The 56,135-nt window shown below is 62.2% G+C and carries 53 protein-coding genes, 1 pseudogene and 1 riboswitch (1 of these 55 running past the window's edge); of the genes and pseudogenes, 30 read left to right on the plus strand and 24 right to left on the minus strand.

The annotated features are described in order from the left end of the window. The first annotated feature begins 103 nt into the window (after window positions 1-103). Window positions 104-454, plus strand: coding sequence for a hypothetical protein (locus ACK5NW_RS12920; RefSeq protein WP_416928702.1), 351 nt, complete (start codon window positions 104-106; stop codon window positions 452-454). Between the two features lie 548 nt (window positions 455-1,002). Further along, window positions 1,003-1,152, plus strand: a pseudogene (locus ACK5NW_RS12925) (methionine aminotransferase); the annotation flags it as partial. A 120-nt stretch (window positions 1,153-1,272) separates the two neighbouring features. Here ACK5NW_RS12925 and ACK5NW_RS12930 read toward each other — a convergent pair. Beyond that, window positions 1,273-1,665, minus strand: a complete 393-nt coding sequence (locus tag ACK5NW_RS12930) for a hypothetical protein (RefSeq protein WP_416928704.1) — start codon at window positions 1,663-1,665, stop codon at window positions 1,273-1,275. A gap of 175 nt (window positions 1,666-1,840) precedes the next feature. Here ACK5NW_RS12930 and ACK5NW_RS12935 point away from each other — a divergent pair, with 175 nt between their 5' ends. Together ACK5NW_RS12935 and ACK5NW_RS12940 are read left to right on the plus strand one after the other, a co-directional pair. Beyond that, the gene (locus ACK5NW_RS12935; protein ID WP_416928706.1) at window positions 1,841-2,578 is read left to right on the plus strand and encodes a response regulator; all 738 of its coding nucleotides are present in this window, start codon (window positions 1,841-1,843) and stop codon (window positions 2,576-2,578) included. Beyond that, on the plus strand, window positions 2,578-3,915 hold the full coding sequence (locus ACK5NW_RS12940) for a sensor histidine kinase (protein ID WP_416928708.1): 1,338 nt from the start codon (window positions 2,578-2,580) through the stop codon (window positions 3,913-3,915). The genes ACK5NW_RS12935 and ACK5NW_RS12940 overlap by 1 nt, the downstream gene beginning before the upstream one ends. A 42-nt stretch (window positions 3,916-3,957) precedes the next feature. Here ACK5NW_RS12940 and ACK5NW_RS12945 read toward each other — a convergent pair whose 3' ends face one another. Continuing rightward, window positions 3,958-4,776 carry a crotonase/enoyl-CoA hydratase family protein gene (locus ACK5NW_RS12945; protein ID WP_416928710.1) on the minus strand — a complete coding sequence of 273 codons (819 nt, stop codon included), beginning with the start codon at window positions 4,774-4,776 and terminating at the stop codon, window positions 3,958-3,960. A 146-nt stretch (window positions 4,777-4,922) separates the two neighbouring features. On the opposite strand from ACK5NW_RS12945, the gene ACK5NW_RS12950 reads away from it, so the two are divergent. The 11 genes from ACK5NW_RS12950 to ACK5NW_RS13000 all read left to right on the plus strand — a co-directional run bounded on the left by ACK5NW_RS12950 (window position 4,923) and on the right by ACK5NW_RS13000 (window position 17,417). Then, window positions 4,923-5,798 carry a branched-chain amino acid ABC transporter permease gene (locus ACK5NW_RS12950; protein ID WP_416928712.1) on the plus strand — a complete coding sequence of 292 codons (876 nt, stop codon included), beginning with the start codon at window positions 4,923-4,925 and terminating at the stop codon, window positions 5,796-5,798. A 156-nt stretch (window positions 5,799-5,954) separates the two neighbouring features. Next, the gene (locus ACK5NW_RS12955) at window positions 5,955-7,031 is read left to right on the plus strand and encodes a branched-chain amino acid ABC transporter permease (protein ID WP_416928714.1); all 1,077 of its coding nucleotides are present in this window, start codon (window positions 5,955-5,957) and stop codon (window positions 7,029-7,031) included. Between the two features lie 580 nt (window positions 7,032-7,611). Continuing rightward, window positions 7,612-8,424, plus strand: coding sequence for an ABC transporter ATP-binding protein (locus tag ACK5NW_RS12960; RefSeq protein ID WP_416928716.1), 813 nt, complete (start codon window positions 7,612-7,614; stop codon window positions 8,422-8,424). After that, complete coding sequence (locus tag ACK5NW_RS12965) at window positions 8,421-9,194, plus strand: ABC transporter ATP-binding protein (protein WP_416928718.1); 774 nt, start codon at window positions 8,421-8,423, stop codon at window positions 9,192-9,194. Before ACK5NW_RS12960 ends, ACK5NW_RS12965 begins: the two co-directional genes overlap by 4 nt. A gap of 2 nt (window positions 9,195-9,196) precedes the next feature. Next, entirely contained in the window at window positions 9,197-11,056 is a 1,860-nt protein-coding gene (locus tag ACK5NW_RS12970; RefSeq protein WP_416928720.1) for an AMP-dependent synthetase/ligase, read from the plus strand. A 121-nt stretch (window positions 11,057-11,177) separates the two neighbouring features. Continuing rightward, window positions 11,178-12,344, plus strand: coding sequence for an ABC transporter substrate-binding protein (locus tag ACK5NW_RS12975; protein WP_416928722.1), 1,167 nt, complete (start codon window positions 11,178-11,180; stop codon window positions 12,342-12,344). Window positions 12,345-12,711: 367 nt separating this feature from the next. Next, entirely contained in the window at window positions 12,712-14,346 is a 1,635-nt protein-coding gene (locus ACK5NW_RS12980; protein ID WP_416928724.1) for a DNA-3-methyladenine glycosylase 2 family protein, read from the plus strand. 41 nt (window positions 14,347-14,387) lie between these two features. Next, window positions 14,388-14,990, plus strand: coding sequence for a methylated-DNA--[protein]-cysteine S-methyltransferase (locus ACK5NW_RS12985; protein ID WP_416928726.1), 603 nt, complete (start codon window positions 14,388-14,390; stop codon window positions 14,988-14,990). Between the two features lie 83 nt (window positions 14,991-15,073). After that, complete coding sequence (locus tag ACK5NW_RS12990) at window positions 15,074-15,958, plus strand: DMT family transporter (protein WP_416928728.1); 885 nt, start codon at window positions 15,074-15,076, stop codon at window positions 15,956-15,958. Then, window positions 15,946-16,500 carry a hypothetical protein gene (locus ACK5NW_RS12995; protein WP_416928730.1) on the plus strand — a complete coding sequence of 185 codons (555 nt, stop codon included), beginning with the start codon at window positions 15,946-15,948 and terminating at the stop codon, window positions 16,498-16,500. The genes ACK5NW_RS12990 and ACK5NW_RS12995 overlap by 13 nt, the downstream gene beginning before the upstream one ends. Window positions 16,501-16,616: 116 nt before the next feature. Next, a complete protein-coding gene (locus ACK5NW_RS13000) occupies window positions 16,617-17,417 on the plus strand; it encodes an IPTL-CTERM sorting domain-containing protein (protein WP_416928732.1) in 801 nt (266 codons plus the stop codon). Between the two features lie 42 nt (window positions 17,418-17,459). Here the strand turns inward: ACK5NW_RS13000 and ACK5NW_RS13005 are convergent, their stop codons facing one another. Continuing rightward, window positions 17,460-18,023, minus strand: a complete 564-nt coding sequence (locus ACK5NW_RS13005) for a histidine phosphatase family protein (RefSeq protein WP_416928734.1) — start codon at window positions 18,021-18,023, stop codon at window positions 17,460-17,462. A gap of 24 nt (window positions 18,024-18,047) precedes the next feature. Next, window positions 18,048-18,848 (minus strand): adenosylcobinamide-GDP ribazoletransferase, encoded by an 801-nt coding sequence (locus ACK5NW_RS13010; RefSeq protein ID WP_416928736.1) that lies wholly within the window; start codon window positions 18,846-18,848, stop codon window positions 18,048-18,050. Between the two features lie 401 nt (window positions 18,849-19,249). On the opposite strand from ACK5NW_RS13010, the gene ACK5NW_RS13015 reads away from it, so the two are divergent. Next, on the plus strand, window positions 19,250-19,885 hold the full coding sequence (locus tag ACK5NW_RS13015; RefSeq protein ID WP_416928738.1) for a DUF1287 domain-containing protein: 636 nt from the start codon (window positions 19,250-19,252) through the stop codon (window positions 19,883-19,885). Between the two features lie 62 nt (window positions 19,886-19,947). Here the strand turns inward: ACK5NW_RS13015 and cobT are convergent, their stop codons facing one another. The 4 genes from cobT to cbiB form a co-directional block, all read right to left on the minus strand. Next, window positions 19,948-21,054, minus strand: coding sequence for a nicotinate-nucleotide--dimethylbenzimidazole phosphoribosyltransferase (cobT, locus tag ACK5NW_RS13020; RefSeq protein ID WP_416928740.1), 1,107 nt, complete (start codon window positions 21,052-21,054; stop codon window positions 19,948-19,950). Window positions 21,055-21,180: 126 nt separating this feature from the next. Next, complete coding sequence (locus ACK5NW_RS13025) at window positions 21,181-23,088, minus strand: cobyric acid synthase (protein WP_416928742.1); 1,908 nt, start codon at window positions 23,086-23,088, stop codon at window positions 21,181-21,183. Further along, window positions 23,085-24,152 carry an aminotransferase class I/II-fold pyridoxal phosphate-dependent enzyme gene (locus ACK5NW_RS13030; RefSeq protein ID WP_416928744.1) on the minus strand — a complete coding sequence of 356 codons (1,068 nt, stop codon included), beginning with the start codon at window positions 24,150-24,152 and terminating at the stop codon, window positions 23,085-23,087. The genes ACK5NW_RS13025 and ACK5NW_RS13030 overlap by 4 nt, the downstream gene beginning before the upstream one ends. A gap of 202 nt (window positions 24,153-24,354) precedes the next feature. After that, entirely contained in the window at window positions 24,355-25,332 is a 978-nt protein-coding gene (gene cbiB / locus ACK5NW_RS13035; protein ID WP_416928746.1) for an adenosylcobinamide-phosphate synthase CbiB, read from the minus strand. A 137-nt stretch (window positions 25,333-25,469) separates the two neighbouring features. Between cbiB and ACK5NW_RS13040 the strand changes: the two genes are divergently transcribed. Continuing rightward, window positions 25,470-26,675, plus strand: coding sequence for a Fic family protein (locus tag ACK5NW_RS13040; RefSeq protein ID WP_416928748.1), 1,206 nt, complete (start codon window positions 25,470-25,472; stop codon window positions 26,673-26,675). Window positions 26,676-26,721: 46 nt separating this feature from the next. Here ACK5NW_RS13040 and ACK5NW_RS13045 read toward each other — a convergent pair whose 3' ends face one another. The 4 genes from ACK5NW_RS13045 to ACK5NW_RS13060 form a co-directional block, all read right to left on the minus strand. Beyond that, window positions 26,722-26,874, minus strand: a complete 153-nt coding sequence (locus ACK5NW_RS13045; RefSeq protein WP_416928750.1) for a hypothetical protein — start codon at window positions 26,872-26,874, stop codon at window positions 26,722-26,724. Then, window positions 26,871-29,834: a DNA methyltransferase gene (locus ACK5NW_RS13050; protein ID WP_416928752.1), complete on the minus strand. Its 2,964-nt coding sequence runs from the start codon at window positions 29,832-29,834 to the stop codon at window positions 26,871-26,873. The genes ACK5NW_RS13045 and ACK5NW_RS13050 overlap by 4 nt, the downstream gene beginning before the upstream one ends. 71 nt (window positions 29,835-29,905) lie before the next feature. Next, the gene (cobO, locus tag ACK5NW_RS13055) at window positions 29,906-30,487 is read right to left on the minus strand and encodes a cob(I)yrinic acid a,c-diamide adenosyltransferase (protein ID WP_416928754.1); all 582 of its coding nucleotides are present in this window, start codon (window positions 30,485-30,487) and stop codon (window positions 29,906-29,908) included. A gap of 98 nt (window positions 30,488-30,585) precedes the next feature. Beyond that, window positions 30,586-31,224: a TetR/AcrR family transcriptional regulator gene (locus tag ACK5NW_RS13060; protein WP_416928756.1), complete on the minus strand. Its 639-nt coding sequence runs from the start codon at window positions 31,222-31,224 to the stop codon at window positions 30,586-30,588. 213 nt (window positions 31,225-31,437) lie between these two features. Here ACK5NW_RS13060 and ACK5NW_RS13065 point away from each other — a divergent pair, with 213 nt between their 5' ends. Continuing rightward, complete coding sequence (locus tag ACK5NW_RS13065) at window positions 31,438-31,971, plus strand: SDR family NAD(P)-dependent oxidoreductase (protein ID WP_416928758.1); 534 nt, start codon at window positions 31,438-31,440, stop codon at window positions 31,969-31,971. Between the two features lie 42 nt (window positions 31,972-32,013). On the opposite strand, the gene ACK5NW_RS13070 is transcribed toward ACK5NW_RS13065, so the two are convergent. From ACK5NW_RS13070 to ACK5NW_RS13095, 6 genes are all read right to left on the minus strand, one after another. Continuing rightward, window positions 32,014-32,811 carry an ABC transporter ATP-binding protein gene (locus ACK5NW_RS13070; protein WP_416928760.1) on the minus strand — a complete coding sequence of 266 codons (798 nt, stop codon included), beginning with the start codon at window positions 32,809-32,811 and terminating at the stop codon, window positions 32,014-32,016. Further along, entirely contained in the window at window positions 32,811-33,899 is a 1,089-nt protein-coding gene (locus tag ACK5NW_RS13075; RefSeq protein ID WP_416928762.1) for a FecCD family ABC transporter permease, read from the minus strand. Before ACK5NW_RS13075 ends, ACK5NW_RS13070 begins: the two co-directional genes overlap by 1 nt. Before the next feature lie 8 nt (window positions 33,900-33,907). Then, window positions 33,908-34,813 carry an ABC transporter substrate-binding protein gene (locus ACK5NW_RS13080; protein ID WP_416928764.1) on the minus strand — a complete coding sequence of 302 codons (906 nt, stop codon included), beginning with the start codon at window positions 34,811-34,813 and terminating at the stop codon, window positions 33,908-33,910. After that, window positions 34,810-35,454: a bifunctional adenosylcobinamide kinase/adenosylcobinamide-phosphate guanylyltransferase gene (locus ACK5NW_RS13085; protein WP_416928766.1), complete on the minus strand. Its 645-nt coding sequence runs from the start codon at window positions 35,452-35,454 to the stop codon at window positions 34,810-34,812. Before ACK5NW_RS13085 ends, ACK5NW_RS13080 begins: the two co-directional genes overlap by 4 nt. Window positions 35,455-35,473: 19 nt before the next feature. Continuing rightward, on the minus strand, window positions 35,474-36,949 hold the full coding sequence (locus tag ACK5NW_RS13090; RefSeq protein ID WP_416928768.1) for a cobyrinate a,c-diamide synthase: 1,476 nt from the start codon (window positions 36,947-36,949) through the stop codon (window positions 35,474-35,476). 219 nt (window positions 36,950-37,168) lie between these two features. After that, the gene (locus tag ACK5NW_RS13095) at window positions 37,169-39,025 is read right to left on the minus strand and encodes a TonB-dependent receptor domain-containing protein (RefSeq protein WP_416928770.1); all 1,857 of its coding nucleotides are present in this window, start codon (window positions 39,023-39,025) and stop codon (window positions 37,169-37,171) included. Window positions 39,026-39,115: 90 nt separating this feature from the next. Continuing rightward, a riboswitch (cobalamin riboswitch) is annotated at window positions 39,116-39,377 on the minus strand. A gap of 76 nt (window positions 39,378-39,453) precedes the next feature. Between ACK5NW_RS13095 and ACK5NW_RS13100 the strand changes: the two genes are divergently transcribed. The 6 genes from ACK5NW_RS13100 (at window position 39,454) to ACK5NW_RS13125 (ending at window position 44,292) form a co-directional block, all read left to right on the plus strand. Next, window positions 39,454-39,708, plus strand: coding sequence for a DUF904 domain-containing protein (locus ACK5NW_RS13100; protein WP_416928772.1), 255 nt, complete (start codon window positions 39,454-39,456; stop codon window positions 39,706-39,708). Beyond that, a complete protein-coding gene (locus ACK5NW_RS13105) occupies window positions 39,705-40,031 on the plus strand; it encodes a cell division protein ZapA (RefSeq protein WP_416928774.1) in 327 nt (108 codons plus the stop codon). The genes ACK5NW_RS13100 and ACK5NW_RS13105 overlap by 4 nt, the downstream gene beginning before the upstream one ends. A 514-nt stretch (window positions 40,032-40,545) precedes the next feature. Further along, on the plus strand, window positions 40,546-41,364 hold the full coding sequence (locus ACK5NW_RS13110) for a sulfite exporter TauE/SafE family protein (RefSeq protein WP_416928776.1): 819 nt from the start codon (window positions 40,546-40,548) through the stop codon (window positions 41,362-41,364). A gap of 349 nt (window positions 41,365-41,713) precedes the next feature. After that, window positions 41,714-42,292, plus strand: coding sequence for a tRNA (adenosine(37)-N6)-threonylcarbamoyltransferase complex ATPase subunit type 1 TsaE (gene tsaE, locus ACK5NW_RS13115; RefSeq protein ID WP_416928778.1), 579 nt, complete (start codon window positions 41,714-41,716; stop codon window positions 42,290-42,292). Further along, the gene (locus tag ACK5NW_RS13120; RefSeq protein WP_416928780.1) at window positions 42,289-43,809 is read left to right on the plus strand and encodes an N-acetylmuramoyl-L-alanine amidase; all 1,521 of its coding nucleotides are present in this window, start codon (window positions 42,289-42,291) and stop codon (window positions 43,807-43,809) included. Before tsaE ends, ACK5NW_RS13120 begins: the two co-directional genes overlap by 4 nt. A 36-nt stretch (window positions 43,810-43,845) precedes the next feature. Next, complete coding sequence (locus ACK5NW_RS13125; RefSeq protein WP_416928782.1) at window positions 43,846-44,292, plus strand: SRPBCC family protein; 447 nt, start codon at window positions 43,846-43,848, stop codon at window positions 44,290-44,292. Window positions 44,293-44,347: 55 nt separating this feature from the next. Here ACK5NW_RS13125 and ACK5NW_RS13130 read toward each other — a convergent pair whose 3' ends face one another. From ACK5NW_RS13130 to ACK5NW_RS13140, 3 genes are all read right to left on the minus strand, one after another. Beyond that, window positions 44,348-44,596 (minus strand): GlsB/YeaQ/YmgE family stress response membrane protein, encoded by a 249-nt coding sequence (locus ACK5NW_RS13130; RefSeq protein ID WP_416928784.1) that lies wholly within the window; start codon window positions 44,594-44,596, stop codon window positions 44,348-44,350. 109 nt (window positions 44,597-44,705) lie between these two features. Then, window positions 44,706-46,757: a ribosomal protection-like ABC-F family protein gene (gene abc-f, locus ACK5NW_RS13135; RefSeq protein WP_416928786.1), complete on the minus strand. Its 2,052-nt coding sequence runs from the start codon at window positions 46,755-46,757 to the stop codon at window positions 44,706-44,708. Between the two features lie 52 nt (window positions 46,758-46,809). Next, window positions 46,810-47,727 (minus strand): amino acid ABC transporter substrate-binding protein, encoded by a 918-nt coding sequence (locus ACK5NW_RS13140; RefSeq protein WP_416928788.1) that lies wholly within the window; start codon window positions 47,725-47,727, stop codon window positions 46,810-46,812. Between the two features lie 193 nt (window positions 47,728-47,920). Here ACK5NW_RS13140 and ACK5NW_RS13145 point away from each other — a divergent pair, with 193 nt between their 5' ends. Next, window positions 47,921-48,589, plus strand: a complete 669-nt coding sequence (locus ACK5NW_RS13145; RefSeq protein WP_416928790.1) for a DedA family protein — start codon at window positions 47,921-47,923, stop codon at window positions 48,587-48,589. 36 nt (window positions 48,590-48,625) lie between these two features. Here ACK5NW_RS13145 and ACK5NW_RS13150 read toward each other — a convergent pair whose 3' ends face one another. Together ACK5NW_RS13150 and ACK5NW_RS13155 are read right to left on the minus strand one after the other, a co-directional pair. Continuing rightward, complete coding sequence (locus ACK5NW_RS13150) at window positions 48,626-49,222, minus strand: peroxidase-related enzyme (RefSeq protein WP_416928792.1); 597 nt, start codon at window positions 49,220-49,222, stop codon at window positions 48,626-48,628. A gap of 128 nt (window positions 49,223-49,350) precedes the next feature. Further along, the gene (locus ACK5NW_RS13155) at window positions 49,351-50,322 is read right to left on the minus strand and encodes a Bug family tripartite tricarboxylate transporter substrate binding protein (protein WP_416928794.1); all 972 of its coding nucleotides are present in this window, start codon (window positions 50,320-50,322) and stop codon (window positions 49,351-49,353) included. Between the two features lie 131 nt (window positions 50,323-50,453). On the opposite strand from ACK5NW_RS13155, the gene ACK5NW_RS13160 reads away from it, so the two are divergent. From ACK5NW_RS13160 to ACK5NW_RS13170, 3 genes are all read left to right on the plus strand, one after another. Continuing rightward, window positions 50,454-50,795, plus strand: a complete 342-nt coding sequence (locus ACK5NW_RS13160) for a thioredoxin family protein (protein WP_416928796.1) — start codon at window positions 50,454-50,456, stop codon at window positions 50,793-50,795. Between the two features lie 238 nt (window positions 50,796-51,033). After that, window positions 51,034-51,540, plus strand: a complete 507-nt coding sequence (locus tag ACK5NW_RS13165) for a Spy/CpxP family protein refolding chaperone (protein ID WP_416928798.1) — start codon at window positions 51,034-51,036, stop codon at window positions 51,538-51,540. A 57-nt stretch (window positions 51,541-51,597) separates the two neighbouring features. Further along, entirely contained in the window at window positions 51,598-52,122 is a 525-nt protein-coding gene (locus tag ACK5NW_RS13170) for a Spy/CpxP family protein refolding chaperone (RefSeq protein WP_416928800.1), read from the plus strand. 110 nt (window positions 52,123-52,232) lie between these two features. Here the strand turns inward: ACK5NW_RS13170 and ACK5NW_RS13175 are convergent, their stop codons facing one another. Beyond that, window positions 52,233-52,604 carry a hypothetical protein gene (locus ACK5NW_RS13175; protein ID WP_416928802.1) on the minus strand — a complete coding sequence of 124 codons (372 nt, stop codon included), beginning with the start codon at window positions 52,602-52,604 and terminating at the stop codon, window positions 52,233-52,235. A 196-nt stretch (window positions 52,605-52,800) separates the two neighbouring features. Between ACK5NW_RS13175 and ACK5NW_RS13180 the strand changes: the two genes are divergently transcribed. Together ACK5NW_RS13180 and ACK5NW_RS13185 are read left to right on the plus strand one after the other, a co-directional pair. Further along, window positions 52,801-54,648 carry a glutamine--tRNA ligase/YqeY domain fusion protein gene (locus ACK5NW_RS13180; RefSeq protein ID WP_416928804.1) on the plus strand — a complete coding sequence of 616 codons (1,848 nt, stop codon included), beginning with the start codon at window positions 52,801-52,803 and terminating at the stop codon, window positions 54,646-54,648. Window positions 54,649-54,757: 109 nt separating this feature from the next. Next, window positions 54,758-56,135: the 5' portion of a DEAD/DEAH box helicase gene (locus ACK5NW_RS13185; RefSeq protein ID WP_416928806.1), read on the plus strand. It continues 635 nt past the right edge of the window; 1,378 of the gene's 2,013 nt are visible here — the first part of the coding sequence; the start codon lies at window positions 54,758-54,760; its stop codon lies beyond the right edge, outside the window.

The following is a 56,135-nucleotide window of genomic DNA, read 5'->3' on the forward strand; positions in this document are numbered from 1 at the left end:
ACGCTTGCGCGTGCGTTTGGCTGCAAGCTCGAATCCAGTGGTGGCAAGGCTTGTCTGTTGCATCGCTCCACTGTCTCAGATCAGGCCGTCATGGGGCTGACTTTTGCAGACCTTCCTTAACCAGAGCGAGCCAGAATTTAGTTCGCCCGAGTCTGCTATCGGAGGACTGGAATTGGCTCGGTACGCACAATGGGTTAGAGCTGCTGCTGTAGTGAATGCAGCAGAAACTGGTCAAACCGCACAATCGTTTATAGAAAATGAAGTGCTGATGAAAACGAAGGATCCGCGAAAAGTTCTCGCAGTGGTCATGGATTTAAGCAATGGCGAGCTTGAAATTGTTAAGCGTTCAAATTCAAGTTTATTGATTGGACTCAGATCGGTTATACAAAATGGAATCAGGAACTTTCCAGGCAATGAATTTTATATCGAAGCTTACAAAAAATTGAGTAATTGATTTTTGGCCAATCTGCCTCACCGCAAGATTAAAATCACTTTTCAATCCAATATTACCAGAGGCACTACAACCACCCTTCCATGGGACTCGAAAATGATGCCAACATTCTTTTTAATTAACCTTATATTTTATTTTCAAAAATACAGAAGAATAATAGGTTTTCTATTCAAACAAAAATATAGTTTAAAAATATTCTCACGCATCCTTGGCTCGTAATTATATTTATAATGATCATATGACTACTGAGAATATTGTTTTAAATAATAAACAAAGCGGCAACAATGGAAAGAATACTCAATGCATGGATCGCGCATTTGCTGATGATGGGCTTGCTGTCAACCGGAGTCGTCGCCTTACACGCCGAGACCAGCACGACCGTCGCGCCTGACGCAAAGGAGCAAGGCGATTGGCTGCAGATGCTGAAAACCAGCGGCATCGATCGCTCCCTGCTTGAACTGCCGGGTCAATTCAAGCAGGGGCTGAGCAGGCCAAGGCGCAGGGAGCAGCCATACCGCCTGAAGTCGTACAGGCGCTGGGAGAAGCGTAGATGTCAGTGGCTCACGCGCGAAATCGGCGTCGCCGCCATTCCACTATCAGCCTTTTATGGCGACAGCTTTGACCAGAAGGTCATCCGCTTTTGCTTTGCCAAAAAGGACGGCACGCTGCGCGACGCATTGCAGCGCCTGGCGCGGCTTTGATGCAGCTTAAAAGCTACTGATTCAAGAGCTGCGTACCGCTTGCTTACCTGCTTCAAAGGGCGGTTTTATCTGTGATTTTCAGACCCTTGATGCAAGGGTGCCATGCTGGGCTTTTTCGCCTCAAACGCCATTGGCGCGGCGTGGCTGCATCGCAGGCACTGCATAGCGCGAAGGTTGCCCCATCGGCGTCAGGGTATGCCCGGGCTGCTGGTACTCGCCAGCCAGCGGCGGCGTCTGCACCGCTTCAGCCCGCACTTCGGCGCGCGAGCGCATGGATGGGCCAAGCACAGCATCTGGGGCAAACGGCATCTCGCCCGAGGCGACCTGCGTCACATCCACCGGCACGTCGACACGCGGAGTCGCCATCACGGCAGCTGTGCCCATGTAGGTGGGCTGGGGCGGCTGTGCAAATGGCATCTCACCCGAATCGGGCTGCAAGGTATCGGCCCAGACAGGGCTGACAATGGCAGTCAATGCAGTAGTGGTAATTAGAATAAAACGGCGAACTTTCATGATGTGCTCCTTTCAAGGTGCGAGTTAAGGTGAAGTGATTTCACCGCGGCAACGCCCTCAAAGCTTGTCTGCACACCCCCTGTTTGGTACCTCAACCTGTCAACGAGCAGCAGTGACAAAGTGCGATACAAAACAAGCGCTGAATGTATCTGCCGCCTGCTTACACTGCCTGCCCATGGATGCTTCAGATCACATTGCCATCGTCGATGACGACCCCGCTATCCGCGAGTTGCTGGCCGAGCAACTGAAGCGCCAGGGCCTGCGGGTGAGCGCCGCTGCCTCCGCCAAGGCGCTGCGCACCTTGCTGATGCAGTCACCCGTGGACTTGATCGTGCTCGATGTAATGATGCCGGGCGAAGATGGTTTGACACTGCTCAAAAGCCTGCGCGCCAGCGAGCACGCCGCCACACCAGTGCTGTTGTTGACCGCGCTGGCCGAAGACGTTGACCGCATCATCGGCCTGGAAATGGGCGCTGACGATTACCTGAGCAAACCCTTCGCCCCGCGCGAGCTGGTGGCGCGCATTCGCGCCGTGCTGCGCCGCGCCCGCATGCTGCCACCCGGCCAGGCCAGTGCCCGCCCCAGCCGCTATGCCCGCTTTGGCGACTGGCAACTGGACAGCGTAGAGCGCCTGTTGACCAGCCACGATGGCGTGTCGATGCCCTTGAACGGGGCTGAATTTTCGCTGCTGCTGTTTTTGCTCGACCACGCGCAGCACATCGTCACGCGCGATCAGTTGCTGGTACATCTGGCTGGGCGTGATGCCGATGTGTTTGACCGCTCGGTCGATTTGCGCGTATCGCGCTTGCGCAAACGGCTGGGCGACGACGCGCGCGAACCCAGTTACATCAAAACTGTTCGCAACGAAGGTTACGTGCTGGCCAAGCCGGTGCAATGGCAGGACCACCCCTGATGCGCTGGCCCCATTCGCTCAAGGCCAGGCTGCTGCTGATTTTGCTGTGCAGCATCGCAGGGCTGGAATTGCTGAGCGTAGGAGCCATGGGCTGGCAACGCGGCTACGACGCCCGCTGGCTGGCCAACCAGCACATCGCCCAAGACGTGCTGTGGCTGCACACACGGCTGTCAGCCATGCCTGAAGCCCAACGCCCCGAAGCCATTGGCTTGATGCAGCGCGGCAGCTATCACCCCAGGCTGCAATCAGCCGCCAGTCCTGTGGTAACAGCCGTCAACACCTCCGGCATACCGCCGCAAATGCAAGCCCTGCACGAGGCGGTACAAGCACAAGCGGGCAACGCCTTACCTGTCACGCTGACACAAGCCGGCAGCCAACCCGCACTGCGGCTGCCACTGAACAGCGCACAGGCGCTGTTGGTGGTGTTTGACAAAACCTTACCTGGCACGCTGCCCAGCGTGCGCTCCATCCTGCTGTACGTGCTGCTGATTACCGGTATCGTGACTTTGATTGCAAGCTGGGCCGTCACTTTGGTCACGCGCCCGCTGGGCCACCTGACCACTGCGGTGCGCGCTCTGGCCGCCGACGTGGTCAGTGCCCAGCCTCTGAGCGGTAACGGCTCGCTGGAAATTCAAACACTGACCACCGGCTTCAACGCCATGCAGCGTGCCGTGCAACAACAGTTGCGCGAGCGCACACAGATTCTGGCTGCCATCTCGCATGATCTAAAGACTCCCCTCACCCGTCTGAAGCTGCGCTTGTCCAGCCTGGTCGATAGCCCATCGCGCGCATTCATCGAAGCCGACCTGGACGCCATGGACACGCTGATCGACGAAGGGTTGGAATACGCCCGCAGCGCACAACTGCGCGAGCAACGCGTGCCCATGAACATCGTCGGCCTGCTCGAATCGCTGACCGATCAAGCCACCGACCTGGGACACAACTGCCGGTTTAAACACCCCGGCGTGCGCTTTACGGTTACCGCTGCCCCGCGCGCACTGGAGCGCTTGCTGCAAAACCTGATCGACAACGCCTTGCGCTACGGCGGGCAGGCGGATCTGTCGGTACAAGCCAGCCATCAAGGCATTGAAGTGCGCGTGTCCGATCGCGGCCCTGGCGTGCCTGCCGACCAGTTGGAACACCTGTTCGAGCCTTTTGTGCGCGGCGAAGCCTCACGCGGGCGCGACGCCGGTGGCACCGGCCTGGGTCTGGCCATTGCCCGCAACACTGCCAACGCCCACGGTGGACGCGTGTGGCTGTCGGCGCGCCAAGGCGGCGGGCTGGTGGCGCATTTGTGGCTGCCACAAACCGGCACCGCGGAAGCTGTCATGCGTTGACGCCCCGCTTATTGGCACATTGCTTGGCGGCAAAGCTCATCCCTAAAAGCTGCCATGCCGCCCTTGCCCTGCCGCAAAACGCGCCGCCCCTGCCAGTGCATCGCCCAAGCACTCACGACCCGAACTCCATTCACGTTGCATGGCCTCACGCCACGGCCAATCCCATTGCGTGAGCACACTCAAGCGATCTGCGCGCATCGTCGCCTGGGGAAAGGCTGCCATTTGCTCGGCCAGCGCAAGCGCACCAGCCAAGGCCTGGCCGGACGGCGTGACACGGTTGGCCAGGCCAATGCTCAAAGCCTCTTCGGCTTTCACCTGTCGGCCCGTCAAAATCAAATCCAGCGCCCGACTCTGGCCAATCAGGCGCGGCAGGCGCACCGTACCGCCATCGATCAGCGGCACACCAAAGCGGCGGCAGTACACACCGAAATAAGCGTCTTCTGCCATTACGCGCAGGTCGCACCACAAGGCCAGCTCCATGCCACCGGCGACCGCCGCACCCTCGATGGCCGCAATCACCGGTTTGCTGAGCTGCAAGCGCGAAGGCCCCATGGGCCCTGCCACAGGCCCTGCTGACTTTGCCACATCTGCGGGGTAATCCAGCTCGGCCAGCAGGCACGGTACCTCGCGCGGCGCGTCATCGGCCAAGACGGCACCCGACTTCAAATCCCAACCGGCGCAAAAGTGACCGTTCGCGCCATGAAAAACAGCCACACGTGCCCCCTCATCGACCTCAAATTCCATAAAGGCTTGATACAAAGCACGCGCCGTCGCAGCATCGACCGCATTGCGCACGTCGGGCCGATTCACCGTGATGAGCGTGATCGTTCCATGACGTGTTGCAAGCACATTCTGGCTCATAGGGTTTCCTCTTTGAGTTTGTCCTCAGTCGCACTGCGGCGACTCAGCGTGACAGCATAGGGTTATTCGGGGCTGCCCTGCCATAGGGTCACTGCTAAAGTTTTAAAACGCTAGCTCAATAGCCCATCCCCCTCGAAGGAGACAGTTTGCAATTTTTGCAGTTGGTGATCAGCGGAACAGCGCAGGGCTGTATCTACGGCTTGATCGCACTGGGTTTTGTATTGATTTACAAAGCGACCGAAACCGTCAGCTTTGCCCAAGGCGAGCTGATGATGCTGGGAGCCTTTGCCGGGCTGGCAGGCATGACGCTGCTGGGTTTTCCGTATTGGCTGGCGGTGCTGGCAGCGATTGCAGCCATGGGCGCATTTGGCATAGGGCTGGAGCGCGTTGTGATTCGGCCTATCCTCGGTCAACCTGCGTTTTCGATCGTCATGCTGACGATTGGCATCGGCTACATGACCCGCGGGTTGATCACCATGATCCCGAACATTGGCACCGAAACCCATACCTTGCTGGTGCCCTACAAAAACCTCGTCTGGAATGCAGGCCCTTTGGTGTTGAGCGCAGAACAGGTGGTGGTAATTATCGTCACCACGGTCTTGTGCGCGGGGCTGTTTGCCTTGTTCAAGTACAGCAAGCTGGGCATCGCCATGCAGGCCGCATCGCAAAATCAACTGGCCGCCTACTACATGGGTATCCCCGTCAAGCGCCTGAATGGCTTGGCATGGGGGCTGGCCGCCGTGGTGGCAGCGATAGCGGGCCTGCTGCTGGCACCGATCACTTTTGTGCACGCCAATATGGGCTTCATTGGCCTGAAGGCGTTTCCTGCTGCGGTGGTGGGCGGGTTTGGCAGCCTGCCAGGGGCCATCGTGGGGGGGCTGATCATCGGCATCGTCGAATCGCTGTCGGGCTTTTACCTGCCAGAAGGTTTCAAGGATATCGCTGCCTACATCGTGGTTTTGATCATGCTGATGATCAAACCCAATGGCCTGTTCGGCGAAAAACTCCGGAAAAAGGTATGACCCCCCTGAGCCGCTTCGCACCTTTCCCCATTTGCTGCGCGGGGAGGACAACGCCAGTGCCCGGCGCAGGTCCGGGCACGGCGTTCACCCGCATGGCCTGCTCCGCGGCCTTCAGCTCGGCGCTGAGGACAGCTTCCGCCGGAGGAAAAGGCTGAGATGCGCTTCATCTTCAAGACCGACTACGTGCAGGACATCCGGCTGATCAAGCACGGTGGTCAGATGTTTTGGTACGCGCTGTTGCTGTTGTTCATGTTCGCCGCCCCCTGGCTGATACCTGAATACTGGCTGGCACAACTGACCTTTGTGTTGATTTACAGCATCGTCGGTCTGGGGCTGATGCTGCTGGCGGGCTTCACTGGCCAGTTCTCCATCGGCCATGCCGCTTTTTTAGGCGTAGGTGCCTACGCACAAGCGGTATTGACCAACGCTGGCCTGCCATTTCCACTCGCCATGTTGTGCGCCGCCGTACTGGCTGCCGCAGTGGGTGTGGTGGTGGGCCTGCCGGCGCTGCGCGTTAAGGGTATTTACCTCGGTATCGCCACGCTGGCCTTTGGCTTCATCGTTGAAGAGGTGTTCGCACGCTGGGAATCGGTGACCGGCGGCAACGCTGGCATGCACGTCAAATCACCGGCTATTGGGGGCTGGAAGATCGACTCCGAAGAAGGCTTTTATTTCATCTGCCTGTTGACAGCGGTGCTGGTCACCCTGGGCGTACTCAATCTGCTGCGCAGTGCCACCGGACGGGCGTTCGTCGCTATTCGCGACTCAGAAATTTCGGCCCAGAGCATGGGAATCCATCTGGCGCGCTACAAAACGCTGTCGTTCGCCCTGTCAGCCGCGCTGGCCGGTCTGGGCGGGGCGCTGTATGCGCACAAACTGCGCTTTCTGTCGCCGGATCAGTTCAACATCATCCAGTCGATCGATTTACTTCTGCTGGTAGTCATCGGCGGCCTGGGTTCAGTGCACGGTGCATTTTTAGGTGCCGTGTTTTTGATCGCCATGCCCCAGGTGATTGCACTGACCAAGGACTACCTGCCCGACGCCATTGGTCAGGCCCCTGGCCTGCAAACGGTGGTCTATGGTGGAGTGCTGGTCGCTTTCGTGCTGTTCGAGCCGCTGGGACTGTACGGACGTTGGCTGAAAGTGCGCACCTGGCTGCAACTGTTTCCGTTCTACCGCAAGGGCATGTTCAAGCGGCAGAAGTCCTTCCAGAAATCCGACAGGTTGAAATGAACGTCCCCCTGACTCGCCTGCGGCACCTTCCCCCGCTCTCTGCGGGCTGGGGACAACGCCAGTGCCCGGCGCAGGTCCGGGCACGGCGTTCGCTGGACTGGCCTGCTCCGCGGCCACCCGATGCATGCGGCCCAGAACCAGGGCCGAGCGCAGCGATGGCCCGAGTGGAGTTCACATCCCTCTCAACCCGTGCCGAGAAGCGCAGGGCGTGGGGCGAACCTGGGCAGCGCAGCATACCCAGGCTTCGTGCACTGACTCGCTGCGGCTGTCTGAGCGGAGCGCCATGGGCGCGCAGCGAGTTCCGCAGCGCCGCCCCGCGCCCGAGCATCGCAGGCTGCCCGCAGCGCAGTGGAGGGACACGGGGTGTGGGGTCGCCTTTTCTTTGCCTACTTTCTTCTGGCGATGCAAAAGAAAGTAGGCGCGCCGCCGGGCGCACATCCCGGCCAGCGGCACATCCTCAACGCCCAGACGATCATTCAAGACGACGCAACCAAGATTCGGAGCCAAATCAGCCTCCAGCGCCAGCATATCAATCACCACCAGCTATCAAATCAGAAGCATCCAACCAGGAGCCGATGCCGTGAGCAACGACACCTTGCTCTCAGCCCAGAACCTCAGCGTGCGCTTTGGCGGCGTGCTGGCCGTCAGCGACGTCAGCTTCGACGTGCGACGCGGCGAGGTGTTCACCCTGATCGGCCCCAACGGCGCTGGCAAAACCACGGTGTTCAACCTGATCAGCCGCATCTACACCCCCACCAGCGGCCAGATCGACTATGCCGGCCCGCACGGCATGCTGCGCCTGACCGACCAGCCGGCGCACAAGGTGGCCTCGCTCGGCATTGCACGCACGTTCCAGAACATCGAGCTGTTCGAGCACGCCACGGTGCTGCACAACCTGCTGATCGGCCGTCACACGCACCGGCAAACAGGCTTTTGGAGCGAGCTGTTGTTCACCCCCGCCACGCGCGCGGCCGAGCTGAAGGCGCGCGAGCAGGTGGAGCGCGTGATCGACCTGCTGGACTTGCAGCACCACCGCGAATCGACCGTGGCCGGGCTACCCTACGGCGTGCGCAAGGTGGTCGAGCTGGCGCGCGCGCTGTGCGCCGAGCCGCAGCTGCTGCTGCTGGACGAACCATCGTCCGGTCTGAACGTCGAAGAAACTGACGACATGGCGTTCTGGATCCAGGACATCGTGCAAGAGCTGGGCATCACCGTGCTGATGGTCGAACACGACATGGCGCTGGTATCGCGCGTGTCCGACCGCGTGCTGGCCATGAACCAGGGTGAGGTATTGGCCATGGGCACACCACGTGAAGTGCAAAACGACCCTGCCGTGGCCGAAGCCTATCTAGGTTCTGTCGACGATGTCGCTTCGCTCAGGAGAACGGCATGAGCGATACCGTCTTGAAACTGCTCAACGTCGAAAGCGCCTACGGCCCGATCAAAGCCATCCGCGGCGTCAGTCTGCAAGTGCTGCAAGGTCAGATTGCCACCGTGCTGGGCAGCAATGGCGCGGGCAAAAGCACCATCCTCAAAACCATCTCGGGCATCATCGACCCGCGCAAAGGCAGCATCGAATTCAAGGGCCAGGACATCACCTCCAAAGACCCAGCCTTCGTCGTGCAACAGGGCCTGTCGCATGTGCCCGAGGGGCGCGAGGTGTTTCCGCTGCTGTCGGTGCGCGACAACCTGCTGATGGGCGCTTACACCCGCCATGACCGCGATGCCGTGGCACGCGACATCGAGCAGGTCTACGCCTACTTCCCGATCCTGAAAGAGCGCGCCACACAAGACGCTGGCCTGCTCTCTGGCGGCCAGCAGCAGATGTTGGCTATCAGCCGCGCGCTAATGGCCCAACCCAAGCTGATTTTGCTGGATGAGCCGAGCTTGGGTTTGAGTCCCAAACTGACCAAGGAAATCTTTGAAATCGTGGTGCGCATCAACCGCGAACGCGGCACCACCATCTTGCTGGTCGAACAAAACGCCAACATGGCGCTGAATGCGGCCGACTATGGCTACGTGCTCGAAAACGGCCGTATCGTCATGGAAGACACCTGCGAGCACCTGCGCGAGAAAGACGACATCAAGGAGTTCTACCTCGGCATGAAGGACGAAGGCGTGCGCGGCGAGCGGCGCTGGAAAAAAAAGAAAACCTGGAGATAAGCATGAGCAATCTTTGGGACCTGTCCGCCATTCAACCGCGCACCGAGAGCGTGCTGGATGGCGACACCATTCCGGCCATGTTCTGGAACGCCGTTGCCCAGCGCAGCGATGCGGTATGGCTGCGCAACAAGGATTTGGGCATCTGGCGCAGCTGGAGCTGGGCACAGGTGGGCGAGGCAGTGCGCGAAATCGCTGGCGGACTGATGCACCTAGGTCTGGCGCATGGTGAAACAGCCTCCATCCTGTCCAACACCGTGATCGAATGGGTGTGGGCCGATCTGGCCGTGCTCAGTTGTGGCGGTGTGGCCAACGGCATCTACCCCACCGACGCCGCCAGTCAGGTGCACTACCTGTGTGAAGATTCGCACACCCGCGTGCTGTTCGTCGAAAACGACGAGCAGCTCGACAAGGCACTGGAAGTGCGCGATCAACTACCGTTGCTACAAAAAGTGGTGGTATTCGACATGAAGGGGTTGCGCGACCTTCAAGATCCCGGCGTCATCAGCCTGGATGCGCTGCGCGCGCTGGGCCGTGCCTACAACGCCTCCCACCCCGACGCGCTGGCCCAACGCCTGAAAGCCGTGCAGCCCGAAGACTTGGCAATTTTGGTCTACACCTCGGGCACCACCGGCAAGCCCAAAGGTGCCATGCATACCCACGCCGGGCTGACTTACACCGTGCGCGGGTACAACACCCTGATCGCGCGCAGCGAAGCAGACGAGTGCATGTGTTTTCTACCGCTGTGTCACATCGCCGAACGCATGGGCGGCGAGTATTTCTCCCTTTACACCGGTGCCAAGCTGAACTTTGTCGAAAACCCCGACACCGTGCCCGAAAACGTGCGCGAGATCGCCCCCACCGTGTTCACTGCTGTGCCACGAGTGTGGGAGAAGTTTTATTCCGGTGTTGCCATCGCGCTGAAAGAAGGCACGCGTTTGCAACAAACCGTCTACGCCTGGAGCATCGGCGTCGGCCAACGCATTGCTGACCGGGTGTTGGCTGATCAGCCGGTGCCTGCCGGACTGAAGCTGCAATTTCGTCTGGCGCGCTGGCTGGCGTTGGACAACGTGCGCCGACTGATCGGCATTCACCGTGCGCGCTTTCTGGTTACCGGCGCCGCGCCGATCTCGCCCGAGCTGGTCAAGTGGTACTTGGCACTGGGCGTTCCCATGCTGGAAGTCTGGGGCATGACCGAGACTTGCGGTGCGGCCACCGGCGTGCCAGCGCGGCAGATCAAGCCCGGCTCCATCGGCCCAGCGGCCGATTTCAATCAGGTGCGCATCGATGCGGAGACCGGTGAAATCCAAGTCAAAGGCTCCAACGTATTCGCGGGCTACTTGAACCTGCCTGAAAAAACCGCCGACACCTTCACCGCCGACGGCTGGCTGCGCACCGGCGACGTGGGTGCGGTGGATGCCGATGGGTTCTTCCGCATCACCGACCGCATGAAGGACATCATCATCACCGCCGGCGGCAAGAACGTGACGCCCAGCGAGCTGGAAAACGAACTCAAATTCAGCCCCTACGTCACCGATGCCGTGGTGATCGGCGACGCACGACCCTACCTGACGGTGATCATCATGATCGACCAGGAAAACGTCGAGAAGTACGCGCAGGACCACGACGTGCCGTTTTCCAACTACGCCAGCCTGACACGCGCAGCCGAAGTGCAAGCGTTGATTCAGGGCGTGATCAATGAGGTCAACACCAAGTTTGCCCGCGTCGAACAAATCAAAAAATTCTTTCTGCTCGACACCCAACTGAGCGCCGAAGATGAGGAGCTGACACCCACCATGAAGCTCAAACGCAAGTTGGTGCAAACCAAATACGCACCCCAGATCGACGCCATGTACCGAGGCTGATGCGCGTACATCAGGGTATTCACCCCAACACTTGCCAAAAACCACCCAGACAATCCCTGTTCAAGCTGAAATTTTTCATGATCTCGCCCTAGTTTCATTGGCCCTTCAAGGAGTTGTTCTCATGTCTAAGAAGATTGCATTTATCACATTGGTTTGCGCATCGGCGTTCAGCACATCTGCCGTGTTGGCGCAGTCGCAGGGGGTCAGCAAAGATCAGATCATGCTCGGCTCCATTCAGGATTTGTCTGGACCGCTGGCGGGCTTTGGCAAGCAAGTGCGCATGGGAATGCAATTGCGGGTGGACGAAATCAACCAACAAGGCGGCATCCATGGCCGCAAGATCAATCTGAAAATTGAAGACTCGGGCTACGACCCCAAGCGCGCCGTGCTGGCGGCGCAAAAGCTGGTCAACCAGGACAAAATTTTCGCCATGGTGGGCCATCTCGGCACGGCACAAAACGTGGCCACGTTTCCGATCCTGTTCGACAAGAACATCATCAACTTCTTCCCTGTTACAGCCGCACGCGAGATGTATGAACCCATCAACCGCTTGAAGTACGCGTTTGCCGCAACGTACTTCGATCAGATGCGCCTGGGTGCACCCAAATTGGCCAAGGAAAAGAGCGCCAAGAAAATATGCACCATTTATCAGGATGACGAGTTTGGCCTGGAGGTGCTGCGTGGTGCAGAAGCTGGCCTGAAAGTCGTTGGCATGGAAATAGCAGAAAAGACCACGTTCAAGCGCGGTGCCACCGATTTCTCCTCGCAAGTGGCGCGCATGAAGTCGGCTGGGTGCGACTTCGTGGTGCTGGGCACCCTCATTCGCGAAACCATTGGCACGATTGGTGAGGCGCGCAAAACTGGTTTCAGCCCCACTTTTCTAGGGTCCAGCGGTGCCTATACCGACCTGATCCACAAACTGGGTGGCAAGCCCATGGACGGGCTGTACGCCACCATGACGGTGCAAAACCCGTACACCGATGAGGCCGCAGAGCCGATCCGCGTCTGGGCCAACAAATACAAGACCAAATTCAATGAAGACCCAACCGTGTTCTCAGTCTATGGCTACTTGCTGATCGATGTCTTCTCCAAAGGCGCTCAAAAGGCCGGCACCCAACTCAGCACAGACAGCTTCATCCAGGCCATGGACAGCACCACCATCGCCCCAGACATCTTCGGCTCAGCCGAGATGACCTTCACTTCAACCAAACGTCTGGGCAATGCAACCTCGCGCATGTCGCAAATCCAGGATGGAAAGTGGAAAGTGGTCTCCGATTACCTCAAGTAAGCTGGACACCTTTGTTGCCCACTGGCTGAAACACCAGCCACCCAGCAACAAGGGCTGTTTTTCATGCTGGCTGGATAAGCCGCTTTATCTGGCTTTGATGCTGAGTCAGCATGCGGTCAATGCGGTGGCTGTCTTTTCATCTCAGAGCGTGTTCAAAGTCTCAGCGTGAGGGGTGTGGGATGCGGATCGGGATGGGCTGCAAGGCGCAAACCGCAGCGATACTTGGCGGTATCGCGAGGATTTACAACGCAGCAGACCGCCCGAGGCCGCGCCCATACACCCGCGCAGAGACTTTGAACACGCTCTCTCAGTACACCACGTCCGAAAACGGCGAGTCTGGCTGCTTGGCGGGCCTATCATCCGCAGCATGGACTTGCCCTTGCCCGCCTTGCCCCTTGATGCCAGCGCCTGCTACAGCGCCTTGCAAGCGCACGATGCGCGTTTTGACGGTGCGTTTTTCACTGGGGTAACTTCCACCGGCATCTATTGCCGCCCGGTATGCCGCGCCAAAACACCACGGCGCGAGAACTGCCGTTTTTTCAGCCACGCCGCACAGGCCGAAAGCGCGGGCTTTCGCCCTTGCCTGCGCTGTCGGCCTGAGCTGGCACCGCAGGCGCTGACCTGGTCGGCGCAGGATGCCTCTGCCCTGCTGGCGCAACACGCAGCGCGCCTTCTGGATACGCCCGATGCCTGGGGCGATGAAGCGCCCAGCGTGTCCGGGTTGGCTGCACGCCTGGGCGTGAGTGACCGGCACTTGCGCCGCGTGTTCGAAGCCGAGTTGGGTGTGTCGCCACTGGCCTGGCTGCAAACACGTCGCCTGCTGGCGGCCAAGCAGTTGTTGACCGACACGCGCTTGCCGATCACGCAGGTGGCCATGGCAGCGGGTTTTGCCAGCTTGCGGCGCTTCAATGCCGCATTTGCCCAGCACTATGGCCTGAGTCCTACCGCGCTGCGACGTGAAGGCAGCCACCACGCTGCGCCGGGTGCGGTAACGGTGACCTTGGGCTTTCGCCCTCCTTATGACGCAGCCGCCCTGCTGCGTTTTTTTGCCCAACGCGCCATTAGCGGTATGGAACATGTCGATATCGCCGCAGGCACACTGGTGCGCACGCTGCGCGTGGGCGATACCGCAGGTTGGGTGGCCTGCACCTTCGATGAGGCTGCCAGTCACGTGCACGTGCACGTGCAGGTGGCCGAGGCACTGGTGGCGCAACTGCCGCGCGTGATGGTCCGCGTGCGCGCCTGGCTGGATCTGGATGCCGACCCTGTCGCCATTGATGCCATGCTGGGCCGTGACTTTCCCGGCAGCGCTGGTCTGCGCGTGCCGGGCACACTGGATGGTTTTGAACTGGCCGTGCGTGCTGTGCTGGGCCAGCAAATTACGGTGGCAGCGGCACGCACACTGGGGCAGCGGCTGGTGGATACCTTTGGCGAGTCGCTGGCCAGCGGCAACCCCTCAGCCTCTGCTGTTCATGCCGTGTCCGTCTCTGCACCTTCCCCGGCGCGCACCCCGGCGCGTGCCACGGCCTTGACAGACCCAGCCCAATCCAACAACAGGCCGCCATTACCGGACGAGTTGAATCGCCTGTTCCCCACCCCCGCCACATTGGCCTCAGCCAGCGGCCACGCACTGGGGCAACTGGGTATCGTGCGCCAACGCCAGGCAGCGTTGCAAGCACTGGCGCACGCTGTGAACAGCGGCGCACTCGCGCTGCACCCAGGTGCCGACGTGCCCGCCACTTTGAGCGCACTCACGGCTCTGCCCGGCATTGGCGACTGGACGGCGCAATACATTGCGCTGCGCGCACTGCGCTGGCCCGATGCTTTTCCAGCGGGCGATGTGGCACTGCATACCGCCCTGGGGGTGCGCGATCAGCCACGTCCGGCACAGGTCGCCGCCGCACTGGCCGAGCGCTGGCGGCCATGGCGCGGCTACGCCGTGCTGCGCGCCTGGCAGGGCGCAACGGCATCCAGCACCCGCAAGCAACTGTCAACTCCATAGCTGCTTACAGCTTCTGTACAAGCTAAAACTCATCAAACACCATGAAATACCCAACCCCCACCGCCCACACCACCATCGCCACGCCGCTGGGCAATTTACTGCTGGCGGCCACCGCGCAAGGGCTGGCCGGTGCCTGGTTCACGCAGGGCCAGCGCGACTTTCCTGACCGCAGCACCTGGAGGCCAGAGCGTGACAGCCCGTTATTGCGACAGGCCCGTGACGAACTGGCCGCCTACTTCGCGGGCCAGCGCCTGCGCTTTGACGTGCCGCTGGATTTGTCCACCGGCACCGCCTTTCAACAAGACGTGTGGCATGCGCTGCTGAATATTGATGTGGGCACCGCCTTGAGTTACAGCGATCTGGCCGCGCACATTGGCCGCCCCGCTGCGGTGCGCGCCGTGGGCACGGCGGTGGGTGCCAACCCGCTGATCGTCATTGTGCCGTGCCACCGCGTGATTGGGCGTGACGGCACGCTCACCGGCTTTGGCGGCGGCCTGCGCCGCAAGGTAGCGCTGCTGCGGCTGGAAGGCTGGCAAATTGCGGGCGACGCGCCGGGTTTGGACAACGCCGCCTTGCGCCGCCTGCACGCCGCACCCGTTGGTGCCAGACATGATGCGGGGTTGTTTGCCGATAGTGCAGGTTGATCCCGGTCAGGCACCCCAACCTCGCGCCTTCACCCCCCACCCCCATCCACCCACCTTGGCAAGTTCGCCGATACTTGCCTGCCATGCTGAACCACCCCGCCCTTCAATTTTTGCTGCTCTCGGCCATCTGGGGTGCGTCATTTTTGTTCATGCGCCTGGGCGCGGTAGAGTTCGGCCCGCTGCCCACCGCCGGGCTGCGCGTGGGCATTGCCGCACTGGCGCTGCTGCCGGTGCTTTTAAGCCGCGGGCTGTGGCCGCAGTTGCGCGCGCACTGGAAACCAGTGCTGTTTTGCGGCGTCATCAACTCAGCGTTGCCCTTTGCGCTGTTCAGCTTTGCCGTGCTGTCCATCAGCACCGGGTTGATGTCCATCCTCAACGCCACCGTGCCACTGTTTGGGGCCGTGGTGGCCTGGGCCTGGCTGGGCGATAACCCTGGCGCATCGCGCACGCTGGGGCTGGCGATCGGTTTTGTGGGCATGATCATGCTGGCCTGGGACAAAGTCAGCTTTCAGCCCGGCGCGCTGGGGCTGGCCCCGGCCTGGGGCGTGGCCGCCTGCCTGCTGGCCACCACCAGTTACGCCGTATCTGCCAGCTATACGCGCAAATATTTGACCGGGCTGAACCCGCTGATGGTCGCCACCGGCAGCCAGGTGGGTGCGGCGCTGGGCCTGGCGCTACCCACCTGGTGGTTCTGGCCCGCACAAGCGCCTCAACCGCAAGCCTGGCTGGCCATGCTGGCGCTGGGCGTGCTGTGCACAGCCGTGGCCTACGTGCTGTTCTTCCGCCTGATCGAGCAGCTAGGCCCGGCGCGCGCCATCACCGTCACCTTTGCCGTGCCCGTGTTTGCGGTGTTCTACGGCGTCACGCTGCTCAATGAAACCCTCACGCCCTGGATGCTGCTGTGCGGGGCGATCGTGCTGTGTGGCACGGCGCTGGCCACGGGAGTGGTGAAACTGTGGAACAAGTAACCACCCCCATATCGCCCTCGTCCCCGCCGTGGCCGCAAGTCATCCGCGCACTGGACGCCGAATTGCATGCCTGGCAAACCTATGCCGATGAAGTCACCGCGTGGCTGGCGGACTTGCAGGTGCGCGTGGGCGGCGAGCCTGACCCGCAACGGCTGCTGGAACATACGCGATGGGTGACCGAATCGGTCAACACCTTTGCCACACGCCTGCGCCAGCACCTGCGCCAAGGCGAGTGGACCGAAGCCATCAGCGTCGCCCTGAGCAGACCATTGGATCCACGCGGCATGGATTACTGCGCACCCGGTTTTTTCTGGGAGCCTGCCCAACCCGGCGATCTGTGCGCCGACTCGCAAGTGGGTAACAGAGACGATGTGCTATTATTGCGAAGCACCTTCTGGCCTGAGCAAGCGCCACCGTGGTGGCTGCACACGCAACCGGCTTGGTCGCAGGTGCTGTTCAAGTGGCTGTGGAGCCCGGTCAGTGGACACAAGCAGATCATCCAGGCTTTTGAAGCGCACATGACGCAGGTTGGCAACCCCTAGGCTGAAACCACCAGGCGCTCTATGAAAGTATCCAATAACAAAAAATAGAAAAAATCAATAGCCCCATATGAAATAATGTGAAGTTAAATTCTTTAATAAACATCAGGGAGAAAGTGATGATCATCACACGTCGTTTTGTTGCATTAGCAGCAGGTCTGTTCCTATCCATTTCATTGGCACAAGCGGCCAATATTCTGATCGTCACCGGTGCATCGACCACCTTCGAACCAAGCACTACAACCAGTGTGGTCGACAACGTCGCACCCACTTGCGGCCCAAGCAACACCTACACCAGCTCTGACACCCTTCCGGCCAATATCAACACCTACGACCAAATTTGGGATGTGCGTTTCAGCAACAGCAGCGCATTGACTGCCGCAGACAACAGCGCCTACACCACCTTCTTGCAAAGTGGCAAGACCTTGTTTCTGATGGGGGAAAACGTGGGTTTCATGACGCGAAACAATTCGGTGTTGGCCTTTATCGACCAAATGGGCGGTGGCTCTCTCAGCTTCATAGAACCTGGCAACGCACAAACCGTTCACAGTCCATTCACCGACGGCCCACTGACTGCCATTAACTACCTTGCGCCAGGCGGCGTAATTACACCTGGCACAGGTAGCTTTGCCACCAGCAACGCCACGGGTGGGTCGGCCATTGCCTGGACTACCGGAACCATGTCCAACGCCCCTGCGGGTGCCATGACTGTCGTGTTTGATGTGAACTTCATGATGGGCAGCGCTGCCGCAGATCAGCACCAGTTCTTTGTCAACCTGTGCTCATTCATGGCCACCGCGACCAGTGGGTCCTCTACTGCTGTAGCCGTACCCACCACCTCCATCACTGGTTTGGGCTTGCTGGGCAGCTTGTGTGGCCTATTGGGAGTCGTCGGACTGCGTCGCCGTCAACGACCCTGATGTTTTTTTGAAGTACGGTGGCCTAAATCATTCGTGCTGGCATCAATCTATCTCCAGCACCCGCACCGCCCCAAACCCCAGCGCATCGGCAGGCCAGTCGCTGGCCTGCGTGGAGCAGCGCACACCGCGCGACAGCAGCAGCGCGGCGCGCATCACGCCCGCATGGGTGATCCAGGCGGTGTCTTGCCGGCAGGCACGGGCTTCGCCTTGGGCTTCATCCCAAACCGCAGCCACGCGGGCCATCAGGGCGTTGACAGATTCACCATGACCGCCGGGGCGGGCGTGGGCAAAGTCGGCCAGCCAGGCATCGATCTCCGTGCGCGACACATCGGCCCATGGCTGGCCTTCCCAGGCACCAAAGTCCAGCTCGCGCAGGCGATCGTCCGTTTTAATCACCAAATCAGGCCGCAGCGCTTGCACCGCCTGCGCAAGCTGCTCACAACGTTGTAGCGGTGAACAGCGCACCACCAGCTCTTGCGGCAGTTGCACCGCCAAATCGTGCGCAGCCTGCGCGGTAGCCTGCGGCTGGGCAGGCCAGTCGCTGCGGCCATAGCAGCGGCCCTCGGCCGCCGCCACTGGCGCATGGCGAATCAACCACAGCTTCATCACGCTGCCTTCACTTCATGGCTTTCATGACAGACTGAGCGCCAGCCCCAGATACAACGCCAGTTCGCACACCTGTTGCGTGGCCCCCAAGGTGTCGCCGGTAAAGCCCTGCAAGCGCCGGCGCAACACGCGCAGCATGGTCGCCAGCACCAGCGTCCAGGCCAGCGCGGCCACCGCCAGACCAACCACACCATAAGCCCAGGCCAGCACCGCCGCCGCAGGCAGCGTCCAGCCGCCAGCGATCCACAGCGCACCCGGCGGTGCAGCGTCAGCAATGGGCTTGGCTTTGGCGTGCACCGGATCGGCCACGTAGGGCAGACAGCGCATCACCACCAGCGGTGCCAGCCGCGAAGCCGCATGCGCAATCACCAAGGCGGCCACGGCCTGAGCGCTGCCCGCCCCGGCCAACAGCGCCAGCAGCGCCACCTTCAGGCCCAGCGCCAGCACCAGGGCCACCGCGCCGTAGGTACCAATGCGCGAGTCCTTCATGATCTGCAAGGCGCGTTCACGCGGGGCGCTGCCGCCCAGCCCGTCGGCCGTATCGGCCAAACCATCCTCATGGAAAGCGCCGGTCAGTCCCACTGTGGTCGCCGTGGCCAGCAGCGCAGCCACCAACGCGCCCAACGGCCCGGCAGGCAGCAGGTGCAGCGCCGCCCACATCACCGCCGCACCCACCGCGCCCACCACCCAGCCCACGGCAGGAAAGTACGCGCTGGCCGCTTGCAGCATGGCTGGGCTGTACCCAGCCCACGCCGCCAGCCGCCCAGTGACCGGAATGCGGGTAAAAAATTGCAGGGCGAGTAGAAAGTGGCGTACGGCTTGCATGAATGGGGCTTGGTTTTAGATCTTTGGCTTTAACCTAGATCCAGCAGTTAACCGCTTGTGTTCTTCTTGAAAGCCGCATGAATACGCAACTTTCTGCCCTTTCCCCAAGCTCACCTTGAAGGTGAAGGCGCACCGCTCCCACTGGCACTGCGCTTGCCGCGCCATGCGGCGTTGCTCGTCCTTGCGGGCAGCAAGCCCGCAGCGTCCTCGCGTCTTGCCTGGCACGCCGATCACAGCACCATCGGATGCGTCTAACTGCCAGATCTAGGTTTAAAAACAGTTGGCATACATCTGGCCTGAACAAAGCATGCGTGCGCGGAACCCAAGTGACTGCGCATGAATCGTAACCCACACGAATCCTGCACCAGGCAAAACCCAGAAGCACACCACAACACCAACCCATGAAATTCAGCCTGAACAAAACAACCCATGCATGGGCCTGCTTGATGTTACTGGGGTTGCTGGGGCCGCTGGCCTCTGCGACACAACCTGTGGCACAGGCCGATGATTTTGCGACCCAACTGGATGCGGCCGCCCTGAACCGCTTGAAAGCCCAGGTGCGCTACGACGGGCGTTACGTGGCCATCGCCTACCCCGGCGGCGACGTGCCTGCAGACACTGGCGTATGCACCGACGTGGTGATTCGCTCGTACCGGGCGCTGGGTGTGGACTTGCAGGTCAAGGTGCATGAAGACATGCGCCAGAATTTTGCCCGCTACCCTTCCCAACGCCTGTGGGGCTTGAGCCGCCCCGACCCCCACATCGACCACCGGCGCGTGCCCAATCTTCAGGTGTTTTTCAAGCGGCACGGGCAAGCCCTGCCCACTTCGGATAACCCGGCCAGCTACCGGCCGGGCGATCTGGTCACCTGGATGTTGCCCGGCAATTTGCCGCACATCGGCATCGTCTCCAGCAAGAAAACCCGTGCGGGCGTGCCGCTGATCGTGCACAACATCGGGCGCGGGCCAGAGCTGAGCGATGCACTGTTCGTCTACAAAATCACCGGGCATTACCGTTACCAGCCCAAGCCGGTTTGACCGACCCATTCATCTTCGGCGCACGAAGGCCCCACCCTCTGCTCTGGGCGGCAGAGGGCGCCTCATTGTTTATCTGACACCTCGGCGCTTTCAAAGCTTGCCATCTCGTTCAGGATGGCACAGGCCGACACCAGCAGCGGCCAGGCCAGCGCTGCGCCACTGCCTTCGCCCAGGCGCAAGCCCAGATCGAGCAGCGGCTCGGCCTGCAACAAAGTCAACAGCCGCGCATGGCCGCGCTCGCCCGAGCGGTGCGCCAACACGCAGCGTTGCAGCACATGCGGGGCCAGCCGCGCGGCCACCAGCACGGCGGCGCTGGCAATAAAGCCGTCCACCAGCACCACCCGGCGTTCGATGGCTGCCTGCAACACGGCCCCCACCATGGTGGCGATTTCAAAGCCGCCCAGCGCAGCCAACGCGGCCAGCGGCTCGGCTGCCCCGGCGTTGGCGGCCAGCGCCTGGCGCAGCACGGCGGTTTTGCGGGCGATGCCTGCGGCGTCCAGCCCAGTGCCTGCGCCCGTGACTTCGGCCACGTCCACCCCCCCTAGGCGCGCAGTCAACAGTGATGCGGCGCTGGTGTTGCCAATGCCCATTTCACCCAATAGCAGTGCGTTGCCAGGCAGCGCCTTGAGCAGTTGAATACCATTGTTCAGCGCCTGCGTGCACTGCGCCGCCGTCATGGCTGGGCCAGCGCTGCTGTCTTGCGTGCCGGGGGCGATCTTGCGGTGCAGCAGGCGCGGCGCACCTGCACTCGGTACAAGTGCGGGTGCTGGTTCAGCCCTTGCATCAAAGTCATGCCGCACGCCGCAGTCCACCACCGTCAGCGCGATGCCATGCTGGCGCGCCAGCACGCTCACCGCCGCCCCACCGGCTAAAAAGTTGTGCACCATCTGCCAGGTCACATCGCTGGGGTAAGCCGACACGCCGCGCGCGGCAATGCCGTGGTCGGCGGCAAACACCACCAACTGCGGTTGCACCAGTTGTGGCGCGGCGGTGCCCAAAATGGCCCCCAGCCGTCGCGCCAAATCGCCCACCTGCCCTAAAGCGCCCAGCGGTGCGGTTTTGCGGTCGATGCGCTGCTGCAAGGCCGCGGCCAGGGCGGGATCGGTGATGTCAGGAACGTCTGCAATCTCTGGGATGGCAGGCATCAGGCTGTTGTCGGTCAAAGTCATCAAGTCAATGGGTTGAAGTTTTTACGTCAAGGCCACCGTATCAGGAGTTTGCAATGGCATCTGGCGCATGTCGTTCAATATCCAGATCATCCCGCACGCCACGCCTGTTCCGGGAAAGCAACGCGCTTACAACGCCGCCAGCGCCCCCAACACACCCGGCTCAAACGCCTGATCCAGCGCATCGGCGAGCCGATCGAACACGTCGTCCAGCGACGGCGCATCGGCACCAAACAGCGCGTGCAGCACGGCAGGGCTTTCAAACAGGCCATGCAGATAAAGGCCCAGCACGTTGCCTGCGGGGTTTTGCCAGACCAGGCCGGGAATCACCTCGTGCGCCACGTCGCCCTTGGCGGCCATGGCCGGGTGCTGGGCGGTTTGTCCACTGTGGATTTCGTAGCCGTGTACGGGCACACCCGACAGCGCAGCCCATGCGCCGTGTAGCGTGCCAAAGCGCGCGCGCGCGGGGCACACCGTTTTGTTCGGCTCAAAGCTGGTCACTAAAGGCAGCAGTCCAAGGCCCGGTGCATTGGTATACAAGCCCCCACGCTGCGCGGCTGCGCCTGCTGCGCTGCCCCCCGAGGGGGCCGCACCCCGCCTTGGGAGCGGCCCGGCGGCGGGCTGATCGCCCCCACGCTGCGCGGCTGCGCGTGGTGCACTGCCCCAAGCCGGGGTCAGGTTTCCGGCTGCACCGGAAAGTGGGGCTGCACCCCGCCTTGAGAGCGGTTCGGCGGCGGGCTGGTGCCCTGCGGGTTCCACCCCGTGCACGTCAATCAACGCCTCGCCCAGCATTTGCAGGCCGCCGCAGATGCCGAGCACGCGACCACCGCGCGCGGCGTGCTGGGCAATGGCCGCGTCCAGCCCCTGCGCGCGCAGCCAGGCCAGATCGGCGGCAGTGGCTTTGCTGCCGGGCAGGATGATCCAGTCGGCGGCGCTCAAATCCGCCAGTTCAGCCGGGCTGCGCGTCCAGCTCAGGTGCACGCCGGGCACATTTTTCAGCGGCTGAAATTCGTCCAGATTGCTGATGCGCGGGTACGCCACCACGGCAATGCGCGTGCGCACCGCGCCGCTCGTGCCGCCCGTGCTGATATGGGCGCGGTCATCGAACACGCCATCTTCTTCCGGCAGGCCGTGACCAAAGTGCATGGACACCACGGCCACGGTGGGCACACCGGTCAGCGCCTGCAACTGCTCGGGGCCGGGGGCCAGCAAAGCCGCATCGCCGCGAAATTTATTGAGCACAAAACCCCGAATGCGCGCCCGATCATCTTCAGGCAGCAGCGCCCAGGTGCCATACAAGTGGGCAAAAGCGCCGCCTCGGTCGATGTCGGCCACCAGCAGGCAACGCGCATCGGCATGGCGGGCCACGCGCAGGTTCACCACGTCGCTGGCCATCAGGTTGATTTCAGCCGGTGAGCCTGCGCCCTCGATCACCACCACGTCGTTCTCAGCGCGCAGCGCATCCAGCGCGGTGGCGATCTGCGGCCACACCCGTTCGCTGCGGCCCCGCCAGGGCATGCCCGTCAAATCACGGCTCACCTGCCCCAGCAACACCACCTGACTGTGCGTGTCGGCCTCGGGCTTGAGCAGCAGCGGGTTCATGCGCACATCCGGCACGGCGCGCGCGGCCAGCGCCTGAAAGTATTGGGCGCTGCCAATCTCTCCCCAAAAAACCTCAGCCCCGCCACAAGGTGAAGCAACGCCCTCCTCCGGCACGCCCGGGTGCCCTTGCCCGAACTGGGGCAGCGCACCCTGGGCAGCAGGCAGCATGGGGGCCACCGAGCCGCCGCCGGGCCGCCCCAAGGCGGCAAGCGCCCCCTCGGGGGGCAGCGCACCATGCGCAGCAGGCAGCGTGGGAGCCACAATTCTTGCGTTGTTGCTCATGTTCTGCGCCTTGAAGGGCACCACTTTCAGCCCCAAGCGCGCGTAATAGCGGCACAGCGCGGTGGCGATCCAGCTTTTGCCCGCCCCGCTGCTGGTGCCCAGCACCATGATGCAGCGGGCGGGTTGGCGGGCCGTGTGGGATGTTGAAGTCATAAGGGCTGATTTTGCCCCTGGCCCACACCCAACGGCTGGCGCAGCACTGCCAGCACTGCGTCCTGATCGGCGGGGCAGGCCACGGCCATGCGCACACGGCCGGGCAGGCCAAAGCTGGCGGCGTTGCGCAGCTTAAGCCCTTGAGCGCGCCACGCGTGCAATTGCGTTTGCAGGTCAGTTTGCAAGTCAAGCACGCCTTCAGCGCTTGTCCGGCATGCAGGATCAGCGACGAAAAACGGCGTTTCGCTGGGCTGCACCCGCCAGCCCGCAGCGGTCAGCAGCGCCATTTGCCGCGCCTTCCAGGCTTGCAATTGCACGCGGCTGGCGGCCACCCAGTCTTCGGCATCCAGCGTGGCCCAGCTTTGCAGCAGCGCCACGCCATGTGCGCCCAGCGGCCACGACGGGGCCAGCGCCTGCACGCGCCGCAACAAGGCTGCATCCACCTGCGCCGGAGCCACGGCGTAAGCCGCGCGCACCCCCGTCAGGCCCAGCGCCTTGTTGGGACTGAACAAGCGCCACACGCTGTCTTGCGCGGCCGCATCCAGCACCAGCGCGCCTTGCAGGCGCAGCGGCGCGTAAGCCAAGTCGAGCACCAGCGTTTGCCACGGCTGCAACGCGGCCACGCGCTCGGCCAAACCGGCTTCTGGCTGGCCCAGCGGGCTGGACGGTTCGCACCCCCACAACAGCGCGGCCTGAGCCGCATCAGGCGTGGGCACCAGCCCCACGGCTTGCGCGGCGCGGGCGTAGTCGCCGTAAGCATGCGGCGGCAGCCACACCCGTGTGGGCCGCCCTGCGCCCTGCCCCGCCTGCAAGGCCACCGCGGCGCTGATGCGCTGAATGAATTCGCTGCCGCTGGCGGCCAGCACCATGCGCGCCGGTGCCACCCGGTGCCAGGCGGCCAGTTGCACGGTCAGTTCGGTGTACGCCGGGTCGGGGTAATGCCGCGCATCCGCAGCTTGCAGGGCGCGCAAGGCCCCAGGGTACGGCCCCAACGGGTTGGCGTTGGTGGACAAATCGTAACGCGCCACGCCTTCGGCGTCGGGGCCGCCGTGGATGGTCTGCATCACCTGAAAACTCCTGAAATAATAGCTGCATACGATTGTTGTACCTGCATTGCAGGCTGGTTTTTCCTCAAACTCTGGCGTCGCCTGCCCTCAATCCAACTCTCGCCCCAACTCGCTCCCACCAGCGGCAGAAGGGTCAAAGCCAGTGCATCCGTCTGCCCTCGGGGACAGGGTTGGGGTGCAGGCGAATGGGCACCACCGCTCACACCAGCACCCACAGCACCGCCGCACAGCACAGCAGCGTGGCCGCCAGCGTGGTGCGCGATCCGATGGCGCAGGCACGCACGGTGTCTGCCGGCTCAGGCGCACGGCCTTCAGCGTTCAGCGTGTACGCGCCCGGTTTGCCCAGCCGCACGCCCAGCACCAGCGCCATCGCCGCCATCGGCCAGCCGCTGTTGGGCGACGGCGTGCGTGCGGCTTCGCGCCACAGCGCCGCACCGGGCCATCGCGCGGCCACCGCGCACACCAGCAGCGCCGTCAAGCGCGCGGGCAACCAGCTCAGCACATCGTCGGCGCGCGCCGCCCATTTGCCCGCCCAGCGCCAGTCGCGCCCGCGGTGCACACCACGGTAACCCCACATGGCGTCCGCCGTATTGGCAAAGCGGTACAGCACCGCACCCGGCAGCCCCAGCAGCGCAAACCAGAACAAGGGGGCCACCAGTGAATCGTTCAGGTTCTCGGCCAATGACTCGATGGCGGCCTCACGCACCTCGTCCGCACCCAAATCCTGCGCCGGACGGCTGACCAGGTGCGCCACCTGCGCGCGCGCCTCGGGCAGCGACCGGGCCAGCGCCTGCTCTACCGCCAACGGCCCGTCGTGCAGCATGGCCCACGAAAAAAATGGCTTCAAGCACAGCGCCAGCGCAGGCACCGCCAGCCACACCGGCTGCGCCAGCACCCAGTCTTGCAGCAGCGCCGCCGCCACATAAACCACCACCGCCACCGTGCACCAGCCCATGGCCGCCAGCGTCATTGCGCTCCAGTTCGACAACTGCCGCTGCTCATCCCGCGTGGGGGCCACATAACCGGCCATCGCATCCAGCGCCCGCCCCATCCACACCACCGGGTGCCAAGCCGCCGCAGGCTCGCCCAGCAGCCGGTCGATGGCCAGCGCCAGCGCGGGCACGCAGGCCAGCAGCAGGGCGTGTGGTGCGGGCCAATCCACCAGCCAGCCCGTCAAAGCCGCCCCTTTCGGGCGATCACCAACCGATATCCCAAATGCTTCAAGAAATTCGCCATTAAATTCGCCAAAACAATACAATATTAAAGTTAACTTATTGATAAATAACAAATTTTCGCAATTACGACATTTGAAATATGCGCCCTGTCACGCTGTACACCCAACCGCACCAGTTCGAGCCTTTGCTGCCGCGCGCCGAAGTGCGTGAAGCCCTTCTGGCCAAGGCGCACACGCTGTTCAGGGAAGGCTTGCAAACCAACGGGCGCGCGCACAGCAGCGTCATGCAGGCCATGGCGCCACTGCTGCGCGCGGTCAACTCGTACTACACCAACAAGATCGAAGGCCAGCACACCCTGCCGCGCGAGGTCGAGGCGGCGCTGGACAACCGTTTTTCGTCCGACGCCGACGTGCGTCGCCGCCAGCGGCTGGCCCTGGCCCACATGCGCACCGAAGACTGGGCGGAGCACAATTTTCAAGACCGCGACTGGCGCGAGCTGTTTGCGCCCGAGGTCATCGCCGCCCTGCACCGCCACCTGTTTGCCCAACTGCCCGAAGAAGACCTGCGCCTGAAGGGCGGCAGCCTGATGCCTCCCGGCGCGTGGCGCACGGGCGAAGTGCGCGTGGGCACGCACGAAGCACCGGCGGCCGCCTGCGTGCCCGATTTTCTGGCCCGCATGGCCGAGGTATATCAGGGCACCCGCGATGGCGAACTGGCCCTGGTGGCCGTGGCCTGCGCGCACCACCGTTTGGCCTGGGTGCACCCGTTTGCCGACGGCAATGGCCGCGTCGCCCGCCTGCACAGCCACTTGCTGCTGCACCGCCTGGGACTGACGCACGGCGTCTGGTCGCCCCTGCGCGGCCTGGCCCGCACCCAGGCCGTGTATTACGAGCGCCTGGCCCACGCCGACGCCCCGCGTGAGGGCGACCTGGACGGTCGGGGCAACCTCAGCGAGCGCCAGTTGGTGGCCTTTTGCGACTACTTTCTCACCACCTGCATCGACCAGGCGCGCTTCATGGGCGAGCTGCTCGATTTGAGCCACGTGCAAGAGCGCATCCGCGCCTGCCTCAGCTTTGAAAGCACGCGCCAGGGCAGCGACATCCGGCTGCAAGCCGCGCACCCGCTGTATCTGATGTTCGTCTCCGGCACGCTCGAGCGCGGCAGCTTCAAGCGCATGACCGGCCTGCCCGGGCGCAGCGCCGACCGCCTGCTCAGCGCCCTGCTGGCACGCGGGCTGCTCACCTCGCCCAGCCCCAAGGGCAAGCTCCAGTTCGGCATACCGCTGCACGCGCTGCGCTTTTACTTTCCGCGCCTGTGGCCCGAGGCCGAAGCCGACGCCAGTTAGCCCGCTGACCCACGGCACTGGCCAGAAGACCGTAGCGCAGCGACATTCAAGGCGCATCGTCGTCACTGTGGCGCTGGCAGCCCAACAACAAGTTGAACACAACCCCCGCGAGGTATGCCGTCATCTGCGCAAAACCCACCACCAATATCAGCGCCAGCACGACAACCGTTACCACCACCAGCCATTCCCACCAACTCATGGCGCGGCGCTCCGGCGCGGGCGCTTGCGAGATGGCTTGGCCATTGCCGCCGCAGGCAACAGGCTGGTGATGCGCTGGTACAGCGTGAATAGAAAGGCCACGCGCTCGGCGTCGTTCTTGTAGTTTTTGGGGCCGCCAGCGGCCTGGTAGGCCTTGTCCACCGCCGCGTCCAGCTTTTGATGGGCCTTGAACAGCGCGGGCAGCATGGTCAAAGGGTCGTACAGATCGGCCAGGCTGCTGCCGGGGAACTGGGCGCGTGCGTCCAGCACGGCTTGCGCTGCGGTTTCGATAGCTACCTGCGATTTCTCTACATGCGCTGGAGCCACTTTTTGATACGAATCCACGGCACTGAAAGGCCAGGGGAAGTTGTTGTAGACGATAAGTGCTGAGTACTGGTAACGACTCTCCAAGCGCCCACACACTTGTCTGGTCCAAGCCATGTGCATCCGCGAAAGCAGCACCCCGAAATGGAACAGGCCCGTGCCCTCGATGACCCGCAGCTTGTCGCCGCAAAACACGTCCGGGGTCAGAAAAGCCATGGGAATCGTCTCGCGCCGCTCTGACGACACCTGCGGCAGCGCAATGAAGTCGCCGCTGGAAACAAATTCGGTATGAAACCGTGTCGGTGTCGCCGCAATGGCCTGCGTGGGTTTGCTCTTGCTGGCCTGTCGAAACGCTTTGACGGCTTGCACCCGCTTCATGGCTTCGGGCATGGCGCGCAGTTGGGCCGACGGCGTGTCGCCCAGCCACAGGCACCAGCGGTCGATGCCGTTGATGAACTCTTCCCCGCCCAACCAGCGGCGAAACCACGGGGCGCTGGCAGGCTCAAGAGCGATAAAGGCATCGCGCTCTTCGGTGGTGAACAGGTAGTTGCCACCGTCGATGGGTTTGTTGCCCGAACGCATCTCGGGCACATCGCACACCGGCTGGCTGCGCCGGGCCAGCACCACGTCCGGCGCATCCACCAGATACGGGTTGATGTTGGCGGCCGGCACGGCGTGCGGCTCGCCCTTGATGTCGTCGTATTCGTAAATCAGCTTGCCCGGCAAGTCTTGCAGCCCAAAGCCGACGATGACGCAGTGCACCGCGGCCTTGCCGCGCGCCTCGTTGCTCCAGGCGAAGGTGCGGTGGGCAAACTGGATGTGCAGCCCCTGCGCCAGCAGCCAGCCCCACAGCACGCCCACCTGCTCGCCCTGAGTGATGCTGTTGGTGGAGACGAAGGCGGCGCGGGTGACGGGCTGGTTTTTATAAGCCAAATCAGCCTCTGGCGCAGGTGTAGAAAGCGCGAGAAGCTCTTTATTTGAGCGTAATTTTGAGGCAGCACCTTCACCCCCGCCCTCTCCCGCGCGCGGGAGAGGGGGCCAAGTCGCGCCGCGCAGGTAGCGGGCGGCTTTGACATACCAGGCGGCGACGAAGTCGAGCAGGCCAGCGCCGTCGATACCGCTGAACACCGCCCGGGTGTCGGCGCGCTGGGCGTCGCTCATGTATTTGGCACCCACAAACGGCGGGTTGCCCAGCAGGTAGCTGCATTGCGTGGGCGGCAGCACGGCGGCCCAGTCGAGCGTGAGGGCGTTGCCGTGCACGATGTGGGGACTGGTTTTGAGGGGGATGCGGGCGAAGTACTGACCAAATTCTTCGCTCACGCGCAGGTTCATCTGGTGGTCGACCAGCCACAGGGCGACCTGGGCGATTTGGGCCGGGAACTCTTCGATCTCGATGCCGTAGAACTGATCGACATTGACGCCAATCAGGCTGTGCACGTCCACGCTGCGCTGCCCGGCGTGGCCCGACAGGTCTGCGGCGGCGCGCAGCACGTCCAGCTCCAGCAGGCGCAGCTCGCGGTAGCTGATGACCAGAAAGTTGCCGCAGCCGCAGGCGGGGTCGAAAAACGTCAGGCGGCGCAGCTTTTTGTGAAAGTCGAACAGCTTGCTGCGCTGGTGCTTGATCTTGGCGAATTCAGCGCGCAACTCGTCCAGAAACAGCGGGCCGATGAGTTTGAGGATGTTTTCCTCCGACGTGTAGTGCGCGCCCAGGTTGCGGCGCGCCTTGCTGTCCATGATGGACTGAAACAGGCTGCCGAAGATGGCGGGGCTGATGGCCGACCAGTCGAGCGCGCAGGCGTCAAGCAGGGCCTCGCGCGTGGCGGCGTCGAAGTCGGCAATGGGCAGGCTTTCGGCAAACAGTTTGCCGTTGACGTAGGGAAAGGCGCGCAACTGCTCGTCAAGGTTACGGTTGCGGGCGTCTTCCGGCGTGTTGAGCAACTGGAACAGCCGCGCCAGGTGGGGGCCAAGGTCAGCGCCATCAGGCGCGGTGCGCTCTTCAACAAAGGCGCGAAAGCTTTGCGACTGAAAGATGGCGGTGTCGTCGGCGAACAGGCAAAACAGCACGCGCACCAGCAGCACTTCCAGCGCGTGGCCCTGATCGTGGGCAGAGTAGCCGCTGGCCTTGAGCGCGTCGTGCAGGCGGCCCATGCGCTCGGCCGCCTTGATATTGACCGGATCTTGCGGTTTGACCTCTTGCGCCTGATACCCGGCGATAAAGCCGAACCAGCGCACATGTTTGTGCAGGTCCTTGAGGGCAAAGGTAATTTCGCGCCGGTGCACGAGGTCGATGACGCGAAACTGGGCAAAGTCGCACACCACCATGGTGTGGGGCAGATCGCGCTCGGCAATGCCGGGAAAGTAGCCCAGCGCCTGGTCAAAGGCCGGGGCAAGCGGCTTGCCGCGCGACTTTTGCTCCACCAGCATCTGGCCGGGCCAGAACAGATCAATGTAGCCTTGGCCGCCACCGTGCTTCTTGACGGCGTGCTCGAAGCTGCCCACGCGCTTGTTGCTGATGCCAAAGATGTCGAAAAAATCGATCCAGAACGGGATCGACTGCTGCTTTTCGTCCGCCGCGTCGGCCCACTGACGGCTGAAGGCCATGGCGCGGGATTTGATTTCGTTCCAAGACAAGGGCATGGCAGCGTTGCCTGTTTTTATATGAAGGTGTCAAGCTTATCGTGTGGCAGCACCTTCAGTCGTCAGCGCGTTCAGTCCTCGATGCCGCGCTGGGCGGGCACGCCCGCCTTGTAGGCGTGTTTGACGAGGGTCATCTCGGTCACGGTGTCGGCCAGCGCGACCAGCTCGGGCGGGCAGCGGCGCCCTGTCAGGCACACGTGCACGTGGCGCGGGCGCTGGCGCAGGGTGTCCAGCACGTCTTGCAGTGGCAACCAGCCGTAGATGAGGGGATAGGTGATTTCGTCCAGAACCACCAGAAAGTGCGCGCCATCCAAAATGGCCGCACGCGCCTTTTGCCAGCCCGTGCGGGCCAGATCGGCGGAGTGATCGAGGTCTTTGCTCTTCCAGCTAAAGCCGTCGCCCAGCCCTTCGATGGGCAGGCCCATTTGCTCGAACATGCGGTGCTCGCCAAAACGCGCGGTGGGTACTTTCATGAACTGGAAGATGCGCACCTGCTGGCCGTGCACGTGCTGGCGGCCCAGCGCGCGCAAGGCCAGGCCGAAGGCGGCGGTGCTTTTGCCCTTGCCGTCGCCGGTGTGCACGATGACGAGGCCGCGCCGCTCGCCCTGCGGTTTGTCTGAAGCGCGTTCGGTGGGCGGGGTTTCAATTTGCATGGTGGGTTTGACCAGGGTTGAGGGCGTGGCGCTGAGAACGTCAGCACATGACAACCGCCATGGCAGCGCCCTCTATGGGCGATGTGCATGTGGCGGCGTTAAAGGCTGCGGCTGAACAGGTGATCGATCGCCTGGCGCGCCTGCGCCTGCAAGGAGGGCACCGCTTGTGCATCGCCCGACAGGTGCCTGAGCAGTGCCTGCTGAAACAGGCCGTCAAACAGCGCATACGCGGCGCGCGGCGACAGGCCGTGCGAGGTGCCTGTCAATTCGGCAAAGCGACTGATCACGCGCCAAATCATGCTCTCGAGGCTTTGGTCGATGTCCATCACGTCACCGCGAAAGGCTTCTTCAAACAGCGCCTGCGCGCGCAAGTCGTACCACAGCCGGTGCATGGGCGCTTCTCTGCGCAGCGTGTCGGCCAGGCCGTCCAGAAAGCCGGTGAGCAGCTCGTCGTAGCTTTGCGCTTCAACCGTGACCTGGTCGTAGCGCGTGACGCAGCGCGCCTTGTACTGGCGCACGCTGCACACGATGAGATCGACCTTGTCGCTGAAGTAGTAGTGCAGCACGCCGTGCGAGAAGGCCGAGTTTTGCGCAATCTCGCGCAAGCTGGTGCGCGCATAGCCCAGCGCCGCCAGCGTGGTGAGCGCGGCTTCGCTCAGCTCGGCGCGGCGCGCGGCGAACTTGTCGTCGCGCACGGGCGGTGCTTTTTTAGCCTGTGTCACTTGCGGTGCAGTCATCTTCAACCTAGTCAAACCGAACGGTCGACAACCCTTGCTTGGTGAATCAACTGAAACGATACCACGGCCCGAACCGGCCACGGACGGGGCATCCACGTCAGTGTTTTCCCGCGAATTTTGACAATTGACCAATAAATCTTTGACAACTGTCAAGCTCAAACCTAGGATGACTTTTCCATCTTCATTCACAACAATTTTTCAAGGAGACAAGCGATGGAGCAGTTTGATTTGAAAGGCCGCAAAGCCCTGGTCACGGGTGGTGCGCGCGGCATTGGCGCCAGCATTGCCGAGACACTGGCACGCGCGGGTGCCCAGGTGATGATTGGCGACGTAATGGCCGATGTGGGGCAGGAAACCGCAGCACGCCTGAGCACCAGCACGGGTGCCAAGGTAGGCTTTGTGCCGTTGGACGTGACGCAAGACGACGCCTGGGCATCGGCCACGGCGGCCACTATCAAGCAGTTGGGCGGACTCGACACGCTGGTCAACAACGCGGGTATCGAAATCACTTCACTGGTGGTGGATGTCAACGGCGACGACCTGCGCCGCATGCTGGACGTCAACGTGGTGGGCACGCTGCTGGGCATGAAGCACGCCTTTCGCGCCATGCGCCCCGGCGGCCCGGCAGGCCAGGGCGGGGCCGTGGTCAACATTGCATCGGTGGCCGCCACCATTGCTTTTCCGGCCATTGCGGGCTATTCGGCCACCAAATCGGCGGTGGATCGCGCACCTTGCTGGAGGCCATGAAGGCATGACGCTGCACAGGGCGTAGCCGGCACGTCTGGGCCATCAATCGGAGCGGGGGATGATCTGTGGCAGCGCCACCCACTGCCCCTGCACGGGGTGCACGGCAATGCGGTGGTCAAACGCGGCGGCCAGCGCCTGGTGGCTGCTGGCGGCAGCACACGGGCCGTGATGGGCCATGCGGCCTGCCTGCACGATGACCAGTTCATCGGCTTGCAGCGCCACGCTCAACTCATGCAACACACTGACGACCAGCGTGCCGCGCGCGGCCAACTGGCGCACCGTGCTGATCCAGTCGGCCTGGTGCGGCGGGTCGAGATGGGCCAGCGGCTCGTCCATCAGCAACACGGCAGCTTGCACAGCCAGCGCGCGCGCCAGCAGCACGCGCTGGCGTTCGCCCCCGGACAGCTCGCCCAAACGGCGCTGGCGCAAGTCCCACGCCTGGGCGGCGCGCAAAGCCTGCGCCACGGCCACATGGTCATCGGCACCGGGCGCGGCCAGCCAGGCGCGGTGCGGCAAGCGGCCCAGCATGACCACGTCCTGTGCCAGCAAATCGTCGCTGCCGCCTTCGGCCTGCCCCAGCCAGGCCAGCCGGGTGGCGCGCTGGCGTGCGGGCCAGTCATGCAGCGAACGGCCCAGCAGATCGACCCGGCCCACGCACGGCAACAACCCGGCCAGCACGCGCAGCAGCGTTGATTTGCCCGCGCCATTGGGGCCAACCACGGCCACCCAGCGGCCTGCGGCCAGTTGCAAATCCATCGCTTGCAGGATCTGGTGTTTTCCGATGCTGGCGCTGGTTAAATTTGCGCATAAAGCTATGTTTTCAGGAGCAATTTCCGACATCAATGTGCCCTCCCGGCGCGCGACTGAGCGTGCATACGCCAGAGAAGGTAAACACCCCCCAGCACAGCGGTGAGCACCCCCACCGGCAATTCCTGCGGTGCCATCAGCACCCGGGCAGCGATGTCGGCCAGCATCAGCAGCAGACCGCCCGCCAGGGCCGACAACAACAACAACGGCCCATGCGTGCTGCGCGCCAGCCCACGCACCAGGTGCGGGGCCACCAGGCCAACAAAGCCGATCAAGCCGGTCTGCGCCACCGCCGTGCCGGTGGCCAGCGCCAGCACCGCCACCAGCAGCGCGCGCAGCGGGGCCAGCGGCAGGCCCAGGCTTTGCGCGGTGGCTTCGCCCAGCGTCAGTGCGTCCAGCACGCGCGCCAGCGCCCAGGCCCCAGCCAGCAGCGGGGCCAGCACGGCGGCCATGATGGCGCAGGCGCTCCAGCCCACAAAGCCGGTGATGCCCAGCGTGAAACCCTGCATGGCGGTCAACACATCGGGGTCGGCAATTTGCACCAGATCGCGCGCTGCGCCCAGCACGTAGCCCACCACCACCCCCGCCAGCAGCAGGCGCAGGGTTTGCTGCACACCTTGGGCCAGCATCAGGGTCAGCAGCACGCCCAGCAGCGCGCCGACAAAGGCCGCGCCGGTCAGCCCCAGCCGCGCCAGCCAGGGCGACGCGGCCTGCGCCAGCGCCGCACCGCTGCCGCCACTACCGCCACTGCCACTCGACACCAGACCAGCCGCGCCCACACCGGCAAACGTCAGCGCCACCGCCAGCGCCGCGCCCGAGGCGCTGCCCAGCAAATACGGATCGGCCAGCGGGTTGCGAAACAGCCCCTGCGCCACCGCCCCGGCCAGCCCCAGCAGCGCCCCAGCCAGCCACGCACCCAGGGTGCGCGGCAAGCGGATGTCCCACACGATTTGCCAGGCCACGGGGTCATGGCGGGCGTTGAAAACACTGTCCAGCCCGGTGCTGCCCACGCTGGCGCCCAGCAGCAGCCCGCCCGTGCCCAACAGCAGCAAGGCCGTTCCCAGCAGCCGCGCGCGGCTGCGGCCGCTGGTGGCAGGCGGGGTGTGGGGCAACGCAGTCATGGTGAGAGTCAGTCGGCAGCGGCTGATGGCACGGCGTGGCTGGTTGCACCCGGCCCTGAGGGTGCCATGCGCTCGGCCACGCAACGCGCCATCAGGCGGGCGGCTTCGTCCATGCGCGGGCCTGGACGCACCAGCACGTCGCGCTGGCGGGCGTCGAACGCGCACACGTGGCCATCACGCAATGCCGCCAGCGCGGCCCAGCCAGGGCGGCGCGCCATGTCATTCAGGCTGCGCTGGCTGGCCATGATGAGCTGCGGTGCGGCGCGCACCACCAGCTCAGGGTTGATGCGCGGAAACGGTCCCAAATCAGGCCCGATGACGTTCACCAGGCCCAGCGCCTGCATGGTTTCGCCAATAAAACTGCCGTGTCCGGCCGCGTGCGGCGTGGGGGCCACTTCAAAGTACACCCGCGTGCCGCGCGCGCTGGCGGGCAGTGCCTGTGCGGCGGCGCGAATGCCCTCGCCGATGCGGCGCAGCAGCGCATCGGCCCCGTCCACCTGCAACAACTGGCCCAGCGTGCGCACGATGCGGCGCGCGTCGGCGCTGGTGTGCGGCTCCAGTTGCACCACGCGCAGGCCCAGCGCGCGCAGGCGCACCCCCGCGCGGGACGACACCGACATCACCACCACGTCGGGCTTCAGAGCCACCACCGCCTCCACGCTCGGATCCAGCCCGCCGCCCAGTTGCGGCAAGCGGGCCACGGCCTGCGGCCAGTTGGAATAGCGGTCAACCCCCACCAGGCGCGCGCAGGCATTCAGGGCGCAAATGGTTTCGGTCAGCGACGGCAGCAGGCTGACGATGCGCTGCGGCGGCGCATCGAACCGGGTGGCATGGCCAGTGTCGTCCTGCACCTCGTAGCCGTGCGCGGCCAGGCTGAAAAGCGCGGTCAGACCCCACAACAACCAACGCTTCATGCGGCCGCCCCTTTCAGTGTCAGCGGCAAGCCAGCAGTCATCAGCGTGACGCGCGCGCAAACCGCCGCCACATGTTGATTGAGTGCGCCCAGCGCATCGACGAAGGCGCGCACCTCGCGCCCCAGCGGAATCACGCCCAGACCGATCTCGTTGCCCACCAGCACAATGGGGCCGGGGCAGATGCGAATAGCTTCCAAAAGATGAGCATGTAACTCTTGCCTCAACTGCTCTGAAGGCTGGTTTTGTTGATCAACTTCAGCCCCCTGCCCGCTCGGCGGCATCAGTTGCTGCGTCAGCCACAGGGTCAGGCAATCGACCACACGCAGCGTCTCAGGCCCGCCCGCTTGCACGATGGCGGCGGGCAAATCGTGCGCGGCTTCCCGCGTGGCCAGCCCCGGCACGCGCCGGGCACGGTCTTGTTGGTGGCGGGCGATGCGCTGGCGCATTTCGTCATCGTGCGGCCAGGCGGTGGCGATCAGCACCGCGCGGTGTGTGGGCGCTTGTGCCAGCCAGGCGGCTGCCAGTTGTTCGGCGCGGCGCGATTTGCCGCTTTTTTGGCCACCCAAAATCAGTTCGCTGCGGGCCACGGTCAGGCTATGGGTGTGAATTGATCCCACAGGTTGTTGGACATTGCTTGTCATGGCGGTGGGCGCTGATGCGTCAAGCACCAGAGGTGTCAGAGGTGTTTTTTGCCTGGGATTTTGTCTTGAACAATTCCAACGTGATCAACACGCTGGACGGCAACCAGGCGTGAAAGTAACTGGCACGCACCTGCCCCGTGGGGCCTGCCGCATATATTGGCTCGCCCTGGGTGCGGGCGCTGCCGGGGGCAGGCTCGGTGTAGGCCACAGGCGTCAAGGGCGTGTCAACGACCGAGTAGTGAAAAGTGTGGCCGCGCAACGCGCAGACATGGGACGACGGCTGCCACTGCTGCATGCCCAGCCCGCCCAGACGGCGCTGCATGCGGGTGCGGCCAGGCAGCAGGCCCCACATGGGATACGTCTTGCCGTCAGCAGTTTCGATCTGCTCGAACAAAGCCATCATGCCGCCACATTCGGCCCAGATGGGCCGATCCGCCTGCGCATGGGCATGCAACTGATGGCGCAAATCGGTGCGCGCGGCCAGCACGTGGGCGTGCAACTCAGGGTAGCCGCCGGGCAGCCACAGCGCGTCGCAAGCGGGCAGCGCGTCGCCCGCCAGGGGCGAAAAATACACAACCCGCGCACCCAGGTTCTGAAGGTATTCAATATTGGCAGGGTAAATGAAGGCAAAAGCCGCATCACGGGCCACCGCCACGGTATGGCCTGCCAGCGGCTGGCCTTGGTTTTCCAAGAGGTACAGCAGCAAATCGTCGGGCGCGGCAAAGTCCACCGACCAGCGGGCGCGCCAGTCGTCCAGCGTCATCTGGCCCAGTGGGGTGGCTTGCAGCGCATCGGCGGCGGCGTCCAAACGGGCCAGCGCGGTGGGCAGACCCAGATCGCCCACGGCCACCAGACCCAGGTGGCGCTCGGGCAGGCCCAGCGCATCGCTGCGCGGCAAGTGGCCCAGCCAGTCACTGACCGCTTGCGTTGTCTCCTGTGCCGTGTCTTGCGCTGTCTCTTGTGTTGTCTCCTGCACGGTCGCCTGCACCGCCGCCTGCAACAACGCGGCATGGCCGTCGCTGGCCACGCCGTTGGCCAGCACACCGGCCCAGCGCAGCGCGCCTGCTTCTTGCCGGTAATGGCGCAGGCCATGCACCACCGCACCCAGCGTTTGCGCCATGTGCCCGGCCTGCACCACGGCCAGCACCGGCAAACCAAAGCGGCGCGCCAAGTCGGCCGTGCTGGGTGTGCCGTCATGCAGGCCCATCACGCCTTCGACCAGAATCACATCGCAATCCCTGGCCGCCGCGCGCAGGCGCTCGCGCACATCGTCCTCGCCGACCATCCACAAATCGAGGTTGTCTACCGGCGCATCGCTGGCCAACTGGTGCCACAGCGGATCGAGAAAATCCGGCCCGCACTTGAACACCCGCACCCGGTGGCCGCGCCGCGTCAACAGCCGCGCCAGCGCCGCCGTGACCGTGGTCTTGCCCTGCCCCGACCCCAGCGCAGAAATCAGCAAAACCGGACAGCGCACGCTCACTGCTTTATCCATCGCCCCTCCTCAAAGGCCATGCCAGGAGCCGCCGCGCACGGCCGCCCGAAGCGGTCGGCTCGTCCCCCTTGGGGGAGTCGGCCAGCCCGCGCAGCAAGGCTGGACAGGCAGGGGGCATGTTCCAGAAGCCGCCGCGCACGGCCGCCCGAAGCGGTCGGCTCGTCCCCCTTGGGGGAGTCGGCCAGCCCGCGCAGCAGGGCTGGACAGGCAGGGGGTGCGTCATTTATTCCAGCGCAGACCCACATAAAACGCGCGTCCAGCAGTGTTGTAGTTGCGTGCCAGTTGGTAGTCGCGGTCGGCCACGTTGTCGATGCGCGCCAGCAGCGTCCATTGGCGGGCGATGGTGGTGCTGGCGTACAGATTGACCACGCCGTAACCAGGCAGCCGGTTGGTGTTGGCCGCGTTGTCCCAGCGGTGGCTGGCCGCTTGCATTTCAGCGCCCAGTGTCCAGCCCGCCACGCGGGTATCGGCGTTCAGTTTGAGGATGCGCTTGGCGCGCCGCGCCAGCAGGTTGCCGGTGGAGGCATCGTGCGGATCTTGCAAATCCAGCGAGCCAGACAGATTGACCGGCCCAAGCCGGTGCGCACCCGACAAGGTGACTCCCCGCAGGATCGCGCGGCCCGTGTTTTCATAACAGCCAAAGGCCGATTGACACAAGCCCGCCGCACCAAAGCTGATCAGGTTGGTGACGCGGTTGCGGTAGGCCACCACGCTGAAGCGGCTTTGCTGCTGCGCCCAGTGCAGGCCCAGCTCAAGGTTGCGGCTTTTCTCTGGCGACAGATCGGGGTTGCCGTATTGCGAGAAGCGGTGGTACAGCGTGGGCACCCTGAAGGCGGTGCCGTAAGCGCCGGTGACTCGCCAGCCGGGCGCAAAGCGATAGCCATAGGCCACGCCGCCGGTGGTTTCACCGCCAAACTCACTGTCACGGTCATGCCGCAGGTTGACTTGCAGCGTGTGCGCGCCGCCGGTGTAGCCGTAGCCCAGGGCAAGGGCGTTCTGGTGGCGGCCTTGGTCGATAGGGTCGTTGCGCAGATCGTCTTCACGCCGCTCCAGCGCGGCGGTGAGCAGGTGGCCACCCTGGCGCCATTCGTTTTGGAACAGGACATTGCGCAGTTTGGTTTTGCTCAGGTACGGCGAAGGTTCGGTTTCGTACCGGTGGTCTGATTCGCTGATGGACAGGCGAGTGCTGTAATTGGCCGTCCACTGCGCCGCCCAGTTGGCCCCCAGGGTAGACAGGCGGCTGTTGGACATGTCGTGCAAACCGGGCGTGTAGCCGTCGTATTCAGCCTTGATGTCAGTGTGGGTGCCGGTCAGCTCCAGCCGGTGGTCGCGACTCACTTGCCAGCCCAGGCGGCCACTGGCCGAGCTTTGGCGGTAGCCGTCGTCGTCAGGATTGCCATCGGTTTTGATGTTGTAGCCCCGGCTCACGTCGCGCCCCAGACCCAGCGCGTAATCGACCGCGCCGCTTTGGCCCGACAAACCAGCTTCCAGCTTGCCCGTGCGGTGGTTGCCTGCGCCCACACCCACGTAAGGGCTGAAAGCGCCCTCGCCTTTTTTGGTGAAAATTTGCACCACACCCGCCACGGCGTCAGAGCCGTACACCGCTGCCGCCGCGCCGCGCACGATCTCGATGCGCTCAATCTGCCCCAGCGCAATCGTCTCCCATGGCGCGCCGCCAGTGGCCTGCGTATCCAACCGCACGCCGTCAATGTACACCGCCGTAAAGCGGCTTTCTGCACCACGAATGAACAAACTGGTGCTGGTGCCGGGGCCGCCGTTGCGCGACAGCTCCAGCCCCGCCTGGCGTTGCAGCAAATCGGCAATGTTGACCGCGCCGCTGTCGCGGATTTGCTGCTCGCCAAGCACCGTCACGTCGGCCAGCACATCGGTCAACGGCTGCGCCACGCGGGTGGCGGTGACCATCGATTCTGGCAACGTGGCAGCCTCGGCAGGCTGAACAGCCGCCCCACTGGTTTGAGCGTGCGCAGCCGCCATTGCAAAAAGCGCACAGGGGAACGCACAGGACAAAGCCAGCGGTCGAGCCGCTGATCGAAACAACACTATGGAATTTTTCATGACAAGAAAAGCACAAAGCACAACCCCGTGCCGGCTTCCCCGCCAGCGAATGGAGTGAAATGACTGCATTGCGACTCTGTTGAAGACCGCAGCGCAAGCCGCCTTGTTGGCCGGTATCCGGGCTGACGGACATGGCTTCTTGGGTGCCTCGCCTTCCCGGCCCAAAATAGCCAGTGGCTGTGTGAGGCTGAAGCCGGTGCCTTGATGGACAGATCAAAGACACCATCCGCTTACCGTTGCGGGGGCAGCGCAGGTTAGGCGCCCTGATAGCCGGGCTGGCCCTCCTGCTTCCCGTTGAACTGCGGCTGTGCGAGACCCACAGCGCGCGAGCACCAACGCCGCGCATTGTAATGGCGTGTAAAGAGACCGCGCGCCGCACCCTACAATCAGGCCATCCAGTCAGACCCGTCCGACGATTCGTGCCCCCTATGACGAACCCGCCTCTTATTGAACAAATTTCCGAGCGCGTCGAGCGCCTGCTCGTGCGCCATGAAGAACTGCACCGCACCAACGCGCTGCTGACGCAGCAGGTGCAGGCGCTGACGCACGAGCGCGACAACCTCAAATCTCGCCTGATGGCCGCACGCGCGCGGGTGGACGCGCTGATCGAGCGGCTGCCCACCAGCGCCCAGACACCTGAGCCTGATGCCCACGGCCACGACCCGGAGCACCCTGCACCATGAAGCAACTGGAAGTCAAAATCATGGGTCAGGGCTACCTGCTGGGCTGCCCCGACGGCGGCGAAGACCACCTGCGCGATGCGGTGCTCAAAGTCGATGCCGCAATGAGCAAGATCCGCGACGCGGGCAAGATCAAAGCACGTGACCGCATCGCCGTGCTGGCCGCACTGAATCTGGCCTTTGAGCTGGCCGACCAGTCCAGCGCCCCGCCCCCTGAAGCCGCCCCGGGCGCTGCACCCGCCCTGAGCACCAGCGACCACACCACCTTGAATACCCTGCTGACCCGGCTTGATCAGGCACTGGGCGACGATGGTCGGCTGCTCTGAGTCAGCATCACGATACGCGGCCAAACGTACCCACGCCACGTCACAATCCGTCACACTGACCCCGCACCGCCAGCCCAATGCACGCGTGATTGGGGATCCCCCGGCCGCCAGTGCGTACGCCCCCGCACCGCAAGGGGGAAGGCGCTTCAGCGCCACAGGAGGGTAAAATTGCCCTCGTCTGCGGTGCATGCCGGGCTTTATATTTCCTTGAACCAATGCTCCTATGAGCCAGGGCCTGGAACATCGTTTGGTCAGCGTGATCGTCTCGCGTCAGATGAACCCAAGACCATTCTGACCTCGCCCACCTGAACCCCCGCGTTCAGGATGACGGTCCGGTGGCATTCGCAGACACCTCATTTCGCGTTCTCCCTGTGGCGCTGCCGCGCCGCCCTCCTTTCGACAAGGCGCAACAACGCCGACGGTCGGCACAAGCCCGGCCACGGCGTTCGCTGGACTGGCGTGCGCTGCGGCCTTCTTGCTTATTCTGTTTTTTGCACCTGCGGCGACCCCCACCATGCCTATCGAACCACCCGTGATTCTTGAACTTGCCGCGCTGGGCTTGGCAGGTGGCTTTCTGGCCGGGCTGCTGGGCATTGGCGGCGGCATGATTTTGGTGCCATTCACCACCGCCATACTCACAGGACGTGGCGTCGCGCCGGGGCTGGCAGTCAAGATGGCGATTGCCACTTCGATGGCCACCATCGTCTTTACCTCCATCAGCAGCGTGCGCGCGCACCACAAGCGCGGCGCGGTGCGCTGGGACATCATCAAGCGCCTGGCCCCCGGCATTGTGCTGGGGGCCATGGTGGCCAGCCTGGGCGTGTTTGCTCTGCTCAAAGGCGCTGCGCTGTATTTTGTGTTTGGCGGTTTCGTGACGTTTTCAGCCATGCAGATGTACCTGGACAAAAAACCCGCCGCATCGCGCCAGTTGCCCGGCACTGCGGGCTTGCTGGGCGCAGGCGGAGTGATCGGCTTTCTGTCCGGCCTGGTGGGCGCAGGCGGGGGCTTTGCATCGGTGCCTTTCATGACCTGGTGCAACGTGGCCATCCACAACGCGGTGGCCACCAGCGCGGGGCTGGGCTTTCCCATCGCGCTGGCCAACGTGGCGGGCTACATCATGGCGGGCCTGAAGTTGACGGATTTGCCGCCACATTCACTGGGTTATGTGTGGCTGCCTGCGCTGCTGGTGCTGGCCAGTTGCAGTGTGCTGATGGCCCCACTGGGCGCCAAGGTCGCACATGCCCTGCCGGTGAAAAAGCTCAAACGCGCCTTCGCCGCCGTGCTGGTGGCTTTGGCCGCTTACATGCTTTACAAGGGCGTACAGGCGCTTTGACGCGGGCGAGCGCGCCTGCAGCTTCATGCCAAGCACTGTGGCGCACAGTGCGGTTCGACCCCTGTGCAAACCCCTCTTTTCTGATTGATTAAGACAAATAAAGACTTTTATATCAATAAGTTAGATCAAATTTAGCGAAATCATAGGAACTATGGCGCGCAACCATGTTCCATCAAGCTGTTCAGATGTGATTTAACCGCCAACTCGTTGACCTGTATAAGGTTTATCATCAAAACTGTTGACGGAACGTGGCATTCGCTATCAGAATAAAAGCGTGCAGCGCTTATCCAGCCAGCGTCCATTGTCAAAAACCATGTTGTTTGTCCGCTGTTTCACCACACCCCAACAGATGACACGTGCCAGACACCTGCCATCTGTACGGCTCAGAGCTGCACGCTGCTGCCCTGCACGACAGCATGTCCGCATTTCACCGATTTCCACCGCCATGACCTCGCCCATCCGCCTGATCTGGCTGCATGAAGCCGATACCGCCGCCTTCGCCCAGCGCTTGGCAGCGCAGCCTGCATTGCGCCAGTTGTACATCGCGCTGCACGGCGATCTGGGCGCAGGCAAAACCACTTTGGTGCGTCACCTGTTGCGCGCGCTGGGTGTCACGGGCCGCATCAAAAGCCCCACCTATGCGGTGCTGGAGCCACACGAAACACCCGACGGCCTGGCGGTGTCGCATTTTGATTTCTACCGCTTCAACGACCCACGCGAGTGGGCCGATGCAGGCTTTCGTGACGTGTTCGCCGCCCCTGGCCTGAAGCTGGCCGAGTGGCCTGAAAAAGCCGCCACCGTGTTGCCCATGCCCGATCTGGCACTCCAGCTGTCGGTGTCGCCTGGCGATGACAGCACCCGCATCGTCGAGCTGTCAGCACACACAGCTGCGGGCCAACAACTTTTGACGGAGGTGCTGGCCACATGACCCTGCCGCCCATTCCTCAACACCCGCCCCCGGCACTCAAGCGCCGCACTTTGCTGCAAGGCGGCAGTCTGGTGCTGCTGCTGGGCCGCGCCCATATTGCACGCGGCGCAGGCATTGTGGCCGTGCGGATCTGGCCCGCAGAAGATTACACCCGCGTGACCATCGAATCCGACGCGGCGCTGAAAACCTCGCACCTGATGGTCAGCTCGCCGCCCCGGCTGGCGGTCGACATCACCGGGCTGGATCTGAACCCCGCGCTGCGCGAGTTGGTGGCCAAGGTGCGCGCCGATGACCCCAATATCGCCGGCATCCGTGTGGGCCAGAACGCCCCCAGCGTGGTGCGGCTGGTGATCGACCTCAAACACACCATCAACCCGCAGGTGTTCAGCCTGACGCCCGTGGCCAGCTACAAGCACCGCCTGGTGTTCGACATGTACCCGGCCAACCCCCCCGACCCGTTGGAAACCCTGATCGCCGAACGCATGAAAGAGCTGGGTACCAACAACGCGGCCCCACAAGATGGCCCCGACTCGCTGGGCGATTTGATCGCCCGTCAGATCGAGCGCGCCAACAGCGCCGTGCGCGGCAATGACGCCACCGTGGTGGCCAGCGCCAGCCCGCCGCCACCAGCTCCTGCACCCCGCCCAGCCGCCAAAGCCCCCGCACCGTCCCCTGCGCCATCGCGCAGTCCGGCACCCATGCCTGAATCAGGCGACGGCGGCCACAGCGACTTTGGCAGCGCCAGCGTTGCGCCACCGGCTCCAGCGCGCAGCACATCTCCGGCAGGCCGCACTGATCGCCTGATCATCGTGGCCATCGATCCCGGCCACGGCGGCGAAGACCCCGGTGCCATTGGCCCCAGCGGCACGTATGAAAAAGACGTGGTGCTGCAAATCGCCCTCAAGCTGCGCGATCGCATCAACCGCACCACGGTCGCGGGCAGCCCCATGCGCGCCTTTTTGACGCGCGATGCGGACTTTTTTGTCCCCCTCAAAACCCGGGTCGAAAAAGCCCGCCGTGTACGCGCCGATTTGTTCGTCAGCATCCACGCCGACGCCTTCATGCGCCCGGAGGCCAATGGTGCCAGCGTGTACGCACTGAGCGAGCGCGGCGCTTCCAGCACCGCTGCGCGCTGGCTGGCCCAAAAGGAAAACGACGCCGACCTGATTGGCGGCGTCAACGTGGACGAGCAAGACACCCACGTCCAGCGTGCCCTGCTGGACATGAGCACCACGGTGCAAATCCGCGACAGCCTGCGCCTGGGCGGTGCCATGCTGGGGGCCATTGGCGGTGTGGGCAGGCTGCACAAGCCCAGCGTCGAGCGCGCCAACTTCGCCGTGCTGCGCTCACCCGACGTGCCCAGCGTGCTGGTGGAAACCGCCTTCATCAGCAACCCCAGCGAAGAAAAACGTCTGCGCAGCAGCAACTATCAGAACCAACTGGCCAATGCGCTGACCAGCGGCATCAAGAAATACTTTGCCGCCAACCCGCCGCTGGCGCGCAGCCGTCAAATCTGAAGCGCAGCCCCGCGCATCCACCTGAGCCAACGCGCTATGCACCCACGCACCGTCCAGTTTCACCGGGTGCTGCGCGCTCCACCGCAAAAAATCTACCGCGCCTTCACAGAAAGCCCGGCGCTGGCCAAGTGGCTGCCGCCATTCGGCTTTACCTGCACAGTGGAGCATTTGCAGGCGCGTGTGGGGGGCACTTTTCGCATGGCCTTTCACAACTTCGGCAACGGCCACAGCCATGCCTTTGGCGGTGAATACCTGGAACTGGTGCCGCACGAGCGTATCCGCTACACCGACCGCTTTGACGATGCGGGTCTGCCCGGCGTGATGGAGGTCACGGTACAACTCCAGGCCGTGATTTGTGGCACCGATCTGAGTGTGGTGCAAAGCGGCATCCCCGAGGCGATTCCGCTGGAGATGTGCACGCTGGGCTGGCAAGAGTCGCTGACCCAACTGGCCTGGCTGGTAGAACCTGACATTGCAGGCTGACGCACAAAGCAGCGCGCCCGCTTGAAGCGGGCGCGTACCAAGGCTTCAAAGAAGGTCAGCGCTTTTTGGTCGCCAGCCCGTAGACAAACAGCACCACGATGGCACCGATGACCGAGGCAATCCAGCCCACCGGCGTGCCCGCGGCATACAGGCCCAGCGCTGCACCGCCATAGCTGGCCACCACCGACCCCACAATGCCCAGCACCGTGGTCATGATCATGCCCATGCTCTGCGTGCCGGGCATGATGGCGCGTGCAATCAGGCCGACGATGAAACCGACGACGATGGCGCTGATGATGCTCATTATGGTGAAATCCTTCCTGAAAAAAGACGCAGACCGGGCGCTGCGTACGGGCGGGACTGTAACCCGGTTGCGGCGCTGCTGCTGGTCAAAGGGAATTTGCAGCAACCATTCAGGACGCAGGTGCCAATTCCAGCGCGTCAATGTCGCTCGACAGCTGCAACCACTCGTCTTCCAGCGCGGCCAACTCGTCGCCTACGGCTTTCAGTCGCCTGCCAGACTCGGCAATGGCTTCAGGCGGCATGGGCTGGCTCAGGCGCTGCTCCAGATCAGTCCGTTCGTCGCTCAGAGCCTGCATACGTTGTTCGGCTTGCGCCAAGGCACGTTTGAGCGGACGGGTTTTTTCGGCCAGTTGCTGGCGACGCTGCGCCTGCAAGCGGCGTTGTTCGGCGGGATTGATGGAAGCTTGAGCATCAAATTGATTGCTGGCGCTTGCTGGTAAATCACTATCAGCTATTGACTTTGAAGCTATTAACTTTGAAGCACCAGAGGCCTCGCGCAAGCGCTTGGCCTCGTCCATCAAATAGCGTTGATAGTCTTGCAAATCACCGTCAAAGGGTTCCACCTGGCCGCGCGCAACCAGCCAGAATTCGTCACACACGCTGCGCAGCAAGGCGCGGTCGTGGCTGACCAGCATCAACGTGCCTTCAAACTCGTTCAGTGCCACGGCCAGCGCCTCGCGCGTGTTCAGATCGAGGTGGTTGGTGGGTTCATCCAGCAGCAGCAGATTGGGGCGCTGCCAAACGATCATGGCCAGCACCAGGCGGGCTTTTTCACCACCGCTGAACTGCCCTACAGGCTGCACGACCATCTCGCCAGGAAAATTGAAGGTGCCCAGAAAATTGCGCAGCTGCTGCTCGCGCGCAGCTTCAGCACTGTCTTGCCCCGTCTCGCGTGCCAGCCGCACCATGTGTTCCAGCGGCGTGTCTTGCGGACGCAGCACATCCAGCTCTTGCTGGGCAAAGTAGCCGATGCTCAAACCCTTGCCTTCCGTCAACTTGCCACCCAGCAACGGCAGCGTGCGTGCCACGGTTTTGACAAAGGTTGATTTGCCCTGCCCATTGGCCCCCAGAATGCCAATGCGCTGGCCTGCCAGCACGGTGCAGCCCACGCCTTGCAAGATGATGCGGTTTGCTTTGTCACGCACCTCTGAGTTATTGGCGCTATTTTCAGTAGCCTCTTGTGTATCTTGCGCCCGGTAGCCAAACACGCCATCGGTGACGGACAGCATCGGGTTGGGCAGGCTGGCAGGTTCTTTGAACTCGAACTGAAAGTCCGCCGCCATCAACACCGGGGCGATGCGCTCCATGCGCTCCAGCGCCTTGACGCGGCTTTGCGCCTGACGGGCCTTGGTGGCCTTGGCTTTGAAGCGGTCGATGAACTTTTGCAGGTGCGCAATCTTGTCCTGCTGCTTGGCAAAAGCCGCTTGTTGCAGCGTGAGCTGCTGCGCCCGCAACTCTTCAAATGCGCTGTAGTTGCCGCCGTAGCGCGTCAAGCGCCCGCCTTCAATGTGCAAAGTCACGCGCGTCACCGCATCCAGAAACTCGCGGTCGTGGCTGATGACGATCAGCGTGCCGGGGTAGCGCGCCAGCCAGCTTTCCAGCCACACGAGCGCGTCCAGATCGAGGTGGTTGGTGGGTTCGTCCAGCAGCAGCAAATCGCTGGGAGCCATCAGCGCGCGCGCCAGTTGCAGGCGCATGCGCCAGCCGCCTGAAAAACTGTTGACGGGCAAGCGCAATTGCTCAGGTTTGAAGCCCAGGCCCAGAATCAGCGCCTCAGCCCGTGCGTGGGCATCGTGCGCACCCGCGTCGTGCAAATCGCTGTGGGCTTGGGCGATGGCCATACCGTCGCCGGATTGTTCGGCTTGTTGAAGCTGCTGGCGCAGTTGCATCAAGCGCTCGTCACCGGCCACAACGAAGTCAGCAGCGGCATCGGCCACCTCAGGCATGTGCTGCGCCACCTGGGCCATGCGCCAGGCAGCCGGCATGAAAAAATCGCCACTGTCTTCGTGCAGCGTGCCATTGAGCAGCGCCAGCAGCGTGGATTTGCCCGCGCCATTGCGGCCCACCAGGCCGACTTGTTCGCCCGGATGGATGGTGACGCAAGCGCCATCAAGCAGCACCTTGGTGCCACGGCGCAGAGTGAGGTTTTGGAGTGTGATCACGACAGCGCAGGATTATCGCTGCGCTGTGGCGACCCACTGTCGCAGCCTGTGTTTACAGCACCGTCCAGTCGGTCACGAACGGGCTGGGGCGGCGGAAAGCGTCGTTGAGCAGCACGCCGGGTGACACGTCGAGCGAATAGCCCCGGCCAGGCAACGACTCTTGAAACCACTTGCGATAAATCTGGCGCGCCGCGCCATTGCGGAACAACTCGGTCATGCCTTCCACCACCACGGCCTGGAAGCCGGGTGAACTTTTGGGCACGATCACGGCCAGAGGTTCCACCGACAGCGCGGGGCCAACCACTTTGACCGCATCTTTGAGCGCCTTGGCCTGGTCGTGGAGCACGATGTCGTCAGAAACGAAAGCGTCTGCGCGGCCATCCAGGACGGCCTTGGCCCCGTCCATGGTGTTGGCCACAGGAACGACCGTGATGTCAGTGCCTGCGGCCTTGCGCCGCTCGACAATGACTTGCCCTGTCGAGCCATTTTCAACCGCTACGCGCTGCCCGCCCATTTGCGATACCAAGGTGCGCGTATCGTCTTTGCGCACCATCATCTTGGCCCCGGCGTAGTAATACGCCAGCCCGAAGGCAGCGCGCTCCCGCCGTGGTTTGGAATTGGTGGTGTCGGCGCATTCCATATGAATTTGACCGTCGATGATGCGGTCAAAGCGCTCTGCGGCTGTGACCGGGACGAACTTCACCTGAAGGTTGGTGAGCTTCAGATGGTTCTGAATGCGCGGGATCAAGGCTCGGCAAAGGTCAATGGAATAGCCGATGGGCTGATCACTGTTGCCGCTGGCGTAGGAAAAAGGCGCAGCGGTCGCCCTGTAGCCGATGTTGATGACACCTGACTGCTGAATTTTGGCGAGGGTGGGGTCTTGTTGCGCCCACGCAGGGAAGCTGAACGCAAAGGCAGCGATCAGCGCAGCCTTCGCAGGAGCTATCCATGTCAAACGAAATTGATTCATCACAATGCCATCCATGTCAGTCAGAGGTAACCGTCCAATTGTGAGGATGCATGTGTCTGTTTGTATATTTGACTCCATTGTTGCTGGCATGCGCGCAAGAAATTTTTCACAACTCGGCAATTCGTGCACCCACGCGACGCACTTCAGGCTAATAGCTGCGCGTTGTCGCTGTTCATGGCGATAATGCGCCTCCATGGAACTTTTGATGCAGTTGGTCGATTTCATCTTGCACGTCGACCGGTATTTGGGGGCATTTGTGCAGCAGTACGGCGCGTGGGTGTATGCGCTGCTGTTTTTCATCGTGTTTGTCGAAACCGGCGTGGTGGTGATGCCGTTTTTACCCGGCGATTCACTGCTGTTCGTAGTGGGGGCGCTGGCCGGGGCCGGGCATTTGAGTTATCCGCTGGCTTGCGTGGTATTGCTGGTAGCGGCCATTGGGGGTGATCAGTGCAACTACAGCATCGGGCGCTACTTTGGCCCCAAGGTATTCCAGTGGGAAAACTCGCGTCTGTTCAATCGCAAGGCGTTTGACCGCGCGCATGAGTTTTATGAACGCTATGGCGGCGTCACCGTGATTCTGGCCCGCTTCATGCCGTTTATCCGCACCTTCGTGCCCTTTGTGGCGGGCGTAGCCGAGATGCGCCGCACCCCATTCACCTTGTTCAACGTGGTGGGTGCACTGATCTGGGTATTGGGTCTGGTGACAGCGGGCTACCTGTTTGGCAACTTGCCCTGGGTGCAAACGCATTTGAGCAAAATCATCTGGGGGCTGATCCTGGTGCCTGGTCTGATCGCCATTTTTGGTGCCTGGAAGGCGTCACGGACCGAGAAACAACGCGCACCGGCAGAGCCAGCGAAGTAACGCGCTTGGATCAGCCCATTGGCTGAATGCGCTGAATCAGCCCGTGCTTTTTTCGCGCGGCACCCTTCCCATCAGATAGAACTCAGGGTTGGGCAACATGCCGCTGAAGCTGGCAATTCGGTTGGACAAGCCGAAAAAGGCGGTGATGGCAGCGATGTCCCAAATGTCTTCGTCGTGAAAACCGTGTTCGTACAGGTCATGAAAGTCGCCGTCGCTGATTTCGTGTGAACGCTCGCAAACCTTCATGGCGAAGTCGAGCATGGCGCGCTGGCGCTCGGTGATGTCGGATGCCTTGCGGTAATTGACAGCCACCTGGTCGGCCACCAGGGGCTTTTTTTCATAGATACGCAACAGTGCACCGTGCGCCACCACGCAATACAGACACTGGTTGGCGGCGCTGGTGGCAGTGACGATCATCTCGCGATCGCCTTTGGTCAGGTTGCTGGTGCGGCCCGCACTTTCTGGCTCCATCAGGGCGTCGTGATACGCGAAGAAGGCACGCCATTCGGCCGGTCGGCGTGCCAGCCCCAAGAACACATTAGGCACAAACCCGGCTTTTTTCTGTACTTCAAGTACTTTGGCCTTGATGTCGTCGGGCAAGGTGTTGATGTCGGCCAGGGGGTAACGGCTCATGGTGATCTCCTGTAGGGTGATATCAGCCACTCATTATGGGTACGTCAGCCACGCGCTGCGTCGCCTGCGTGTCTGACGTGTCAATATCCGCACCGGCACCCTCAACGTGCGGCAACCACACCCCCCCCTCAATCCAGTGCAATCCCCTGCTCTTGAATCACCTTTTGCCAGCGCGCGCGCTCTTGTTGCAGCAGATCGGCATAAGCCTGCGGGGTACTGCCCACGGGTTCGATGCCAAATTCAATCAGTTTTTGCTTAATGGCAGGAGTGTGAATGGCTGCGGCCACCTGTTTTTGCAGCACGTCGCGCACTTCACTGGGCAAGCCCGCTGGCCCAGCCAAGCCCACCTGGGCCGAGACTTCAAAATCTTTGTAACCCAGCTCGGCAAACGTGGGCACGTCGGGCAACTGGGGCAGACGCTGGTGGTTGGCCACGGCCAGCGCACGCACCTTGCTGCCTTTGATAAAACCCGCACCTGCGGCCATGTCGACCATCATGGCCTGCACCTGCCCGCCCGCCAGATCACCCAGCGCAGGCGCGGCACCACGGTAAGGGATGTGCACCATGTGCAGCCCGGCGGTGACTTTGAGCATCTCCATCGCCAGATGGTGCGGGCTGCCCGCACCGGCCGATCCGTAGCTGATCTTGCCAGGGCTGGCTTTGGCTTTGGCGATGAAGTCCTTGGCGTCTTTGGCGTCAATGTTAGGGCCGACCACCAGAATCATCGGAAAGCGCCCCATCAAGGTGATGGGTGTCAGATCTTTATCGGGCCGGTAGCTGAGTTTTTTGTAGAGAAACTGGTTGAACACCAGCGTGCCGTTGTCGGCCGTCATGATCGAGTAACCATCAGGCACAGAGCGCGCAATTTCAGCGGCAGCAATGGCGGTGCCCGCACCGGGCTTGTTGTCCACCACCACCGGCTGGTTAACCTGGGTGGACAACTGCTGGCCCAAAGTGCGCGTTAAAAAATCGGTACCTCCGCCAGCCGGATAAGGCACCAACCAGCGAATGGGCTTGGACGGAAAAGCCTGCGCCCCTGCCGAGGCAGCGCCCAGCGTCAGCGGCAATGCAAGCAGTATGGCGGTCAAATGGTGTTTCATGGTCAAGTCTCCAGTCGCTGGTTTGATGAAAGTCAATCCTAAATGCGCGGCCTTGGTGGTGGCTATCAGGACATATCCGAACGACCCAAGCGCTTTAGCGCCAAGCCCAAAAGCAGACGATACTGACCCCCATGTCTTACATCGCCACCTTCACCCCCGAAACCCTGAGTCGCACTGACGTGGACGCCCTGCGCGGGCCACTGGTGCTGGAGTTTGGCCGCAACGACTGCGGCTGGTGTCAGCGCGCGCAACCGTTGATCGAAGCTGCCTTCATCCAGGCTGGAGCGCAAGTGCCGCACGTCAAGATCGAAGACGGCCGGGGCCGTCCACTGGGCCGCAGCTATGGCATCAAGCTGTGGCCTACGCTGGTGTTTTTGCACCACGGCGTGGAAGTGGCACGGCTGGTGCGACCACAGCAAGCCCACATCGTCATCGATGCCCTGATGCAACTTGAAAAGCTATCCAATCAATAGCTTTAAAGACTTTGCGCACAAGCGTCAAATGATAATTAGACGCTTGTTCTCAAGATATGCAGATTCAGCCAATGCGCATCCAACACGCCTCTCGGTATCGTTTTTTGCGACTACCGAATCCACTTGACCCATCGGCCATTCGGCGCACTTACACTCCATGCATTTCATCCAGCAACCCGCTGAATGACATTGTCATCAGAGACTTTTGACCGTTTAGCGAAAGGAATCCGTTTTAACCGTGCCGTCGATATTCAAATACTTGGCCCTGACCGTCACGCTGGCCACCGTCAGTGCCGCCGCTCTGGCGCAAACCAGTCCCCCGCCCTCACCACCGCCCAAAGCACTCCAGGCATCCGAAAGTGCCTCAGAGTTGGAGTCCGAGCAGGCTTTTCGTAAAAGACGTCTGAAATGGGCCGTCGAGGATTACACCCAGCAGATGAATGTGCTCAAGCTCAAACTCAAAATCACCCCTGCACAAGAAACAGCTTGGGGCCGCTTTCAGGTGGCCATGCAACCCACGCTGGATTTCAGCGTCTATGACCAGCATCGAGATGATCCGGATAACCTCACAGGGCCTCAACAAATTGACCAGGCAGAACAAATCCGCGCCCCACGCGAAGCGGCCATGCGCCAGCGCGGCGCGGCCGTGAAAACGTTTTATACACAGCTCACTCCCTACCAGCAAGGCATGTTCGATGCTCAGAATTTGCGTGAGCTGATGGTTCGCGGCTGGCCGCGTTATTGATGGCACCAGCTTTATCAACCTTCGTTTTTTAATCCCTATAAAAGGAAACCACCCCGCATGTCCAGCACACTCCAGCGCCTCATTCTGGCCACCACCCTGGCTGCCGCCAGTCCTATCGTACTGGCCCAATCGGCCCCGCCCGCACCGCCTGCCCCAGCACCGGCGTTCAAATCGGTTAAAGCCATCATGGGCGACGAGGACGAAGAGTCCAAACAGTCAGAGCAAGAGCGCAGGCTGGAGCGCGCCAACAAGCGTTTTGAACGCACCATGGACACCTTCAAGCGGCAGTTAAAAATCACGCCCGCACAAGAACCGGCCTGGAGCAGCTTCCAGGCCGCCATGCGCCCCTCGTTTGCAGACGATTACGAATACCTCAGCATCAGCAGCGAAGAGCTGGCCCCGCTGACCGCACCCGAGCAGATCGACCTGACCGAAAAGCGTCGCGCCGACCGTCAGGCGGTGGTGCTGCAGCGCGGCAAAGCCATCAAGGCGTTTTACACCCAGCTCACGCCCTACCAGCAAGGCGCGTTCGACACCTATGGCCTGCGCCGCTTGATGGGATCAGGCTGGCCGCGTTATTGAGCGCTGAGAATTTTCCGCAAGATGGGCGCAGGCTTTTTTTGAAAGCCTGCGCTTTTTTTGCGGGCTGCGGATTGTGGCTGTGGGGGCAAGCAAACGCTGCCGCCCACCCATCAACGCCGGTAGTAGCCGCCGCCCCGATGGCCACCATGATGGCCGCCACGCCTGCCCTGACCACGGTAGCGGTGGTGCCGATGCCGGTGGCCGCCATCGCCCCACACGCCAAACGACACCGCAGGCCCGTACACCACTGGTGCGCCATACACCGGCGCGCCGTAATACACCGGGGCAGGGGCATACATTGGGGGCTGCACGTACACCGGCGCTGAATACACGGGCGCGGCATAGACCGGCGGCGCATACACCGGCGCAGGCACATTCACCCCCACCGACCAGGACACATCACCGGCTTGCGCCACGCCAGAGGCTGTAGCTGCCATCAGCCCAACCCATGCCATCAGGCTCATGCGTTGAATCATGTTCATGAAAAGCTCCTTGCAAGTCACATTGTTTGCCTGTTTAACGGCCCAGCACCAGATTCAGCCCACAGCCGGAATGTGAACTTGTGCAACAAAATTACTCATGGACAGATTCGATTTGACTTCCGCCCTGCCCGCGCCATGCGGCACCGCAGGCTTTGCGGCATGCGCCATCGGCCTGCACGACGCCTAAAATTCGCCCATGACTTCCCCAAAAGACAAAAAAAACGCCGACGACGGCCACAAACCCAGCAACTTTCTGCGCCACGTGATCGACCACGATCTGGCCCAGGGCACCTACGCCAGCCGCCATTGGGGCGGCCAGCCCGGCGACGGCCCCAGCCACCAGGCGGGCGCGCCCGATCCTGCCAAGGTGCGCACCCGCTTTCCGCCCGAACCCAATGGCTACCTGCACATTGGCCACGCCAAAAGCATCTGGCTCAACTTCAGCCTAGCCAAAGAATACGGCGGCGTGTGCCACCTGCGCTTTGACGACACCAACCCCGAGAAAGAAGAGCAGGAATACGTCGACAGCATCCGCGACAGCGTGCAATGGCTGGGCTGGGACCACCACTTTGCCGACGACCCGGCGCGCCCCGGCGTGGCACAGCCGCACGAATACTTTGCCAGCGACTACTTTGACTTTATGTACCGCGCCGCCGAATGCCTGATCGAGCACGGCCATGCCTATGTGGACGAGCAAACGCCCGAGCAAATGCGCACAGCCCGCGGCGACTTTGCCACCCCCGGCACCAACAGCCCTTTTCGCGACCGCAGCCCCTCTGAAAACTTAAAGCGTTTTCACGAGATGGCGCAGGGCCAGCATGCGGATAGCGCTATGGTGTTGAGAGCAAAAATCGACATGGCATCGCCCAACATCAACCTGCGCGACCCCACCCTCTACCGCATCCGCCGCGCCACCCACCACGCCACCGGCGACAAATGGTGCATCTACCCGATGTACACCTTTGCCCACCCCATCGAGGACGCGCTGGAGCAAATCACCCACAGCATCTGCACGCTGGAGTTTGAAGACCAGCGCCCCTTCTACGACTGGCTGCTGGCGCGCCTGGCCGAAGGCGGCCTGCTCACCGCCCCGCCGCCACGCCAGTACGAGTTTGGCCGCCTGAACGTCGGCCACGTCATCACCAGCAAACGCAAGCTGCGCCAACTGGTGGAAGAAGGCCACGTGCAAGGCTGGGACGACCCCCGCATGCCCACCATCGTCGGCCTGCGCCGGCGCGGCTACACGCCCGAGGCGCTGCGCCTGTTTGCTGAAAGATCAGGCGTCACCAAAAGCGGCGACGCCTGGACCGACTACGCCGCGCTGGACGCCGCCCTGCGCGAAGACCTGGAAAACAAGGCCCACCGCGGCATGGCCGTGCTCGACCCCATCAAGCTGGTGCTCACCAACTGGGCCGAAGTGTTCGGCTCTGACGGCTACACCGAAGACTGCACCCAACCCGCCCTGCCCCACAGCGCGATGGCCGAGGGGCAAACCCCGCCGCCCGACCGCGTGTTCAAGATCGGCAAGGACGTGTGGATCGAACGCGAAGACTTTGAAGAAGTGCCGCCCAAGGGCTACAAGCGCTTGTTCCCTGGGAACGTGGTGCGCCTCAAGGGCGGCTACGTCATCGAATGCACCGGCGTCGGCGCCAGAGACGCCGACGGCAACGTGACCGAAGTGCACGCCAAAGTGATCGCCGGCACCAAGAGCGGCACCCCCGGCGCCGACAGCGTCAAGGCCAAAGCCGCCATCACCTGGGTGGGCGCCGCCGACGGGGTGAGCGCCGAAGTGCGCCTGTACGACCGCCTGTTCACCGACCCGCAACCCGACGCGGGCGGCAAGAACTTCCTGGACGCCCTCAACCCCGACAGCCTGAAAGTGGTGACGGCGGTCGTGGAGCCATCACTGGCCGCCGCACTGCCGGACCAGAAATTCCAGTTCGAGCGCCACGGCTACTTTGTGGCCGACCGTGCGGACCATGGCGTGGACGAGAAAGTGGTGTTCAACCGGGTGACGGGGTTGAAGGATAGTTGGGGGAAATGATGCTTGGTTTGGACTCTCGAATTTGTATTCCACAGCCATTACAAATCGACACCCATCTTTTCTGAGCGACGGACTGAAATCTGAACCAAAATTCTTAACAGGAGAAGAAATGAGTAGCTTCTTTTACTTGCAAGTTGAAAAGAATCAAAAAAACCACAGGCTCATTGACTCCGTATCAACATACTGCGAGCAAAACAAGATTCAAGCATACTTAATTGACCATCCACTTGGCGACACAAAGTATACATACGAATACAAAGACGCCCTCGTCTTACTTATACCGAAACACAAAATCACCTTCATCACATTCAGCGAATCCACCCAAAATTTCGAGGACTATGTAGATGACTTTATTGAAGATCTTGGATCGATTTCTGACAAATACCGGTACAAGAATTCAATCGGAAGACCAAAAAGCTGGCGAGAAGATCTAACAACAACAATCTCCCACGAAAAAATTATAGATTTTGAGAATTTTTTGGATTCGATAAAAATCGAAAACACAAACAGGCAGCGAGTTTGCGAACTCCTAATATCTCTGCTAACAGGCAGCATTAACGATATTGACAAGGTGGGCGTAGAGACGCCCACAACACTCCTAGATCAGGTAAAACAGAAAATTCTCCTTTTTGATGGAGATCAAACTCGCTTTGTCTACCAGCAGCCTACGAAATCCAAGGTTATCATTCAAGGACTATCTGGAACAGGGAAGACAGAACTGCTCCTCCATAAGCTCAAAGAAATCTACCTAGCATTCCCAGAGTGCAAGATTGCGTTCACTTGTCACAACAAAATTCTGGCCGATAGTCTTAGAAGGAGAATTCCTGAGTTTTTCGACTTCATGAAGGTAGAACAACAAATTCAGTGGGATGAACGCCTTTGGTGTACGCATGCTTGGGGATCTCTTTCGGACCCAAACTCTGGAATCTATAGATACATATGCGAAAAGTATCAAATTCCATTCGAGCGATATAGTCGCTACATGTCTTTCGATAAGGCATGCAAACTAGCGCTTGCACACTTAGAGAAGAACCCGCCGAAGGAACACGCATTCGATTTCTGTTTAATTGACGAAAGTCAAGACTTCCCCGCTTCATTTTTCGATCTATGCAAGGAAGCAACCAACTCAACTCTATATATTGCAGGGGATGTTTTTCAAAGCATATTTAATGAGAACATCACATTTTCGATTGAGCCAGATTACCTCCTGACCAAATGCTATCGAACGGACCCGAAGACATTAATGTTCGCCCACTCTCTTGGAATGGGTCTGTTTGAGCCGAAAAAACTTCGTTGGCTTGAAGATCCAGAATGGGCAGCTTGCGGTTATATAGTCAAAAAGGGTGAGTCGAATGGCACCTACGAACTAAGTCGGGAGCCACTTCGCCGCTTTGAAGACGTAGATCGCAAAGATTTTCCGAGCGTCATAATTTCCAAGACAAGCGATCCGTTTATTCAGGGCGCATCGGATCAAATTCTCTATTGCA

The organism is Ottowia sp. (assembly GCF_047975795.1).
In the GTDB taxonomy this organism is placed as follows: domain Bacteria; phylum Pseudomonadota; class Gammaproteobacteria; order Burkholderiales; family Burkholderiaceae_C; genus Ottowia.

Bases quoted from the DNA above. Each gene is read 5' to 3' on its own strand.
- ACK5NW_RS12935 (WP_416928706.1), top strand. From the start codon at position 1,841: ATGGATGCTTCAGATCACATTGCCATCGTCGATGACGACCCCGCTATC.
- ACK5NW_RS13065 (WP_416928758.1), top strand. From the start codon at position 31,438: ATGGAGCAGTTTGATTTGAAAGGCCGCAAAGCCCTGGTCACGGGTGGT.
- ACK5NW_RS13175 (WP_416928802.1), bottom strand. From the start codon at position 52,604: ATGAACATGATTCAACGCATGAGCCTGATGGCATGGGTTGGGCTGATG.
- ACK5NW_RS13155 (WP_416928794.1), bottom strand. From the start codon at position 50,322: ATGAAACACCATTTGACCGCCATACTGCTTGCATTGCCGCTGACGCTG.
- ACK5NW_RS13095 (WP_416928770.1), bottom strand. From the start codon at position 39,025: ATGAAAAATTCCATAGTGTTGTTTCGATCAGCGGCTCGACCGCTGGCT.
- ACK5NW_RS13105 (WP_416928774.1), top strand. From the start codon at position 39,705: ATGAAGCAACTGGAAGTCAAAATCATGGGTCAGGGCTACCTGCTGGGC.
- ACK5NW_RS12975 (WP_416928722.1), top strand. From the start codon at position 11,178: ATGTCTAAGAAGATTGCATTTATCACATTGGTTTGCGCATCGGCGTTC.
- ACK5NW_RS12940 (WP_416928708.1), top strand. From the start codon at position 2,578: ATGCGCTGGCCCCATTCGCTCAAGGCCAGGCTGCTGCTGATTTTGCTG.
- ACK5NW_RS13130 (WP_416928784.1), bottom strand. From the start codon at position 44,596: ATGAGCATCATCAGCGCCATCGTCGTCGGTTTCATCGTCGGCCTGATT.
- ACK5NW_RS13090 (WP_416928768.1), bottom strand. From the start codon at position 36,949: ATGGATAAAGCAGTGAGCGTGCGCTGTCCGGTTTTGCTGATTTCTGCG.
- ACK5NW_RS13080 (WP_416928764.1), bottom strand. From the start codon at position 34,813: ATGAAGCGTTGGTTGTTGTGGGGTCTGACCGCGCTTTTCAGCCTGGCC.
- ACK5NW_RS13015 (WP_416928738.1), top strand. From the start codon at position 19,250: ATGAAATTCAGCCTGAACAAAACAACCCATGCATGGGCCTGCTTGATG.
- ACK5NW_RS12965 (WP_416928718.1), top strand. From the start codon at position 8,421: ATGAGCGATACCGTCTTGAAACTGCTCAACGTCGAAAGCGCCTACGGC.
- ACK5NW_RS12980 (WP_416928724.1), top strand. From the start codon at position 12,712: ATGGACTTGCCCTTGCCCGCCTTGCCCCTTGATGCCAGCGCCTGCTAC.
- ACK5NW_RS13025 (WP_416928742.1), bottom strand. From the start codon at position 23,088: ATGACTTCAACATCCCACACGGCCCGCCAACCCGCCCGCTGCATCATG.
- ACK5NW_RS12955 (WP_416928714.1), top strand. From the start codon at position 5,955: ATGCGCTTCATCTTCAAGACCGACTACGTGCAGGACATCCGGCTGATC.
- ACK5NW_RS12930 (WP_416928704.1), bottom strand. From the start codon at position 1,665: ATGAAAGTTCGCCGTTTTATTCTAATTACCACTACTGCATTGACTGCC.
- ACK5NW_RS13085 (WP_416928766.1), bottom strand. From the start codon at position 35,454: ATGACAAGCAATGTCCAACAACCTGTGGGATCAATTCACACCCATAGC.
- ACK5NW_RS13070 (WP_416928760.1), bottom strand. From the start codon at position 32,811: ATGTCGGAAATTGCTCCTGAAAACATAGCTTTATGCGCAAATTTAACC.
- ACK5NW_RS13040 (WP_416928748.1), top strand. From the start codon at position 25,470: ATGCGCCCTGTCACGCTGTACACCCAACCGCACCAGTTCGAGCCTTTG.
- ACK5NW_RS13050 (WP_416928752.1), bottom strand. From the start codon at position 29,834: ATGCCCTTGTCTTGGAACGAAATCAAATCCCGCGCCATGGCCTTCAGC.
- ACK5NW_RS13160 (WP_416928796.1), top strand. From the start codon at position 50,454: ATGTCTTACATCGCCACCTTCACCCCCGAAACCCTGAGTCGCACTGAC.
- cobT (WP_416928740.1), bottom strand. From the start codon at position 21,054: ATGACTTTGACCGACAACAGCCTGATGCCTGCCATCCCAGAGATTGCA.
- ACK5NW_RS13030 (WP_416928744.1), bottom strand. From the start codon at position 24,152: ATGCAGACCATCCACGGCGGCCCCGACGCCGAAGGCGTGGCGCGTTAC.
- ACK5NW_RS12990 (WP_416928728.1), top strand. From the start codon at position 15,074: ATGCTGAACCACCCCGCCCTTCAATTTTTGCTGCTCTCGGCCATCTGG.
- ACK5NW_RS13150 (WP_416928792.1), bottom strand. From the start codon at position 49,222: ATGAGCCGTTACCCCCTGGCCGACATCAACACCTTGCCCGACGACATC.
- ACK5NW_RS13145 (WP_416928790.1), top strand. From the start codon at position 47,921: ATGGAACTTTTGATGCAGTTGGTCGATTTCATCTTGCACGTCGACCGG.
- ACK5NW_RS13075 (WP_416928762.1), bottom strand. From the start codon at position 33,899: ATGACTGCGTTGCCCCACACCCCGCCTGCCACCAGCGGCCGCAGCCGC.
- ACK5NW_RS13125 (WP_416928782.1), top strand. From the start codon at position 43,846: ATGCACCCACGCACCGTCCAGTTTCACCGGGTGCTGCGCGCTCCACCG.
- ACK5NW_RS13045 (WP_416928750.1), bottom strand. From the start codon at position 26,874: ATGAGTTGGTGGGAATGGCTGGTGGTGGTAACGGTTGTCGTGCTGGCG.
- tsaE (WP_416928778.1), top strand. From the start codon at position 41,714: ATGACACGTGCCAGACACCTGCCATCTGTACGGCTCAGAGCTGCACGC.
- ACK5NW_RS12945 (WP_416928710.1), bottom strand. From the start codon at position 4,776: ATGAGCCAGAATGTGCTTGCAACACGTCATGGAACGATCACGCTCATC.
- cobO (WP_416928754.1), bottom strand. From the start codon at position 30,487: ATGCAAATTGAAACCCCGCCCACCGAACGCGCTTCAGACAAACCGCAG.
- ACK5NW_RS13180 (WP_416928804.1), top strand. From the start codon at position 52,801: ATGACTTCCCCAAAAGACAAAAAAAACGCCGACGACGGCCACAAACCC.
- ACK5NW_RS13120 (WP_416928780.1), top strand. From the start codon at position 42,289: ATGACCCTGCCGCCCATTCCTCAACACCCGCCCCCGGCACTCAAGCGC.
- ACK5NW_RS13010 (WP_416928736.1), bottom strand. From the start codon at position 18,848: ATGCAAGCCGTACGCCACTTTCTACTCGCCCTGCAATTTTTTACCCGC.
- ACK5NW_RS13005 (WP_416928734.1), bottom strand. From the start codon at position 18,023: ATGAAGCTGTGGTTGATTCGCCATGCGCCAGTGGCGGCGGCCGAGGGC.
- ACK5NW_RS13060 (WP_416928756.1), bottom strand. From the start codon at position 31,224: ATGACTGCACCGCAAGTGACACAGGCTAAAAAAGCACCGCCCGTGCGC.
- ACK5NW_RS13000 (WP_416928732.1), top strand. From the start codon at position 16,617: ATGATCATCACACGTCGTTTTGTTGCATTAGCAGCAGGTCTGTTCCTA.
- ACK5NW_RS13100 (WP_416928772.1), top strand. From the start codon at position 39,454: ATGACGAACCCGCCTCTTATTGAACAAATTTCCGAGCGCGTCGAGCGC.
- ACK5NW_RS13110 (WP_416928776.1), top strand. From the start codon at position 40,546: ATGCCTATCGAACCACCCGTGATTCTTGAACTTGCCGCGCTGGGCTTG.
- ACK5NW_RS12970 (WP_416928720.1), top strand. From the start codon at position 9,197: ATGAGCAATCTTTGGGACCTGTCCGCCATTCAACCGCGCACCGAGAGC.
- ACK5NW_RS12985 (WP_416928726.1), top strand. From the start codon at position 14,388: ATGAAATACCCAACCCCCACCGCCCACACCACCATCGCCACGCCGCTG.
- ACK5NW_RS13170 (WP_416928800.1), top strand. From the start codon at position 51,598: ATGTCCAGCACACTCCAGCGCCTCATTCTGGCCACCACCCTGGCTGCC.
- ACK5NW_RS13140 (WP_416928788.1), bottom strand. From the start codon at position 47,727: ATGAATCAATTTCGTTTGACATGGATAGCTCCTGCGAAGGCTGCGCTG.